Source organism: Vagococcus fluvialis (assembly GCF_048815235.1).
GTDB lineage: Bacteria > Bacillota > Bacilli > Lactobacillales > Vagococcaceae > Vagococcus.
In genome coordinates this window covers 173,015-230,685 of sequence record NZ_JBMEAO010000001.1, presented here as the reverse complement: position 1 = coordinate 230,685, position 57,671 = coordinate 173,015, and the positions used below count along the sequence as shown (strand labels likewise).

Here is a 57,671-nt window from a genome sequence, read left to right as displayed (position 1 = left end):
GGTGGAAAAGGAGCAAAAGAATTTTTTGAAATCATCATCTCTATGACAAACGTTGCGGTGAGTATTCCTTACATGTTTATCGTTATTGCTTTTTATGGGTTTAAAAAGAATGAGAGCATTCATAAACCTTTTGTCATCTATAAATCAAAAACTAATTATAAATGGATTGTTGTCATGGTAACATTTGTTATTGGATTTGCCAATGTCTTTACAATTGTAGAACCAGCACTACATGGTAGATATATGGAAACTTTCTTCTCTATATTAGGTCCTATTTTCTTTGGTGGGGTAGCATTGATTTTATATCGAAGATATGAAAAAAGAATTGAAAAAAACATTAAAAAAAGAGTCTCATGAGTTAAATTACTCATGAGACTCTTTTAGATTATTTTGAAACTGTTTTATAAAAATCGTGTAGATAATTTAAACTAGTCATTTGTTGATTACATTTAGTACTGTCTTTACAAATATAGTTTCCTTTTTTTGTATAAGTTCCGTCACCAGAGCTTTTGGTTGTTGACATGAACATCGCTACGTTATCTATATTATGACAAATAGCACAAACGTTTTTAATGACAGTAGGAGACATAACACCATAAAAACCAACTAATTTATTATTACTATAAAAGTTGATGTATTTACGTTGAGTGCCAATATCATCCCAAGCTAAATAATTCGTTTCTTTTAAATCGTAGTGACTTAAGTCTGGGAATTTTAATTTTTTGACTTTTTTAAAAGACTTCTCAATTTGTTTATCAGAAGTTTCTTTATAAGGAACAACAAATTCCTTTAAAGTATCAAAAATTTTGGTTGCCTTAGCATTAGTTAGAGTGATATCTAAGTACGCTATTCTAATTTGTTCATGAAGCTCATCTCCAAGAATTGGTTTGATAGATAAAGTGGTTAATTCTTGCGACGTCATAATCGTTTGTTTATCATTCACTGTTTTATAAATATCGATTAAATTAGTTATTTGTTTTTTTACATAATTATATTCATATGGTTGTATCATTTCATTTTCCTTCTTTCTATAATTGGTGATACTTTGAAGAAAAACAAAAGGTTTTGATAATCAAAGTATCATTTAATAAATGAACCCTTGACTATAGATTAAAGATGATGTTCTCATCTCAATCACCTCCTAAAGAATAGGTTTATTTTATTACCTTTTTTTATACTTGTAAAGTTTTTACTATCAAAATCCTTGAAAATCATCTATAATAATGATTCACAAAAAAGGGGGATAAGAGATGTTATATTATGTAAGAAAAGCCACAACTAAGGATTTAAATGATATCTTAGAAGTCATTCAAAATGGAAGAGAGACTTTAAATAAGGCTGGTATACCCCAATGGCAGAATAATGAAGGTCCAAATGAAATAAGTCTTGGTAAAGACTTATCTTTAGAGGAAGGCTACGTACTAATAGAAGAAAGTCGTATTATTGGGTACGGAACGATCACAAAAGAAGAGCAAGTAGGTTATGATGATATCACTGAAGGTGAATGGTTACCATCTGAAAAATATGCCTCTCTTCATCGTGTAGCGATTCACTCAGATGTAAAAGAAAAAGGAAAAGGCCAGTTTTTCTTGAGTCATTTAATTTCAGGTTCAATTGCACTAGGTTATAAAGACATCAGAATAGATACTCATCCATCTAATCTGAGAATGCAGAAAGTTATTGAAAAAGCAGGTTTCTCTTATCAAGGAACTATTGTTTTACCTGTAACAGATGGTAAAAGAAAAGCTTATCAAATAATTATTGATTAATAGAATAAAAGAGTGAATTGAGATGAAGGAACTCCTCATCTCAATTCACTCTTTTTGTTTTAGTTAATATTTAATCACAAACCCAAGTACCGTTTTCATCTAAACTACATGAACTACCGTCTTCTATTAAAGTAAGAGGTTCGTGGACTTCTACGGCAATTTTTTCGATGGTTTCTTCAATGACTTCCATTGGTTGAGCACCATTAATCCCATATTTTTCGTTTATTACTAGGAAGGGAGCTCCTTGGATACCATATCTAATACCTAGTCGTAAATCTTCATTGACTGCTTCTAATGCATCTTCAGATTGGAAAACAGGTTCAAACTTATCCCAATCAATTCCCGCGGCAACAACAGCTTCTTTTATCACATCGATAGATTCAATATCTTGATTTTTTACAAAAAGACTTTCTTGTAAGTTATCAAATACTTGCCAATAAGCTTCTTCGCCACCTATTAATTTAGCAGCTTTAGCTGCAAGTAATCCATTTTTAGATGTTGGAAATGGAAAATCAGCTTCTTTCATTCCTACAATATTAAAGCGATGTAAATCATCATTTTGATTGGCGTGCTCCCAATGACCTAAAATCTCATTTTTAGCATTGTCACGATTACCAAACATTCTATTAAAATCTTCTGGCTCCCATGCAAGAGCAAAAGAGCGATGAATAATCTCAACATTAGGGTATCTTTCTTGAATTTTTCTCATGCGATATGACATAGGGAAACAAAAACTACATATCACATCATGAAAGAATTCTATTTTCATATAAATAACCACCTATCTTTTTCTTGATATCATCATATCTTCATTAAATGTAATTGACAAAAAATATGCTCAAATGCTTATTTTTTGTAAGTTTTATTTTCTGAACAATATTTCACAAATAGGGAAATGTACAAAATAGCTAAAATGACAGCAAAAAAATGATTAGTTAATGAAAGTACATATAAAATCAATAGACTCACCTTTTTCCTTTTGTTCAAAGTGCACATTATTTTTTATTCAATTGTAAAAATGACACGATGAAATCGTTTTACAGTTTGTGTAATATTGGTGGTGTCAGCAGCTGATAAAACGTTAAGGAGAGTACTATGGAAGTAGATCAGATAAATTTTCCATTGTTAGAAGAGGGGATTTCATTTACAAAAGAAGAATTAGTAGCCATTAAAAAGAGGGGCTACAACGAAGATTTATTACCAAAAACAAATGAAAACAGAAGAATGAGCGCTAAAAACTATTTTACCTTGTGGATGGGGTCAGTTCATAATGTTCCTAATTATGCAGCAGTCGGGGGATTTTTATTTTTAGGATTATCTCCTATCAATATCATGTACTCTCTCATAATAAGTAGTATATGCGTTGCTATTTTAATGGTTTTAAATGGAGAATTTGGTTCAAAGTATGGCATTGGTTTTTCAATGCAACTAAGATCTGTTTACGGAAACATAGGGGCTAAACTACCTGGTTTTCTAAGAGGTGGGGTTGCAGCGATTGCCTGGTTCGGACTTCAAAATTACACAGCCTCATTAGCGCTTTTAATACTTATTGGAAAGATTTGGCCAAGTTTTCTTGAAATCGGCGGCAATTTTAACTTTTTTGGTATTAACTTACCGGGATTAATAACATTCACCATTTTTTGGCTAATCAATGTATTGATTGGCATTGGTGGCGGAGATACATTAAATAAATTTACAGCTATTTTGAACCCATTAATCTATGTTGTATTTATTGGCATGACTGTGTGGGCAGTAAATGTTGGAGGAGGTCTGAACCAAATCTTAACCTTTACACCAGCCGTTAAACCAGTAACTAGTCATTCATCCTTATTTATTTATTTAATGATTATTAATTCTGTGTTGGCAGTCTGGGCTGGACCAATTGCTAGTGTATCTGATTTTACTCAAAATGCTAAATCAACCAGAGCTCAACGAATAGGTCAAACTGCTAGTCTAGTGGTTGGTTATACGATTTTTGCTTTTTCAAGTATTTGTATTTTGATAGGTGGTTCGCTTTATTACGGCGTAGAAGAATGGAACGTCTTAAATATTGTAGAGAAGTGGGATAGCTTACCAGCTATGTTGTTAGCTATCATCGTTTTATTAATGACAACCATCTCAACTAACGCAACAGGTAATATTGTTCCAGCAGCTTATCAATTATCTGCTCTTTTCCCTAAAAGAGTTAATTATAAAAAAGGTGTACTTATAGCTGCAGTAGTTAGTTTTATTATCATGCCTTGGAAATTGATGGAGAACTCAGAAAGTATTTTCTTCTTTCTTAATATGATAGGTGCTGTACTAGGTCCTATTATCGGAGTTATGTTAGCTCAATTTTTTGTTATTCAAAAAAAACAAATCGTCATCGATGATTTGTTTATGGATACAGAACAAAAAAATAAACATAATCCGTATCAAGGAATAAACATGGCAGCATACATTGCAACAATTGTTTCACTTATCATTTCAATGTTAGGTCAATTTATTCCTAAATTAAGTATGATATCGAATGTTTCTTTTCTAACTGGAACAGGATTTGCTTTCTTTATCTATTTGGGATTAAAAAAATGGAAACAATTCAAATAAAAGGAGACTAAAACTGTGTTAGATTTAATTATAAAAAATGGCTTAGTCATACTAGAGAACGAAACAGTTCAAACAGAAGTTGGGATTAAAGACGGTAAGATTGTACAAATTGGTCACCAATTAGGCGAATCAACTGAAACAATAGATGCAACAGGTTTGATTGTTAGCCCTGGGATGGTTGATGCTCATGTTCATATTTCAGATCCTGGTGGTGGTTTTAGAGATTTTTGGGAAGGTTATGAAACTGGAACGAATGCGTGTGCTAAAGGTGGCGTGACAAGCTTCATGGAAATGCCACTTAACCAAGTTCCTGCAACAGTTAATAAAGAATCTCTTGAGATAAAGTTTGCTGCAGGAGAAGGTAAATTAATGTCAGACATTGGCTCTTTTGGTGGATTAGTTCCTTATAATCTTGATGGTGGTATTCAAGAATTGGACACTGGCGGTGTTAAGGCGTATAAAGCCTTTTTATCAACTTGTGGTGACCGAACCATTGATGGTGACTTTATGAATGTTGATGACTATTCATTATATGAAGGAATGAAACAAATCGCGAAAACTGGAAAAGTTTTAGCCATTCATGCTGAGAATGCAGCTATCACAGATAGATTGGGAGAAATTGCCTATCAAAAGGGTGAGACTTCATTGAAAGCTTATGTTGAAACTAGACCTGTATTTACTGAAGCAGAACCAATTCGCCGAGTTATTTTATTTGCGAAAGAAACAGGTTGTAGAATTCATATTTGTCATGTGTCTTGTCCAGAAGGTGTTGAAGAAGTGACAAAAGCTCGCTTAGAAGGAGTTGATGTGACTTGTGAGACGTGTACTCATTATCTCTACTTTGATACATCAGAGCTTGATGACATAGGTCCTGTTGTGAAGTGTTCACCACCAATAAGAGATAAAAAAGCTCAAGAAGGTTTGTGGGAAAAAGTGAAGACTGGAGAAATTTCCTTTGTTACTTCAGACCATTCACCCTGTACACCTGACTTAAAAAATAAGGAAAATGCATTTGAAGCTTGGGGAGGTATCTCTGGGGTTCAAAATAATGTGGATGTATTGTTTGATGAAGGTGTCCAAAAACGTGGTTTATCGTTAAATCAGTTTGGGAAAATAATTGCAACCAATCCGGCTGAACGTTTTAATTTAGATCAAAAGGGAAGTATTACAATTGGAAAAGATGCAGACTTTGTTTTAATCTCTCCAAATGATGACTATACGTTACAAGCTGAAGATTTAGAGTATAAAAATAAAATCAGTCCTTACATCGGTAGAACAATAGGTGCTCAAGTTGTTCAAACGATTTTGCGAGGACAAACGATTTATTCCAAAGAAACAGGTGTTTCAAAAGAAAAAATAGGTAGGTTTATTAAATAAAATTCCTAAAGGGAAGTATTATTTTATAAAATAGAAATGATAACAGTTAAAAACTGTAAAAGAGGAGACTGAAAAATGGATAACTTTAATGAGTTAGTAGACGAGCATGTTAAGTGGATATCAGGAATTGGAGCAGATCCTACTGGGGGCACAACTCGTTTATTATACGATGAACATTGGAGAACAGCTCAAAAAGGGTTAAAAGATAAATTTGAAGCAATAGATTTAGTAACGAACTTTGATGAAGTTGGAAATTTATATGGAAAACTAGAGGGAACTAAATACCCTAATGAAACAATCTTAACAGGTTCTCATGTTGATACTGTTGTAAATGGTGGGAAATTAGATGGCCAGTTCGGTATTGTTGCTTCTTACCTAGCAGTTAAATATTTAAAAGAAACTTACGGAGCACCTCTTAGAAATTTAGAAGTTGTGTCAATGGCAGAAGAAGAAGGAAGTCGTTTCCCTTATGCTTTTTGGGGTAGTAAAAATATCTGGGGATTAGCAGATAAAAATGACGTCATTGAAGCAAAGGACGCAAATGGTGTTAAATTTGTTGATGCTATGAAAGAATCAGGATTTGATTTCAAAAAAGAAGCTACTTCTATTAGAGAAGATATTAAAGCCTTTGTTGAAATTCACATCGAACAGGGTAGTGTTTTAGAAAAAACTGGTAAACAAGTTGGTGTTGTGAATAGTATTGTTGGTCAAAAACGCTACACAATTGTTTTAAAAGGTGAATCAAATCATGCTGGAACAACACCAATGGGCTTTAGAAAAGATACTGTTTATGCAATGAGTAAAATGATTAGTACAGCAACTGATAAAGCATATACGAAAGGTGATCCTTTAGTATTAACGTTTGGTCATATTGATGTTCAACCAAATACAGTTAACGTTGTTCCAGGCCAAGTAACATTCAGTATGGATTGTCGTCACACAGATAAGGCAGTTCTACAAGAGTTTACAGCAGAAATTGAACAATTATTTGCTGTAATTGCTAAAGAACATGGTGTGTCAATCGAAATTGATAACTGGATGGATGAGTTACCAGTACCAATGTCAGAAGAAATTGTTAATACATTAGAAGAAGCCTGTAAAGAAGCAGATCTTAACTATACAGTGATGCATAGTGGAGCAGGACATGATTCTCAAATTTTTGCTGTACATGTACCAACAGCAATGATATTCGTTCCAAGTATTGGTGGTATTAGTCATAACCCAGCAGAAGATACTAAGTTAGAAGACTTAGTTGAGGGTCTTAAAGCGTTAATCGCTTCATTATACAAACTAGCTTACGAAGAGAAATAAGGAGAGTACACAATGAAAGAGATGAAGGTAGAACAGAAAGCTACAGGTATGGAGTATTGGAAAAAAGTTATTATTATGCTCTGTTTAGGTTGGGTAACTATTTGGATTTATAGATCAGCATTAACACCTATTTTCCCAGAGATACAAGAAACAATTGGTAGCTATACGAACACACAAATGGGATTAATTTCTAGTTGTTATTTCTTTGGTTATACAGGAATGCAAATTCCAGCTGGTATTTTAGTAGATAAACTAGGTAAAAAGAAAGTCTTAATTCCTGGTTTCATCTTATTTGGAATTGCTGCAGCTATGATTTCAATGGCACAAAGTATTAGTATGATTTACATTGCAAGTGTGTTAGCGGGTATTGGTTGTGGTTCTTACTACGGATCAGCCTACTCACTATCTTCAGGAAGTATTCCAGAAGAAAAACGTGGATTGTCTACAGCTATTATTAATAGTGGTTCTGCTGTTGGTATGGGACTTGGTTTGATTGGTTCAAGTTTAATCGTTAAACAAATCGGTATGCCTTGGCAAACAATGATGTATATCTGTATTGTAGCAATCATTGCTATGTTAATTATTTTTATGGTGGTTATTAAACCAGAAGAAGAAACTTCAGCAACTGAAGTAGTAGAAACAAAAGAAAAATCAGTTCCTCAAGAAAAAGCCAAATTGGATGTTAAAAAATTATTTAGCTTAAGAATGATTACTGCTTACTTATTATATTTTGGTACTTGTTATGGTTATTACATGGTTGTAACGTGGTTACCTTCATTCTTACAAGAAGAAAGAGGATTTGAAGGGTTAGCAATAGGATTTTCTTCAGCACTAGTAGCTTTCTCAGCTATTCCTGGCGCTTTATTCTTTAGTCGATTATCAGATAAATACCGTAATAAAAAAATCACTTTTATTTTTGGTTTAGAGATTGCAGCTGCTTTGATGTTGTTACTAACAGTGTTAGCACCAAGCTCAGGTATTTTATTAGTGGCCTTAATTCTTTATGGGTTATTAGGAAAATTAGCAGTTGAGCCAATCATTATTTCTTATATTGCTGATTCAGCTTCTAAAGATAATTACGGAACAACGTTTGGTGTATTTAACTTCTTTGGTATGAGTTCATCAGTTATTGCACCAGCATTAACAGGTTTTATCTCTGATAATACAGGATCAAAAATTATGGGATTCTATATTTCAGCAATTGTATTAGTCATTACGACAATTTCATTTGTTGTAGTAAATAGAAGTAAAAAAGCAGCATAGGAAAATATTTAGGAGGATTTAACAATGGGATATCGTACAAATGAATTAGGTTATCCAAATGACCTATTAGCATCAAGATCAATCGTAGAAAGAGGTAATTTTGCTTTGATTCCACCTCAAGGTCTGGTGAAAAATGCGATACCAAATTTTGACAACTGTGAAATGACAATTTTAGCAACGCCAAAATTAGGTGCCGCTTTTGTTGATTACTTATGTCGTGTTTTACCAAATGGTGGAAACAAAAAAGGATTTGGCGGAAATGGAATTGAAACATTTATCTATTGTTTAGAAGGTGAGTTAACAGTCACAATCGGTAGTGAAACCCATGAATTGACATCAGGTGGATATGCGTACTGTCCACCAACTGAAAGCTTAAAATTTGAAAATAACTCAACTGAAAATACAGAAACTTTCCTTTATAAAAAACGTTACCAAGAAGTTGAAGGATATGCTCCTTATCCAGTTGTAGGCAATTCAAATGAAATCCCTTATCAAGATTATGAAGGAATGACAGATGTTGGGTTAAAAGATTTATTACCAACTGATTTAAACTTTGATATGAATTTCCATATCTTAAGCTTTGAAACAGGTGCATCTCACGGTTATATTGAAACTCATTACCAAGAGCATGGTGCGTTAATGTTGAATGGTGAAGGTATGTATAATCTTGATAATAACTGGATGCCTGTTAAAAAAGGAGACTATATATTTATGGGTGCATATAACTTACAAGCTGGCTATTCAGTTGGAAGAAAAGGCGCGCTTACTTACCTTTATTCTAAAGATTGTAACAGAGATGTTGAACTATAAAAGATTAGAGGGAACTTAAAATGACTGAAGAATTAGTGTATTTACCAAAAGAGGAGTTAAAAGAATTAATGCAAACTAAGCTTGAAAAAGCTGGTTTGCAGGTAACTCATGCAAAAGAAGTGGCGAATCATTTAACTTATGCAGACTTAAGAGGAGTACATTCTCACGGTGCAGTTCGTGTGGAATACTATTCTGAGCGTATTGCTAAGGGTGGAACAACGATAAACCCTGATTTTAAATTTGAAAAAACTGGATCAAGTACAGGTGTTTTTCATGCTGACAATGCGATTGGGCATGTAGCAGCTAAAGAGGCACTTAATTACGGAATGGAAATGGCGAAAGAAACAGGCGTTGGGATTGTTGGTGTTTCTAAAATGGGACATAGCGGTATGCTTTCTTATTACGTTGATATTGCGGCTCAAAATGATTTAGTGGCATTAGCAGTGTGTCAATCAGACCCAATGGCAGTTCCATTTGGTGGAACTGAACCATTTTTTGGCACTAATCCAATTGCTTTTAGTGCACCAACCAATGATGAACGTCCGATTATTTTTGATATGGCTACAACGGTTCAAGCGTGGGGAAAAATTTTAGATGCTCGTAGTAAAAATCTGCCTATTCCAAATACATGGGCAGTAGATAGAAATGGTGAAGCAACAACAGATGCCAATCAAGTGAATGGCCTGCTACCAATTTCAGGACCAAAAGGATACGGATTAATGATGATGGTAGATGTTTTATCAGGCTCTTTACTAGGCTTACCATTTGGGAAACATGTGAGTTCGATGTATTCTGATTTATCAACTGGTCGTAACTTAGGTCAATTGTTTATCTTAATCAACCCAAGTTACTTCACAGATTTAGGAACGTTTAAAGACAACTTATCATTAATGATTAAAGAATTACATGAGAACAAACCTGCGACTGGTTTTGAACAAGTTTATTACCCAGGTGAGTTATCAGAAATTAAACAAGCAGAAAACGAAACAAATGGCATACCTGTTGCACAAAGTATTTATGACTATTTATTAAGTGATGACGTTCATTATAATAGGTACGATCATTCAGATGCCTTTGCTGAAAAATAATCATTTAGTTATGTTGAGCTTTTATTAATAATAATCTTAAACCGATTTGCAACTGAAGAACTTCCTCAGGATTATTTAGATCAATGTCGGCTAATTGAATCATTTTTTCAATGCGATAATGAACAGTTTTTTTATGGATAAAAAGGGTATCCGCCACTTTTTTATAACTTTGATTAAAATCAAAAAATAATTTTAAAGTCTCAAGCCAAAGAGGATAATTTTCTACAATGATTTTTAAGGAAGTCGGTATGTAATCATTGTAGGAAGCATCTTCAACAAGATGAGAGAATATGCGGTATAGTCCAAGGTCTTCAAAAGTTAAGGCAAAATGAGTCCCAATAAATAGTTCAGCTTGTTGAATAATTTGCAGAGCTTTTTTAGCCTCATGATGTAGTTCCTCTAAGGTTGATTCTTCGCTAATACCAACCTGAAATAACACATTATTGTCATGAAGCTGTTGATGTATGGATTCTAAAGACTGAATTAATTTAGGTAGTTTAGTAGTTGAGACTTCTTTTTGGCTAATTAAAAACAGAACGCGATTATTTCTAACACGGTAAATAACTGAAGGATAAAGTTTTTTGATTTGTCCCATAATTTGCTTACCAACAAAAACTTCATTTTTTGGAGTTAAAGATTGAGTGTTAGCCGTATCTGTATCAAAGCGCCAAACAACTACTCGATACCTAAGTCTATTATCTATTTTTAGAAAATCAGTTAACTCTCGAAGTTCATCAGTAGAATTAAATTTTCCATAAATCAAATCATCGAAGACATCATTAATTAAGTTCATCTTAGCTTGTTTAATGCTATTTTCCTTCAATATTTCAAGTTTAATAATTAAAGTTGAATTTTCGATAACCATCAAATCCATTTCATCGACTGGTTTATCCAGCTCATGAATAATGAGGAAACACTTTTTGTGAGAATCTGTTTCGATTGGAATAACTAATTGAGTGGTAGAAAATGAAAAGTTACTCAAAGGATAAAAAACCAATTGCCGATTGTATTCAAAGTTAAAGTCAGACTTATTATTTTCAAGTAATTTGATGACATCAAAATCTCGATAGCTTTCATTAGTTATGAGATGCTCCTCACCAACAATTAAACTGATTGGCTTTTTAACAAGTTGATGGAGTTTTGAAATGGAGTTACTTAAACCAGCTTGTTCTGGGTTTAAAGCTAAGGTCATCATCTCTAAATGAACATTTCGGTAATGATCTAGTAAGGCAACTTTTTGGTTAAATAAATGTTGCATGACGTTAATCATAACGGATTCATAGGAAACTGAATCAGGAATTTGAATGATAGGAAAACCCATTAAATTAGCGCCTTCTAAGATCCCTTTAGGAATGTGATCAATGAAACGATTGATTTTAATGATTAATCCACTAACTTTTATTTCATGAAGTTCTTTAATAAAATTGATTTGTTCTGTTTCACTAAAGTTTTGAATGGTGTACAAACTACTTAACAAAAGTTGTCCTTTCTTAGCCCAATGTTTGACGTCGGGTGCTTCAAGAACCATGACATTGGAAATTTCAATCTGACTATTGATGTCTCCAGTAATGAGTTTAGCTTCACTTAAAGAAGGCAATGTTAAAAGATTTTTTAGTGATATGGACATGTGAACTCCTTTTACGATGTATTTTTCTTTGTACAATCATAATACTAATTCGTGAAAAAGTCTAAATATAAATTTTATCCCCTGGAGATAAGAAAACGCTTTTAAATTTATCTCTTTAGCGCGATGCTATTTTTCGTAAGTGGTATTAATATAAGGGTGTTCTTATATTATTATTTTTGAAAAGGGGAAAAAACGATGAACAGTAAAGTTAGAAAATTATTACTATTTCTATCTGGGTTAGGTTTATTTTTATTATCAGCACAACAAGTATTTGCAGCAGGAATTGAGGTTGAAAAAACACCGACAGGATTTTTTGCAATCTTAACATTAATTCCGTTAATTGTTGTATTAGTTTTATTATTCTTAAAGGTTGATATGGTTATTGCCGGTCTTGCCGGTGGTGTATTAGCTATGATAATTGGTGGAATTGGATTAGCAGATGCCAATGCACAACTTTTAGAGACAATTCCAAGTATGTTAACAATCACAGTACCAATTATTAATTCAGCGATTGCCATGGCAGTGTTTAAATCAGGTGGTTATACAGCTGCATTAACACTAGCTAAAAGAGGAACAAAAGGCAAAGTTGAATATGTAGCAGCCTTTATTGTTATTTTACTTGCAGCAGCAACGTATATGTCTGGAATTGGTGGCGGAAGTGCCATGGTTATTGCACCTCTTGCTTTTGCAGCAGTTGGGGCAGTGCCAGAATTAATCGCAGCTATGTCGATTGCAGCAGCTGTGTCATTTACAACATCACCAGCGTCACTTGAATCAAGTATTGTTTCAAAATTAGGTGGAGTGTCTGTAGCTGATTATGTATCAACTATGCGCCCGTTTTGGTTAGTATTCCTTGGGTTAGCTATTCTATTGGCTTTCTTTGGAACTAAGAGAAGAAACTTAGGTTTTAAAGAAGATGCTAATAACGAATTTGATACTTATAGCAATTCAAAATTATTTAAAATGACTTTACCAGCTATCTTCTTATTATTCGCCGTTATTTTTGGCCCATTAGTTAATGATTTAGTAGGTTATGCGATTTTTACACCATTATTCTATATGGTTGTAACGATTGCCTTAATTTTCTTATGTACGCCATTTGGTATGAACCAATCAGTAGAAGCAATGATTGATGGTTCAACATACATCTTAACAAGATTATTCCAAGTAGGAATTTTCCTAGCATTCATTAATGTGATTGCTGCAACAGGAACATTCTCAGTTATTGCAAGTTTAGCCAATGCAGCACCAACAGCTATTGTTGTCCCAGTTGCCGTGTTAACAGGTATACTAATTGGTATTCCAGCAGGTGCTTATGTAGGATCTGTTTTAACCTTAGTATTACCAGTAGCCGTTTCACTTGGCTTTAGCCCAGTTGCTTTGGGATTTGTAACGATTGGAGTAGGTTTAGGAAGTCAAATGAGTTTTGTAAATATTACGATGCAAGCTTTATCATCAGGTTTCCAAACACCTATTTTAGATGTTGTTAAAGGAAACATGAAGTGGGTAAGTATTGCATCAGGAATTTTACTAATTATTTCATTAATTTTTGGATAAAAAATAGTATCGACTATATAGGAGGAATTTGAAATGAGTATTCTATTAAAAAACGTGAGATTAGCTAATGAAGAAGAGTTAAAAGATGTTGCTATTAATGAAGGAACAATTGTTGAGATTTCAAACACTGTAGAAGGTACTTTTGACAAAGTGATTGAAGGAAATGGGAATGTTTTAATTCCAGGACTTGTAGAAAGTCACATTCATTTAGATAAAGCATTAATTGCTTCAAGAAAACCAAACCAATCAGGCACGTTACAAGAAGCTATTAAAGTAACGGCTGAGTTAAAACCAACATTTACAGAAGAAGATATTTATACACGTGCTAAAACTACTTTAGATATGATTATTCCTAGAGGAGTTACAGCTATCAGAACGCATGCAGAGTTTGATCCAGCTCAAGGATTTACTGGATTTAACACTATTATGAAATTAAAAGAAGAATACAAAGATTTAGTAGATATTCAAGTGGTTGCTTTCCCGCAAGAAGGTATTTTTAAAGCACCTGGAACGGAAGCAATGATGTATGAAGCAATGGATATGGGAGCAGATGTTGTTGGAGGTATTCCTTATAACGATGCACCAGCTAATGATCACATTGATTTAATATTTGAAATTGCTAAAAAATATAATAAAGATATCGATTTACATCAAGATTTTGCTGATGAAGCGACTAATATGTCGATTGAATATTTATGTCAAAAAACGATTGCAGAAGGCTATCAAGGCCGTGTATCAGTAGGCCATTTAACAGCTTTACATGCTTTAACACCAGAAGAACTTGCGCCAATTATCAAATTAATGGCAGAAGCTCAAATTAGTGTGATGGCTTTACCTGCAACTGATTTACATTTAGGAGCAAGAAATGATACACATAATGTTCGTCGTGCAGTAACACCGATTCGTAAATTACGCGATGGCGGGGTTAATGTGTGTATTGCAACTAATAACATAAGAAATGCCTTCACACCATATGGTAACGGAGATATTATGCAAACAGCTATGTTAGCAATTCCAGTTGCTCATCTAGGTGGGGCAGATGATTTACCAACTGTATTACCAATGATTACTGAAAATCCAGCTAAAGCACTTAAATTAGAAGGTTACGGTATTGCAGTAGGGAATAAAGCTGATGTTGTTTTATTAGATACAAAAGATATCTTAAACAGTATTATCGATATTCCTGAACGATTAACTGTTATCAAAAACGGTAAAGTAACCGTGGAAAACAGTAAAACAACACGTATTTATAGATAAGGGGAGAGTTTTATGCTTCAAACAATAATAATGAAAAACAGTTATCAAGACTCTGTTGTTTTGATGCTTTTAACAAGTAAATTAAATCAGTTACCAGAAGTTGAAAGAGTATCTATTATGATGGGAACACCATCGAATATTGATATCTTTAAAGCAAGTGGTTTTGATACACCAGAACTCTCTGAAGCAACAAGTAATGACATGGTTGTGATGCTTGAAGTATCATCTGAGGATGACAAAGATAAAGTGTTAAAAATGATTGATGAAGAATTAAGCAGCACCAACGATGGTGGAGGAGCTGTAGAAGAGAAAATCAATTCATGGGAAAAAGCTATGAAAAAAGCCCCAGATGCTAACGTTGCATTAATCTCTATTCCAGGAGAGTATGCAGCTCTTGAAATTGAAAAAGCGATTGATAATGGTTTACATGCTTTTGTTTTTAGCGATAATGTACCTATTGATGAAGAAGCTCGTTTAAAACAAAAAGCACATGATAAAGGTTTATTAGTAATGGGACCAGACTGTGGAACAGGTGTTATTCATGGATTACCATTAGCTTTCACAAATAATAACCGAAAAGGTCGTATTGGTGTCATTGGCGCTTCTGGAACAGGGATCCAAGAAGTAACAACATTAATTCACCGTTATGGTCAAGGTGTAACGAACGCTATTGGAACAGGTGGACGTGATTTATCTACAGATGTTGGAGCTGTGTCAATGATTGATAGTATTGTAGCATTAAATAATGATGCTGATACAGATGTGATTATTGTTATCTCTAAACCACCTGCAAAAGAAATAGAAGCACGTGTTTTAAATGTCCTTCGAAAAATTGAAAAACCAGTTGTAACGTTGTTCTTAGGTTCTAAACCAACACAACATGAAGAAGGATTATATCATGCTTACACATTAGAAGAAGCAGCACAACTTGGAACTAAATTAATGAATAAAGAAGAAGTTGTTTATTCACCAGCGCCAGCTAAAAAAGTTGCTCCAAGTAATACTAAAGGAATTAAGGGATATTACTCAGGTGGAACACTTGCTTATGAAGCAGCTTTCTTATTAAGTGATGCTTTAGGATTATCAAAAGAAAACACTCCAGAAGGTTATACATTAAAATCTGAAAGTCATGAAGTAATTGATTTAGGAGATGATATGTATACAAAAGGAAAACCTCATCCAATGATTGATCCAGAAATTCGTATTGATAAAATTAAATCTGTTGTGAATCAACCAGAAACGGCTGTTGTGGTGTTCGATGTAGTTCTTGGATACGGTGCTCATGAGGACATGGCGAGTGCTTTAAAACCTGCTATTGTTGAAGCAAAAGAAAAGACAGATGTCACTTTTGTAGCAGTAGTTGTGGGAACTGATGAAGACCGTCAAAATATGGCCGAGCAAATCGCTATTTTAGAAGAAATTGGTGTCATTGTTTGCGAAAATAACGTACAAGCTTTACAAACAGCTTTAGCAGTTGTAGGTAGTGAATTAACTTTTGCACCTAAAGAAGTAGTTGCTAAGGAAGTAAGTACTTTAGAGGTGTTACCAGAAGTATCATCAAGCTTAGCTGAATTAATCGCTGAAACACCAAGAATTATCAACATTGGTTTACAAAGCTTTACAGATTCAATCATTGACAACAAAGGTGAGGTAGTTCATTTTGAATGGCGTCCATCTGCTGGAGGAAATGTAGAATTACAAAAAGTATTATACTTCTTAAACCAATACGAGTTTGACGCTAAATAGGGGGAAATAAAAAATGAGTTTTAAAACAATTGAAGATGCTAACCAAGCAGTCATCGATAAAGTAATCCAATCAGCACCATTTTTATTAGATGTTGTGCCAGCTAAATCTGTGATTCCAGATTTAAATAAAAAAATGTTACTACATGCTGGACCTCCTATTAAATGGGAAGATATGACAGATCCTATGCAAGGTTCTTGTGTTGGAGCCGTTCTTTTTGAAGAGTGGGCAGACAATGAAGAGGATGCTAGAAAGATGTTACAAAATGGTGAGGTTGAATTTTCACCATGTCATCACCATAATGCCGTAGGACCAATGGGTGGAATTACATCAGCTAACATGCCAGTTTTTGTAGTTGAAAATAAAACTGAAGGTAATACAGCCTATTGTACAATGAATGAAGGAATCGGAGCTGTTCTACGTTTTGGTGCTTACTCTGAGGAAGTTGTTAATCGCTTGCGTTGGATGAGAGATACATTGGGTCCAGTTTTAAGCAAAGCATTACAACAAATGGAAGATGGTTTAAACGTCAATGTTTTAGTGGCTAAAGCAATTGCTATGGGAGATGAATTCCATCAACGTAATATTGCAGCTTCTCTTGCTTTTTATAAAGAAGTGGGACCAATTATTACAACTTTAGATATTTCTGAAAAAGAAAAACAAGAAGTTTCGACTTTCTTAGCTGATACAGATCAATTTTTCTTAAACATTATGATGGCAAGTACAAAAGCTGTTATGGACGGAGCTAGAACAATTGAAGAAGGTACTATTGTAACAGCTATGTGTCGTAACGGAAAAGATTTTGGTATCCGTATTAGTGGTATGGGAGATGAATGGTTTACAGGTCCTGTAAACACACCTCAAGGATTATACTTTGCTGGTTATAGTGGAGAAGATGCTAATACAGATATTGGGGATTCAGCTATTACTGAAACATTTGGTGTTGGTGGAATGGCAATGATCGCTGCTCCTGCTGTAACACGTTTTGTTGGTTCAGGTGGCTTTTATGATGCCTTAAACACATCAAATGACATGTCAGAAATCTGTATGAGTCAAAATCCTAACTTCCCAGTACCAACTTGGGATTTCAGAGGAATCTGTTTAGGAATTGATGCTAGACTTGTAGTTGAAAAAGGAATTACACCAGTTATCAACACAGGAATCGCACATAAAAAAGCTGGAATTGGACAAATTGGTGCAGGAACAGTAAATCCACCAATTTCATGTTTTGAAAAAGCAATCGCAGCATATGCAAAAAAATTAGGAATGTAAAAAATCAGAGGTTGTGACAGAAGCTACTTCTGTTACACCGTTTAATTTTGAAAATGGGGACTGTAACATATCGTATGTTACAGCCCCTTATATTTTAAAAGAAAAATAAAAGCATGTTATGTTTAATTAAGGGAGAATAAAACAATGAAACAACGCGTCGTTTTAGCTTTAGGTGGGAACGCTATTCTACAACCAGGACAGGTAGGAACTTTTGAAAATCAGAAAGCAAACATTGAAACAAGTGCCGATAGCATTTCCAAAATTATTAAAGCAGGGCATGAACTAGTTATTGTTCATGGAAATGGCCCTCAAGTTGGTCAAATTTTACGCCAAAATGAGTTAGCTAAAGAAGAAGTACCTGTACAACCACTACCTATTTGTAGTGCAGAATCACAAGGTTTCATTGGATATATGCTTCAAGAATCACTTAAAAATAGATTGCCAGAAAAACAAGTTGCTACCATTTTAACGATGACAGAAGTTGATATAAAAGATGCGGCTTTTGAAAATCCAACAAAGCCAATTGGTTCTTTTTATACAGAAGAAGAAAGTCAAACATTAGCTGAAGAAAAAGGTTGGACAATGGGCGAAGATGCAGGCCGTGGTTACCGCCGATTAGTTGCTTCACCTACACCAAAAGCAATTGTTGAAGTTGATGTGATAAAAACAATGCTTGAAAATGATATTGTTGTTGTTTCAACTGGTGGTGGTGGTATTCCAGTTGTTAAAACAGAAACAGGTCAACTTGAGGGTGTATCAGCTGTTATTGATAAAGATTCTTCAGCTTTAAGATTATCTAAAGATGTGGAATCAGATGTTTTAATGATTTTGACGGATGTTCCAAATGTTTATATTAATTATGGAAAAGAGAATCAAGAAAAATTAGAAACTATTAGTATCGAAAAAGCTGAAGAGTATTATGCAGCAGGTCATTTTTCAGATGGTAGTATGGGGCCGAAGATGGCAGCTTGTATTGAGTTTGCTAAATTAGGAAAAACAGCTATTATCTGCGCACTATCAGATGCAGTAGAAGCTCTAGATGGCAAAGCTGGAACAAGAGTTGTCGGTTAATTTTAAATAGAGAATTTGAGTCATGATAGTTTATTCATGATTCAGATTCTTTTTTATTGTTATTAAATGCATATGATTTTTAGACAAAAAGATATGTTTAATGACTTAATATCAAAAATAACAACGATTATAATGAGAATGGACAAATAGGAGAGGGAGGTAAATTTTTTTAATTGTTATTGGTAGCGATTACAAAAGGAGGGTAAATATGAAACAAAGTAAAAAGATTGATGTAGTGACAAAAATTGGTGTTACCTTGGTATGTGCAACGGTGTTACTTGGAGGTGGAACAAGCGTTTTAGCAGGGGATACATGGCCTGCAAGAGATGAAGCGGCAATAGGAAAAGCGCAACCTCACTTTAGTGGTTATCGTGTTAGAGATATTGAGAAATGGGAGTCAGAAACTGATCCCTATTCACATATGATGAAAGCACAGGTCCCACTTCAGAAACGAAATACGCCATTTAGAGAAACACAGGCAAACCCTGAGTTAACAAGTCCAGTTGAAACCATGCTAATGCAAGGGGATTATGGTAATTCGTTTATGGAAAGTACTATTTATAATAACGATTATGGTAATTTAGCATTTAATTTTTGGCAGTACACAGATTTATTTAGTCCTTGGCATGGTGCCGCTACAATTGGTACACCGTCGTCTTTATATGATCCTGCTACAAGTGATTGGAGAAAGCGTGGATTTGAATTTGGTATTGTAAATATTCCAAATCAGGCGTATATAAATGCTGCTCATAAAAATGGAGTTAAGGCAATTGCTTGTGTTTATTTTGATCCTTATTTTAGACCTGGTCAAACTAAAAAAGAAATGTTTGAAAAAGATGCTAACGGTGAATACATTATCGCTCAAAAATTAGTTGAGTTGGCAGATCATTATGGAATTGACGGTTATTTCTTGAACGATGAAGAAAGTGGCGCAGACGAATTTAAAGAATTAATGACCTATTTAACAGGTAAAGGTTTGTACACACAATTTTATAATACAAATAGCTTTTTTGATCAATCAAAACGCTCTTATCTAAGGGATAGTCAAGGAAATCAAATTCACAATTCTGTTTTTGTTAACTACGGTTGGCCAAGTGCTCCAGATAGATTATTAAGCCAAATCGAAGAAGGTAAAAAAGAAGGATTTGATCCTTACAAAGAAGCGTTTATCGGCGTGGAGGCTTTGCAAGCCGGATTTAAAGGTGGCCATCCAACTTCTGCAGTAGAGAAATTGTACTTAAAAGATAGTAAAAATCCGATGGCTAGTATTGCGTTATTTACACCAAGTGATTACTACCAAAGAGAATTAGACACAGATTTAAAAAAAGAAGGTGATGAGGGACAATTTCCGCTTCATCAACAAGAAGAATATCAATGGATGATTGCTAATCGAGAAAGAATGTATTTTTCAGGTGTCCATGATGATCCTAGAAATACTGGTCGCAAACCAGGAGCTAGCAGAGCAGAAGTTGGGGTTAAAGATGCTTCTAAATGGGCTGGCGTAGCAGACTTTAAAGCTGAAAACTCAGTTATTAGAGGAAGTAAGTTTTATTCAACGTTTAATATCGGTAAAGGAATGGCTTATTACAACAAAGGAAAACTCACAAATGAGAGTCAATGGTCTAATTTAAATGATCAAGATATTTTACCAACATGGCAGTGGTGGGTTGAAGCGGAGGAAAATAGATTAAAAGTTGATTTTGACTTTGGAGAAAAGGAACAAAGAAAAAATACTGATCGTGTGACTCAAGAAACATTATACAGTCAAGTAGGGGCTTATCATGGTGGCAGTTCCCTAGTGACTTATGGAGACATTTCTTCAGAAAATACGATTCGACTATTTAAAACGGCACTCGATATTGAAAAAGCAACAACAATGAGCTTTACAGCTAAAACACCAAAAGTTTCAGAGGTTTCTGTTTCAGTAGGATTAATTTTTGAAGATCAACCAGAAAAGATTGAGAAAATAGCTATTCCAACGAATGAGTCAACAAATTGGGAAACGAAAACTATTTCACTTGAAAAATATGCTGGAAAGAAATTAGCAACAATTGCAATGGTATTTGATGGGAATGAAAAAAATTATCAATATAATCTAGGTGAAATTAGTTATAGTAATGAAGAAACAGTACCGGAAGCACCAAAAGATGTGACAATTAATCAAATTTATGAAACAAATGAAGCTAACATTAGTTGGCAACTAGACTCTTATGAGGCAGTTGATAAGTACCGTATTTATTCCATTGATAAAGAAGGGAATAGACATAGTTTAGGAAGTATATTTGGAAGCGATTACTATATTAAAGACACTTTAAGTTTAGGTAATGATGCAAGTATTGAAGTTTCAGCGATTGGTAAAGATGGTAAGGAAAGTAAAGCGACAACAGTTCAGCTAGCTCATAGCCAGATGGTTTCGAATCTTACTGTAGCAGAAGAGATGACAACAACAAATCTATACTCTCAGGCAAAAGAAGCAGGAAAAGTACATGTTTCGTGGGAATCGCCAAAAGCTTTTACTCCTGATGCCTTTGAAGTAACTGTTCAACCATTAAATACAACTGGTGATCAAGGAAATCCATTCCATTTAACTGTTGAAGGTAATCAGAATGAAGCTGTTATTGAAACAGGATTAACAGAAGGCCTAGAGTATGATTTAACAGTTCAAAGTGTTAAAGATGGAAATGTCTTACCAGGAATAAGTTACCGAGGCAAATTACACGACTCTATTGCAGAAAATATTTCTTTAGCAGATATTAAACTCTCTAAAGATGGAAATGGCATTGTCTTACGTTCACCTTTAACTCAAGATTGGCGTCATGTACGGGTGAAATCTAGTGATAAGGTAGTAAGAGCATTAGAACGTGGTGTGACACAAAATTATGATAATGTTATCAAGTTTGGAACAGCTAATGATAAATTAATCCCTCTTCGAATTGAACTAGAAGATTATGCTGGCAATGTTTCAAAAGAGTTAGTTATTGGAAAAAATAATGAGAATCAATTAGTTGAGTTAGTTAGTTTACAAGGCTCAAAATTAGAAGAGTTAATAAATCAATCAAAAGAACTTCTTTCTGAAGACAAATTTACTAAAGAGAGCGCAGAGAAATTACAATCTGTTTTCGATGCTGTTAACAGCAAGGTGGAAACTGGCTACTTAATTGAATCTGAAATGAATGTATTAGAGCAAGAAATAATGAAAGCTATAGAAGAATTAGTAGAAAAAATTTATCCAGAAAGCATTAAAACTGGATTAAATAGTTTAACGGTTCTTAAAGTAGGGGATGAAATACCGATTGATATTAGCTTTTCACCAGAGGAAACAAATGTTAGAGATGTCAATTACACCATTCAAAAAGAAAGTATTGTGAGCATTGAAGAGAATCGATTGATAGCTTTAGAAGTTGGTATGACCAGAGTTACAGTTGAAACAAGTAATGGCAAAAAAGAAAATATAACGATTCGAGTTACACCTTAATAAGGGAGGAAGCTAAAATGACTATCAAGAATGTAATTTACTGTATTTTAGCTTCCTTTTTGTTTATTTTTTCGTGTGGGGCAGTTAGTTATGGGATATCTTCTTACTTTGTTAAAGAAATCCAAGTCGAGTTTGAATTGAATTTGATTGAAGTCTATATAGATGAAAGTGAAGAAGAGTTAATAGAAACAACGATAATGTCTACTGACACAATGGATGACGAAATAGAGAAAACTGATGATGGGGTTGAGCTGAATGAAGAAGAAAGAAATGACCTATAGAGAAAAAATAATGAGAAGTCTTTCAATGATATTTTTTGTTTTCTTAGTTGTCATTATTAGTATCTCTATAAGCATACGATTAAATTTAGTGAATTCATTTTTTGGATATCAACCTTGGTTAGTAAAAACTCAGAGTATGAAACCCGCTCTACAACCTGGTGATTTGATTATTTCTTCAGTAGTCAAAAAAGACAATATTCAGTTAGATGATATTGTTGTTTTTAAAACAGAAGATGACACAATCTTGACTCATCGAATTATTTCAAAAAAGGGAAATGAATATATTACTAAAGGAGATGCTAATAATATAAATGACAGAGGAATTCTTACAGAGGACAGAATCATCGGAAAACAAATGGTAAGGATTCCATTTATTGGTAAGCTAATCGTGTTTACGCAATCAATCGCAGGTGTAGTATTTCTTATTATTGGTTGGTTATTTATATTCTTCTCTAAAAAATTAATAACTTTACTAAAAAATCAGGAGGAATAATAATATGGAAAAGAAAAATTTTTTTAATCGAAAAAATAAAATTATTTTATCACTCATCGCATTGGTAACATTAGCGATTGGAGGAACGTTTGCTTGGTGGATTGCTAATAAAAAAGTTGAGCAAACCGTTCAAATGGGAGAGCTTGATTTTACAGCAGATTTTCCAGAATTATCCTTAAATGGATTATATGAACCAGGACTTCAGCCGATTAAGTTCAATGGTGTTATTAAAAATACAGGAAATCTTTCAATCGCTATTAAAATAGAAAATGATTCTCAATTGAAGTTTATTTATCAAAGTGATGACAAAGTTTCAATTCCTGAAAATGAACAAAAGTTCGAAGATGATAGTGAAAATTTAGTTGCTTTAAGCTTTGAACCTAAAGATGGAGATTATTATAGTAACGCTGATGCTTACTGGTTCACTGACATAACTAATCCTGATACTAGAATTCTTTTATTAGAGCCTAAAGGAACTATTGAGGTAACGAATCAAGCTGTTTTATCCAATCAAATGAGTAATCGTTATCAAGGAGCAACAATCAAGATTGGTGCTAATCTTAAAGGGACGCAAGTATTAAATGGCGCATTGTCAGAAGTATTCAATGTGAAGGAAGAAAATATGGTACCACTGGAAAATACTTCAAATATGAAAATTCAAGCCCGCTCTTTTAGTGCAGTAAAATCACAAGATAGTGAGAGAGCTACAAAGAGACTACAAGAGTTATTACAAAGAGGAAGTAACTAATTATGCTCTTACCTATAATCTGTTGACAAAAAGCAATGATTTTTGAGTTATCTCAACCTTCCTTTATTCATATAATAAGAGTATAGAAATGAAAGAGATTTCTTAGGAGGAGGGGAATAAATGACTCGCTTAAAACGCTTGCAACAGAATAAGACACTACTATTAATGTCTATTCCTGGAATGATTTGGTTAATAGTCTTTTTCTATATTCCAGTACTAGGTAATGTGGTGGCATTTAAAAATTTCAAAATATCTGAGGGCGGATTTATCAAAAGTTTAATGGACAGCCCGTGGGTGGGGTTAAAAAACTTTGAATTTTTATTTAGTTCATCTAATGCTTACATTATAACGAGAAACACTGTTTTGTATAATGTTGCTTTTATTATTTTGAACTTATTAATGGCTGTTTGTTTTGCTGTAATATTAAGTCAATTACGATCAAGACGAACGATTAAAGTCATTCAAACGTCAATGTTATTACCTTATTTTTTATCTTGGGTAATTATTAGTTATTTTGTTTATTCTTTTTTAAGTCCTGAAAAAGGATTGTTTAATGCAATGATATTGTCAAATGGTGGGGAACCAATTAGTTGGTATAATGAGCCTAAATACTGGCCATTCATCCTTATCTTTATGGGAGTCTGGAAAGGGATTGGATACAACAGTATTATCTACTTTGCTTCTATTATGGGGATTGATACAACTTACTATGAGGCAGCTGAAGTTGATGGTGCGAGTAAATGGCAACAAATTATTCATGTAACTATTCCGCAATTAATTCCATTAATGACTATTTTAACGATACTTGCTGTAGGTAATATCTTTAGAGCTGACTTTGGTTTATTCTATCAATTACCAAAAGATTCAGGAACTCTATATGATGTAACGAACGTTTTAGATACTTATGTGTATCGTGGTTTAACAAGCAGTGGTGATATCGGTATGGCAGCAGCAGCTGGGCTTTATCAGTCTGTTGTCGGATGTATTTGTTTAATTGGAACCAACTTGCTTGTACGTAAATATGATGAAAACTCAGCATTATTCTAAGAAAGGGGAAAACCATGAGAAAAAAATCTAAAATCGATTCAGTAAACGTTAAAGGTTTTAATAAAAAATCGAATATTTTCTTTACACTTTTAATGATTATTGTAGCAATAGCATGTGTCTTCCCATTTGTTTTTGTGATCATTATTTCATTTACAAGCGAGCAATCAATTAGTTTGAATGGTTATCGTTTAATTCCATCTGAATGGAGTTTAGAAGGATATAAGTATCTTTACGAAATGAAAGAGCAAATTCTACAGGCTTTATTTATTACGGTATTTGTAACAGTTGTGGGAACTGTTGTGAATGTGACATTTACGTCAACGTATGCTTACGCTATTTCAAGAAATAATTTTGCTTATAAAAAATTCTTTACAATGTTTGCTCTTGCTTCTATGTTATTTAGTGCAGGGATGGTTCCTAGTTATATTGTTATGAATAATATGCTAGGTTTAAAAGACACGATATGGGCATTGATATTACCTTTAGCTTTATCACCGTTTAATATTATAGTGATGAGAACTTTTTATCGAAGATCCGTTCCAGATGCCATAATTGAGGCAGCTAAAATAGATGGAGCGAGTGATTTGAGGACCTTTATTCAGATTGTTTTACCATTATCGATTCCTGGTATTGCAACCATTAGTTTGTTTGCAGCTTTAGCTTACTGGAATGATTGGTTTAATGCGTTACTTTATATTCAAAGTGATAATTTAGTTCCGTTACAATACTTATTAATGAAAATTCAAGCAAATATTGATTTTATGATGCAAAATACTTCGTTAGGTGCTCAAGTTACAGGAAACATGGTGATTCCTAAAGAAGCAACTCGAATGGCAATGGTTGTTATTGCCACAGTACCAATTGCTGCCTCTTATCCGTTCTTCCAAAAATATTTTGTTGGCGGATTAACCATTGGTGGCGTTAAAGAATAGTTATTAAGCCAAGGTACTAATATATTTTTAGTACCTTGGAATAAATAAAAACATATTGGAGGGAATAGACGTGAAAAAAACGTTTAAAAAAGTTTTGTTAGCAAGTACAGTTTTAGCTGTAACAGCAGGTTTAGCAGCTTGTGGTAACTTAACAGGTGACCAACAAAAAGCTAAAAGTAAGGACAAAAGTGGTGATGATACAACAACACTTTTAATGTACCGAGTTGGAGAAAAACCAACAAATTATGATGAGTTGATGACTGAAGTCAACAAAACAATGAAAGAAAAAATTGGGGCAGAGTTAAATATCCAATATATTGGTTGGGGAGATTACGGAAAAAAAATGTCAGTAATCACATCATCTGGTGAAGATTATGATATTGCTTTTGCTGATAGTTATGTTAATACAGCTCAAAAAGGAGCTTACAAAGATTTAACTGAATTAGCACCAAAATATGCTAAAGAAACATATGAAAACTTAGATCCAACTTACATTGAAGGTAATAAAGTGGATGGAAAACTTTATGCTATACCTGTAAATGCAAACGTTTTCGCTCAACAAGTAATGACATTTGATAAAGAATTGTTAGACAAATATGATTTAGACATTTCAGGAATTAAAACAATTGCAGATGCTGCTCCATTAATGGAAGTTATCAAAGAAAAAGAACCAAATGTGGTACCATTCCCAGCGTTTAAAGATATTCGCTTAGGTGATTTTGACTACGTATATGATGTAAACGTTCCTTTGGGAATCGACATTTCTGGAGACCAAAAGAAAATCGTTAATCCTTATGCAGACTCAAAACGCTTAATTCAAGACTTAAAAGATATGCACTTACTTTACTCTAAAAAATATGTTCATCAAGATGCAGCAACAAGTGATGAAATTTACCGTTTAGATGACAGAACATGGTTTGCTAGAACAGAAACACAAGGACCATTTGACTACGGTGATACTATTTTAACAAGAGCAGCAGGTCGTGAATTAGTTTCAGTCCCATTAACAACACCATTAAAAAACAATGCTCAAATGTTTGTAGCTAACTGGGTTGTTTCTAATACAAGTAAAAATGCTGAAAAAGCTTTAGAAGCAATCAACTTAATTAATACAGACAAAGATATTATGACAACAATGGTATTTGGATTAGAAGGCGAAGGATGGGAAAAAGTTGGTGAAGATCGCATGAAGACTTTACCAGGATATGATGCTAGTACAAAAGTTATTGGTGGAGCTTGGATGACAGGTGACAACAACAACTTATACTTAGACGAAAAAATTACTGATGAGATGGTTAAAGAACGTGAAGACAAAATTGCTGCTGCAGAAAGTTCTCCTTTATTAGGATTTAACTTTAACGCAGAAAACGTTAAAACTGAAATTTCAAATATTAGTAACGTAACAGCTCAATACAAAGCAGGTTTAAGTACTGGAACATTAGATCCAGAAGAAAAATTACCTGAGTTTAACAAAAAATTAGAAGATGCAGGTCTTAAAAAAGTTCAAGAAGAAATGCAAAAACAATTTGACGAATTTTTAAAGAATAAATAATTAATGTAAAAGGTAAAGGTCGCTTTTGACTTTACCTTTTACTTGTTTTTTTTAAGTATGTTAATATGAGAGTAGGAGGGGAATGGAATGGTTGAAAAGGGAGTAACTGAAGGAATGAATCGTTTTTATTTCCTCTTAAAAGCTAGTATGCTTTTTTGGGGACTTAGTTTAATGGGAGGCTTAATTTTTGGTATTGCTCCTGCGCTTTTAGCGTTGATGGATGTCATTGGAGAGGTTGATTGGGATTATAAGGAATTATCTTTTGCTAAAATGAAACCGTTATTTCGTGAAAATTTTAAAAGAGGCAATCAATTAATGTATTCATCACTTAGCATACTTATTTTTCTGTTTTTAAGTTTATACACTGCTAGCCAGATGACTGGTATGCTATTTTTAATGATTGACTTTTTATTAGTAGTTTTACTTATTATGGTAAGTGTTGCCAGTTTAATGGGATTTGTTGTGTCATCAAGGTACGAGATTTCTTTAAACAATTTAATTAAGTTGTCCTTAATTTTATTATTTAAGGAAATTAAAGCAAGTTTAGCAATCGTTGTTTTATTAGTGGTTTTAATTGTTATGACAATCAAGTTGCCAGCAATCACTTTCTTTGTTGGAAGTGGCATAATGGCTTATTTTTTAAATAACCTAGGAGAAAAAATTGAAAAAAGTTTAGTTTTAGAATAAAAGGGGAATGTAGCGTGAATATAAAAGGGAATTTGATGTATCGCTTATTAAAAATATATTCAATCGCTTTAATACTAATCATTACCTTGTTTGCTGTCGGGGTTAGCTTAGTTGTTGGTATTGAAAAAAAGAATCGTGCTGAAAGATTAAGTCATAATGCGTTAACCAGGATGACTTATTTTGTTGAAGAAAAACAAAGAAAAGTAAATGAATTAGCTAATAGTATTGCTGAGAGTGAACAATATTATCAAGGATTAACTAGTTATTTTTCAATGAATGATGCAGAGTACTTAGCTTACACATTAAAAAATAATTATGTCAGTAGTAATTTTACTAATATTATTGAGCAGGTGTCATTAGTTGATAAAGATATTGATTTTATTGCTGTTGATACTCAATTTTCTAAAGAGCGTTATCTATCTGATTCCAAAAGTTTATATGGGCGAAAAGTAGATAAATTTCCTAAAGGAGATAAGTTACTTCTTGATGCATCCATTAAACCTGCTGGCTGGAATTTTATAGGTAATGTTTATATTGGGATTAACAGAGAACCAATCGATGAGATGCTTCAGCAATTGTCTAGTGAATTTACAAGTGATATATTTTTAATTTCAGACAGGCATCAACTTGTTTATAGTAATTCAGAAGATATAGAGCTACAAGAACAGATTAACAGCCTTTTAAAAAAAGGGGAAGATGTATCGATGCAGCCCTTTACGAAGCAGTATTTCGTAACAGAAGCAGTCATTACGAACGAACATTATCATTTGATGTCATTTGTGAGTAAAGAAAAAGTGTCTGAGAATTCAAGGGCGTTTTTCACTATAATGGCATTAACAAGTCTAATAATAGATGCTATCCTTTTACTCTTACTTTATCGTTTGTTTAACGGTTACGTGTTTCAAGTTAACGATATTTTAGAAAGCATTAAAAAGGTTTCAGAAGGAGATCGAAGGATAAAAATCACTGAAGAGAATAAAAAGTCGGAATTAAAAGATATTTCAGTGGGTATTAATGAGATGATGGATAATCTGAATCAATTTATTAGAGATAATTATGAATTAGAGATTAAGCAAAAAGAAGCAGATTTTAGAGCTTTACAAGCACAAATAAACCCTCACTTTATGTATAACACACTTGAATATATCCGTATGTCAGCATTAAGTGAAGGCATGGAAGAGTTATCAGAAGTGGTTTTTGCCTTTGGCTCAATATTGAGAAATAATATCTCGAAAAGCAAGCTAATCACATTAGAAGATGAATTAAAATTTTTAGAACAATACGTTTATCTATATCAAATGAGATATCCAAAAAACATTGGGTATTCATTTCAAATTGAAGAACCACTTAGACAAATTGAGATTCCAAAATTCAGTTTGCAGCCTTTAATTGAAAACTATTTTGCTCATGGTATTGATTTTAGGCGAATTAATAACGCAATATCTGTATCAGTTTACAAAGAAAATAAAGAGTTAAAGATAGTGATAGCTGATAACGGAAAAGGCATGGATCAAGATCTTATGTTGAAAATTAACAATATTTGATTAATGACAAAGAATTTGAAACTGACTCCATTGGAATAAAAAACGTTAACGAACGCTTGAAAATTATTTTTGGTACTAATTATCAAATGACTTTCAAGGAAACTATTTATGGTGGCGTGACCGTTATTATTTCAATTGTACTGGACGAGGAGTGAAAAAGATGTGTAATGTTTTATTAGTTGACGATGAGTATATGATTATTAGTGGTATCACTTATCTAATACCTTGGGAAGAGTTAGGGTTAACGTTAATTGGAACGGCTTCAAATGGAGAAGAAGCATTAGAAATTATTATGAAGGAACAAGTAGATATTGTCATTTCTGATATTACGATGCCCATCATGACAGGATTAGAGTTTTTACGAGAGGCTAGAAAACGAGAAAAGGATTTTCAAATTATTTATTTGTCTGGTTATCAAGAATTTGAATATGCTAAAGAAGGTATGGCTTTAGGTGCGCTGAATTATTTGTTGAAGCCTGTCGATAAAAAGGAACTAATAAAGTCTTTAGAAACGGCAATTGAGAAAGTAAATGAGAGCCAAGACAAAGAACGGCTGCTTTACTTAACAAGACTAAAAACCTTAAAGCAGTTGCTTGTTGATGGAGAAAATGAAAAAGCAAAAACATTATTTCCGTTATCAACGAGTCAAACATTCAATGCTTTTGTGGGTTCGTATACAGATTCGAGTTTTTTTGAAGAGTTAGATAAACAAAAAGATATTTTTTATTTTACTGAAAATAAAGAACGTGTTTTTGGTATTATATTAAATAAAACGAAAGAAGAGTTAAAAAACTTTTATGTTACATTAGCCAAAAAATATCCTAAAGATGTTTTTTTATTTGCAGGCCCCTTGGTTAATGAGATCGCAGATTTAAAAAAGAGTTATGAGGTAGCTATTAGTTTGGAGGACAGTTATTATTTTTATAATCTGATTCAAGAAGGGTGTATCTGGTTAGAGTTAAATAATAATTTAGAAAAAATATATTATGATACAAATGATGAATTACCTTTACTATCTAAAATGGGAAAAGACAATCGTTTAGAAGATAATATTAATACGATTTTAGATTTTTTTAATGCTACACCAATCCCATCAAATCATATTCGTTACTTTACGTTGTTACTTTTATCGGATGCTAGAAGTTACTATGACATTAAACAGCCTGAAAGTTATCAACAGGAAGTTGATAAAATAAGAAAGATTTCAAATATTGATGAGATAAAAGTATTATTTAAAAATTTAGAAAAAGAAATTAGTCAATTACTTGATGAACGTATGTATAATGAATTAACTCACCGAGTCATTGATATTATTCGTGAAAAATACAGTAGTGACATTCGTTTAAAACAAGTGGCAGATGATTTGTTTGTTAATGCCATGTATTTAGGGCAAACTTTTAAGCGAGATACTAATCAAACTTTTTCACAATATTTAAATGAATATCGAATGAAAAAAGCCGAAGAGTTGCTACTAAAAAGCAATCGAAATGTAAATGAAATAGCTAATGAAGTAGGGTATTCAAGTTCAGGTTATTTTTACAAAAATTTTAAGGACACTTATGGAATCACACCAAAAGACTTTAGAGAAAAGTATTTAACTATATAAAGAAGATGCTGACCATTTTGATCAGCATCTTTTTGTCTAATTATATAAATGAATCTAACCAATTGGTTAATTCAGCATATGCTTTTTTACCTTGGTCTGATTGAAGGTTTGCATCAAAATCATGTGGCATGCCTTCAATGAAAAATGTTTTGTTATTAGGAATTAACTGACTCATCTCTTGATTGATACTAAAAGGAACATCTTGATCAGATGAGCTTGCTGCAAGAAAAGTAGGTGGTAAGTTTTTAAGGTCATCAGAAGTTAAACTAAAGTCTTGTGCCTTATTTTTTCGTCCAAGTAATTCTTTTATCCAGTTACCAGATTGACGGTAAGAAAGATAGATTGGAAATCGTTCCTCAATGGATGAATTTACAATAGGTTCTTTTTTTAACAAATTATAGACGGTCATAAAAGGAACTACTTGATATTGTTTATAGTAATCACTTGGTTGAGTTAATAAACTATCTGATAAAGAATAATAGCCGTAGAAACTAATAATCTGATGTGGTGATTCTATTTTATTTGATTGACTTAACAATAGAGCTAAAAAAGCTCCCGCTGAGCGACCGAAATATATGAGACGGTCTAAGTTTTCATGTTGTAGTTCAGGCAATTCTTTTAAATGTGCAATGCCTTCTTCTAAACAATGAACAAGTGTATCAATTTTAATTTCAGGGATAAGTGGATAATCCAGTGTTAAGAGTGAGTAACCAGAAGCGACTATGTGATCAATATAGTCTTGAGGTAAATCATCTCGATGTCCATAAATTAATCCACCACCGTGAAAATATAAAATTAAGCCTTTTGAATTAGAGGCAGAATGTAATGTAGCGTTTAATGGTAACTGATTGAGTTGATTGAATGTAAAAGTGACTGTCATATGGAACCTTCTTTATTTTTATTGTTCTGATAATTCAAGAGCAAGTCTTAAATTTAAACTGTTTTCAGGTGAAGAAATAGTGAGTCCTAATATTTCTTCACAGTTGTCGATACGATATTTAACCGTATTACGATGAATGAATAAATCATTAGCTGTTTTAGTGATTTCACACTGATTACTTAAAAATGTTTTTAGGGTTTTACGTAGTTCGATATACATGCTTTCTTTTGGAAATGCTAATTCTTTTAGTAACTTTTGACAAAAGTATTTAATTTCTTCTGGCTGCATACTGTCAAATAGATTTAGAATTCCTTTTGGCTTGTAGAAAGAGACTGAATTGATATCTTTTTTATAACGTCCTTCTTCCCAAACGATTTTTGCTTCTACAAGAGACGTGGCGATTGAATCGATTGATTCGCATAGTTGACCGCAAGAAAAAAGTAAATCAATTGGTAAAGCAGCTTTTAATTCTCCAGCTAACTGAATAAGAGTATCTGTTACTTGTCTTTGAGAAACTTTTTTTTGCATGAGTAAAATCAAATGTTCGCTATTTTTTTCGGGAAATACTAGGGCATCTTCAAAATAAAGATTTATTTTTTTTTCTAACCATTGATAGGCAAGTTTATTTTTTTCTTCATTTAGTTTCATTTCTTTTTGAAAAGGTTTTGGCATATCAATAGTGACATAAATAACTTGATAATATTGAGACAGCACAATACCAAAACTTGTATCGTAAGAAAAAAGATTTTTTTTCTCTATTAATTGATGGTTTTGTTGTTCGATTAAATTATCGAAGTAGTCCCCTTTAATTTGTTTTTTAGATTCAAGAATTTTATCATTTTTAAGCAACACAAAACTGATTACTAGTAATGCTTGATCAATAGCAAATTCTGAAACAGGATAGGGAATGTTATCAGGAGAGACAATTACTAAATAATACGGAAAATAGCTATTATTTTTAATTGAGTGGACAGCTATTTCTACTTGAGTTTTTCTACCCAAATCAACAAATTTACTGCTATTTTTACTATCATGTTGAAACGCTTTTTGTTTGTTAAGTTGTGTAATGATTTGATTAGGGACTATTTTTAATTGAGAAACGTCAGTCGAATAAGAAATAATCTCTTTAAAAGGATCAAGTAAAATAACAGGACAATTAATACTATGACTAAACTCTGAAATAATTTTGTTTAGACTAGCATCATTTAGTATAAGATTAGAAAATTGTTTTTGAATATCTAAAGCATAGCTGATTTGCTCTGTTTTAGACTGATTAATAAAACTATTGAATTTTTGTAAAACACCACCTAAAGGATGCGTACTAGGAATTTGAATAAGAGCAAAATTTTTACTATTAGCATAATCAATAATAGACTGGTCAATTGAATCAATGAAGCGACCGATTTTAATACCTAGTCCTGCGGCATTGATAGCAATCAGAGAATCAATTAATTCTAATAAACCTGATTGGTCCTCTTTATATAGCATGGCTGTGGTTAAAACTAATGTATGACTTGATGTAAAGTTCGCAATATCTGGCGTTTCACTTATATCAACATTTTTTATTAAAACATTGGTCGTTTTCGGCTCAGTTAAAAGTTTGAAATCTGAAAAACGTGGCACTGGTAAAATATCATTTAAAAGTGTCATAAAATCCCCTCTATCAACTATTTTAGTTAGGTTAATTATATTATAAATGCTTTTCATTGGCGAACCTTTAGTCAAAATGTCCAAAAAAATAAAAAAATTGTTTAAAAAGACCAATGAACTGGTTGGATAAATAAAGGAAAATAGTCTTAAAGGAGATGATAGCATGATTCAACCATTTCTAAATCCGAGTCGGACCATTATGACACCAGGGCCCGTAGAAGCACATCCATCCGTATTAAGAGCGATGAGTAGTCCGATTTTAGGACAATTTGATCCAGCTTTTTTAAAGATAATGGATGAAGTAAAAGAATTGATAAAAGTCCCATTTCAAACTAAAAATGAAGTAGCTTTTGCTATTGATGGCACAAGTCGTTCAGGTCTTGAAGCGGCTCTAATTGCTTTAATTGAACCAGGCGATAAAGTTTTAGTGCCAGCTTATGGTAGGTTTGCTTATCTATTAGGGGAAATAGCAGAGCGAGCGAAAGCTGAAGTTATTTATTTGGAAAAAGAATGGGATAGTCCATTTGAAGCAGATGAGATAAAAAAAGCTATTGATGATTATTCACCTAAAATTGTCGCAATGGTCCACGGGGAAACAGCAAATGCCCAAATGCAAGACTTATCTGAGATTGGACCTTATTGTCGATTGAATGGTATTTATTTTGTGGTGGATACAGTTGCGACTTATGGTGGAGTTGAAATCAAAGTAGATGACTGGCAAATAGATATTGCTATTGCAGGTACTCAAAAATGTGTTAGTGTGCCATCAGGTCTTTCTTTAATAACTTATAACGATAGAGTAAAAAAAGTGTTAGATTCTCGTTATCAGAAAGAATTAGGACTAAGTAAAGATTTTAGGAATGAACGACACATTAATAATAACTATTTAGATTTGAGTCAGTTAGAACGCTACTGGAGTGATGAGAGAATCAATCATCATACAGAGTCAACGAGTATGATTTATGCCCTTCATGAAGGGTTACGCTTGTTAGCTAATGAAGGAATTAAGAATTCTTTTGCTAGGCACGAATTGAACAATCAGGCGATAGTTTCAGGGATAGAGGCGATGGGTCTATCTATTTATGGGGAAATAGAGACAAAAATGCCAACGGTTATCCCTGTTATGATACCAAAAGGGATTGATGGGGAAGAAGTAAGAGAGATGCTACTTAATGAATTTGGCGTAGAAATAGCTTCTTCATTTGGCCCTTTAAGTGGAAAAGTCTGGCGAATTGGTAATATGGGGTATAGTAGCCGTAAAGAAAATGTGTTACAAGTACTGGGAGCTCTAGAGGCGGCTTTAATTTATCAAGAAGCTGGTATTCAAGTTGGTAAAGGTGTACAATCAGCTTTACAAATTTATTTAGGTTAAATAAAAGGGTTAGCAACTATTTGAGATTAGAATAGGCGTTAACTCTTTTTTTTGTAGCTTTATTTTTATTTTTTGATACAATAAAATTGGTGCTGTTTTTATAAAAAATAGGGAAGTGGTATATGTCGAAATGGATTATATTCAACATAATGTAAGCGTTTTAAGTTGTAAGGAGGAGAAAGCTTGAAAAAAACAACATGGTTTAAGAAATTTAATGTTTTTATGTTATTACTTTTAACTTTTGGGACTATTAGTCCAAGTTTATCCGTATTAGCAGAAACAGAAGGTGTGACAACTGAAGCAGTTGCTTCACCAGAACAACCCGTAGAAGAGCCAAAAGAGGTAACGACAGAGGGAAGTTCAACACCTGAAAAAACACAAGAATCAGTAGAAGCTATTTCTAATGGAGAAAAAGAAATTGTAACTCCTACTGAGGAAGAATTAACAAAAGAAACATTACCTCAAGAAACAGAAAAAGCTGTAAAACAAAAAACAGAAACATCTAAAGAGACAAAAGAAGAGAAAAAAGTAGAAAAGAAAAAATTAACTATTTTAGGAACTTCTGATGTTCATGGCAATGTTTGGGATTGGTCTTATGAAGATAGTAAACCTGCCGATTTAGGATTTGCTAAAATTGGAACAATCGTAAAAAATGAACGTGCTAATAATCCTAATACATTACTTGTAGATGCAGGAGATAATTTACAAGGAACATTGTTAACAGATGATTTATACAGCTCAAAACCTGAGCTACAAAGTGAAATTCATCCAGTTATTGCTGCAATGAATGTTATTGGTTATGACGCGATGGCATTAGGAAACCATGAATTTAACTTTGGAACTGATTTAATTAAGAAAGTTGAAAGAGAAGCAGAATTTCCATTACTTTCAGCTAATACTTATTTAAAAGGAACTGATACTAACTTTGTTAAAGCCACAGAAACTAAAACGATTGATGGCGTAAAAGTATCAGTGATTGGTTTAACTATTCCTCATGTACCACAATGGGATGGTGAAAAAGTATCTGGTTTAGATTTTAAACCACTAAACGAAGAAGCTAGAAAACAAGTTGATATTTTAAAAGCAACTGAAAAACCAGATGTTATTGTCGCTTCTATTCATGCAGGTCTAGATAACGCTGACCCAGCAGCTGCAGCGAGAAATGTTATTACAGAAGTACCAGAAATTGATGCTTTTGTATTAGGACATGACCACCGTGAGTTTGCTGAAATGATTCCAGATAAAGATGGCAACCTTAAACCAGTAGCAGCAGTTAAAGATACTGGCTCTGGTGTTGTTAAAATTGACTTAGATTTAGAAAAAGAAGTAACAGAAGACTCTAAAGAAGAAGCAAAAATTACTTCAGAAGAGGCAACTGAAGAAGACACAACTTCAACAGTATCAGAAGAAAAAGAATCAGAGTGGAAAGTTGCCAAAGCTTCACCTAGTACTATTTCAACTAAAGGTGTAGCAGGAGACGAAGCAGTTAAAGCAGCTACTGCAGCAGCACATGAAAAAACAGAAGCCTATGTAAAAGGTGTCATTGGGGAGGCAACGGCTGACTTCTTACCAGAAGAGAGAGTTCCTGGTATTCCAGAAGCACAATTACAACCTACTGCAATGATTTCATTGATTAACAATGTTCAAATGAAAGTAGCAGAGGCTGATTTAGGTTCAGCTGCACTATTTAAAGCAGACAGTCGTTTAAATAAGGGTCCGATTAAGTATTCTGATATTTTTAGCATCTACAAATATCCAAATACATTAGTTGGAACAACAATGACAGGTGCTCAACTTAAAACCTATTTAGAAAAACAAGGTGACTATTACCAAGCTTATGAAGATGGTGATGTGACAATTGGTTTCAACGACAAAATTCGAGTGTATAACTATGACATGGTTTCAGGTGTTAAATACAAAATCGATATTTCTGAACCAGTTGGCTCAAGAATTAAAGATTTAACCTTTAAAGGTAAAGCTGTAAGTGATACTCAAGTATTTAGAATTGCAATGAACAACTACCGATTTGAAGGAATGGCAAAAGAAGGGCTAGTTAATCCAGAACCTTATTTTGAATCAGATCCGGCAACTTTACGTGGTGAAATTGTTAAATACATTGAAGATAAAAAAATTATTTCTCCAGAAGAGGAATTAGAAAACAACTTTGAAATTATTGGTGTGGATCTTAATCACCCAGCTCGTGATTATGTGATTGAGCAAGTGAAAAAAGGAACACCAGGTTTTGAAATTGTTTCATCAGCAGATGGTAGAACACCAAATGTAAAAAAATTAAATGTTTATGAATTAGCAGAAAAAGGCTTAATTCCAGACGAATATTTAGACGAAAAAGGCACTGTTAAAATCATGCACACAAATGATATGCATGGTCGTATGGAATATATTGAAGATAAATACAGTCCTTCTATTGGTTTAGGACGTGTTAAAACATTTAAAGATAACAAAAAACCAACAGTCCTAGTTGATGCAGGGGACGCTATGCAAGGTTTACCAATTTCTAACTATTCTAAAGGAATGGACATGGTTAAGGCGATGAACTTAGTCGGCTACGATGCAATGACTTTAGGAAATCATGAATTTGATTTTGGTTTAGACCAAGCGTTAATGTATCAAAAAGAACTTAACTTCCCAATTGTGTCAGCGAATGTTTTCTATAAAGACGGTAAAGAAAGACCATTTAAACCTTATACAATTGTTGAAAAAGAAGTGGATGGTAAAAAACAAAAATTCGCATTAATTGGTTTAACAACTCCAGAAACAACTGTTAAAACACATCCAAATAATGTTGAAAAAGTAATGTTTAAAAAACCAGCACCTGTAGCGATTGAAACAATTAAAGAAATCAAAGAAGGTAAAGGAGCAGACTACTTTATCTTTATGACTCATTTAGGTATTGATGAAACAACTGTTGAAGATGAAACGAGTAAGCATTTAGCTACTGAATTAGCTAAAGCTTATCCGAAAGAAAAAATCTTTATTGCAGATGGTCATTCTCATACGCCACTACCTGAGGGCATTAAAGCAGATAATGTTTTAATTGGTCAAACAGGAAATCATTTGAACAATGTGGGTATGATGACAGCAAACTATTCTGAAGAAACACCTAAATTATCAGCGAAATTACATCCATTTGCTGAATTAAAAGATTTAGTGCCAGACCCTAAAGTAGAAGCTGTAGTTAAAGAAGCAAAAGCTAATTTTGATGCAGCTATGTCAGAAGTTGTTTTAGAAAATAACACAATCACTTTTAACGGTGAACGTGAAAATGCTAGAACAAGAGAAACAAACTTAGGGAATGTTATTGGAGATGCGTTACTTTCTTATGGTCAAACAGGCTTTAATGAGCCTTCTGACTTTGCCATTATGAATGGTGGTGGTATCAGACAAACCATTAAACAAGGTAAAGTGACTAAAGGTGATATCGTTGGTGTTATGCCATTTGGTAATACAGTCTCACAAATTAAAGTAACTGGTAATGAAATTTACTCTATGTTTGAACATTCATTACGCTCAATTCCAGTTCTTGGAGAAGATGGACAACCAATATTAGATGAAAATGGCGTTCCTAAACTAGGAGCTAATGGTGGATTCTTACAAGTTTCTAATTCCATTAAAGTGACTTATGATTCTAATTTACAAGGAGCAGATCCTGAAAAAGGAACTCCAGGTAAACGAATTGCAAGTATTCAAATTAAAGACAAATCAGGTAAGTTTAAAGAAGTTCCAAGAAAAGATGATGTTACATATAATATGGTAACAAATGATTTTCTTGCAGCAGGTGGCGATGGCTATACAATGCTAATCGGTAAACCAGTTGTTGAAGGACCATCTATGGATGAAGTCTTCATGGATTACTTAACAGGTTTATCAGCTGAAGAACTAGCAACTTACACAGAAGAATTACCATATACAAGAATTATTTCTAAATTAGCAGGTACTGAAGAAGAAGAATTTACGTTCAGTATTATGCATACAAACGATATGCATGGTCGTATGCAATATGAAGAAAATAAATCAATTGGTATGGCAAAATTAAAAACATTTAAAGATGAAAAACAACCAACATTAATGTTAGACGGTGGAGACTCAGTTCAAGGGTTAGCTATTTCTAACTTTAGTGAAGGAATGGATATGGCAAAAGCGATGAGTTTACTTCCTTATGACGGGGTTGCTGCAGGAAACCATGAGTTTGATTTTGGTTATGACCGAGCAATGAGTTATAAAGAATTATTACCAATGGTTTCTGCCAATGTGATTAAAGATGGTCAACATTCATTTAATCCATATGAAATTATTGAAAAAGATGGCAAGAAATTTGCGATTATTGGTCTTTCAACACCAGAGACAGCCTTTAAAACACATCCCAAAAATGTGGAGGGTGTGACATTTGAAGAACCAATTCCAGTTGCTAAAAAGACGATCAAAGAACTTGAAGGTCAAGCAGATGCCTTTATCTTCGTGACTCACTTAGGAATTGATAAAACAACTCCTAAAGAATGGCGTGGAGATACATTAGCAGAAAGCTTATCAGTTGAGTTTCCAACAGAAAAAATTATTGTGATTGATGGACATTCTCACAGTGCTTTAAATGAAGGGAAACAATTTGGTAATGTCTTATTAGCTCAAACTGGTAACTACTTAAATAACATTGGAATGATTGATGTAACTTATAAAGGTGACACACCAACATTCAATGCGCGATTAGTACCAGCTTCTGAGTTTAAAGAAGTAACTGAAAATCCAGCCGTTAAGGAAATTGTTGATGAAACAGCTGCTCGTTTTGAAGAAGAAATGAGTCAAATTGTTTTAGAAAACAATCCTGTTGAATTAGAAGGTGATGGAGCTTATGGTAGAACTCGTGAAACTAACTTAGGTAACTTAATTGCTGATTCACTGTATGACTATGGTCAAACAGGCTTTAAAGATGGCCAAACAGACCTTGCAGTTATCAATGGTGGTGGTATTCGTACAAGTATTGAAAAAGGAAAAGTGACAAAAGGAGATGTGCTAGCTGTTTTACCATTTGGTAACACAATTGCACAAATCGATGTAACAGGTGCTCAAATCAAAGACATGTTTGAGTATTCACTTCGTTCAGAAGTCCAAAAAGATGAATCTGGAAAACCAATCATTGATGAAACAACTAAGATGCCAGTATTAGGACGTAATGGTGGTTTCCTACAAGTTTCTGAATCGGTTAAAGTTAGCTTTGATCCTAGAGAACAAGGTGCAGGGAACAAACCAGAAGACAATCAAAAAGGTAAACGTATTTGGTCAATCAAGATTAAAAATCGTCAAACAGGCAAGTTTGAAGAAATTAAAGATGACCAAGTTTATAAATTAGCAACTAATGACTTCTTAGCAGCAGGTGGAGATGGCTACACGATGCTTGGTGGAAAACGTGAAGAAGGCCCTTCAATGGACGTTATTTTCACACAATTCTTACAAGACATTGCTGGGGACAATAAAGGTGACGTTATTTCGATTAAATCTAAGAAATATGACTTAATGGATTACAACGAGAAATTCCCTTACCAACGTCTGGTTCCATCTGAGAAAACAGGTGAAGTGATTGAAACACCTGAATTAGACAATCTAAATAAAACAATCAAAGAGGCAGACAAACGCAAAGAAGCAGATTATACAGCGGAAACGTGGAAGCCATTTGCGGAAAGATTGAATGAAGCGAAAGAAGTTTCTAAGGCAGAAGATGAATCAAAAGCTAAAGCAGCTAATGATAAATTAACAAACGCGATGAATGGTTTAGAGAAATTAACACCAGAATTAGATGCTTTAAATAAAACTATAAAAGAAGCAGATAAGAAAAAAGAAGCAGATTACACAGCTGAAACGTGGAAGCTATTTGCGGAAAGCTTAAAAGAAGCTAAAGCAGTTTCTAAAGCAGAAGATGAATCAAAAGCACATGCAGCTAATGTTAAATTAACTCAAACAATGAACGGTTTAAAACCTAATAAAGTGACTGGTGAATCAGATTTAGAAGTCTTAGACAAAACAATTGCTATCGCTAAAAAACTAAATCAAAAAGATTATACAGCTACAAGTTGGAAAGAATTTGAAAAAGCGTTAACAGAAGCTGAAGCAGTATCTAAATCTAAGGATGAAGACAAGGCCGAAGCAGCTACAAACAAGTTATTAGCTGCAATGAACAAACTAGTATCAGTTAATAATGGTAACGGTGGTTCAGGAAGCAACAACAATAATAACTCTAATGGTAGTGGTACAAGTGGTAAAAAATATTACCCAGATTTACCAAAAACAGGTGAAACTTCTAATAGTTTTGGTATCTTTGGTGTTATTTTACTAAGTATTTCAGGTGCTTATATTTTTAGAAAAAGAAAAAATAATAACGCAGCTTAGATAGAGTTTAGTATATGAAAAGACTTGGAATGAGTTATATTCCAAGTCTTTTGCTTTTCTAATGAGTTACAGTTAATTAAAGTGATGATTGAGAATCTTTCTTTTTAAAATAACGTTAAGACATACTATTATCAGAAGTTTTGTGAATTTAATGTAAAAAATAAGATAAAAGGATGACGAACTACATGTTTTAAGGTAAAATTAAGATGAATAGTTAAAGATTTAGAAAGTTACTTGAAAGACTTTTCTAAACGCGAGAAAGAGTAAGATGAAAATCTTATTCTTTTTTTATTGATAACTTTTATCAGTAAAGAAATATGGTATACTATGTGAGTCGTTTAACATTGACAACGTAATAATATTTAAAGGAGATTGGTTCAATGAAAGGACTAAAAGTTCAAGAATTAATATCATCAGGGGTTTACGCCACTGTTTATTTTTTTGTTGTTTTTATCGCAACATTTATTTTAAGGTTTACAGTACCTGTTTTTAATTCACTGTTAATACCGGCATTTTCAGCAATTTTATCAGGTGTGGTTTATTTAATGGTAGTCAATCGAATTCCTAAATTTGGTGCTATTACAATAGTAGGATCTGTAATGGGAATTTTCTTTTTAATTTTCGGCTATTTTCCATTAGCGTTTTTACCAGGCTTTGTTTTTCCATTATTAGCTGATTTTGTTCAAAATAAAACAAAAATTGAAGAAAAAGTAAAACTATTTTTAAGTTATACTATTTTCAGTTTTGGCTTAACAGGTCCTATATTACCTTTATGGTTTATGAAAGAAGCCTATGTGGACTCTTTATTACAAAGAGGTAAGGACCAAACTTATGTAGATAGCGTTTTTGCGCCAGTAACAACAGCGACATTTTTTATTTCAATGGGCTTAATTGTTGTTTGCAGTATTATAGGATTAGTAATTGGGAAAAGAATTTACCAAAAGCATTTTTCTAAAGATAAAAGAAATGGTTCAAGTATATGAGTTTAAAAGCCATATACTTTGATCCAAGAAGTAAACTAGCGACGATTTTGTTTGCTAGTTTTCTTTTAATGTTACGAGTGGATCCTAAAATAGAATTATTTTTTGTATTATTAATGTGTACTTTATTAATTATTAATGGTGGTTATAAAAAAGGTTTAGGGTTAACAGCTCTTTATATGGGGATTTATTCAATTGAGCGTTTGTTTTTTCAAGAGATAACGGGTTCTATTTCGGCCTTTTTATCTTTCTTTTTCGTGGCCAATCGTTTACTTATCCCCCCGATAATGGCAGCTGCTTTTGCCATAACGAATACGAAAATGAGTGAGTGGATTGCTGCGATGAAAAAAATGAAGGTGCCACATTTTATTGTAGTTCCTTTTTCAGTTGTTTGCCGCTTTTTTCCAGTGTTAATTCAAGATTTCAAAGAAATAAGACGTGCGATGAAGTTTAGAGGGATTGGAATAAATTCTTGGGATTTAGTTAAACATCCTATTTTGACTTTAGAATATATCATTGTTCCTATATTAGTATCTGTAGACAATACTTCCCAAGAACTTTCAGCCGCAGCCTTAGTAAGAGGTCTTGGAAACGAAGGCACACATACTAGTTTGTATGAAGTAAGATTTAAACTTCAAGATTATCTCTTAGTAATGACATTATTTATTTTATTTGTTCTGGAGGTTGTTGTCTTATGATAAAAATAGAACAAGGTGCCCTAAAGTATGGTGATTATGAAGTTTTATCAGAATTGAACGTTTCAATAAAACCCGGAGAATTTGTTGTAGTGTGTGGAGCCAGTGGTTGTGGTAAATCTTCCTTGATTAGAATTTTAAATGGTTTGATTCCAGAGTTATACGAAGCAGAGTTGTCTGGTGACTTTGAAGTATTAAACGAAAAATTACCAACCAATCAGTTTAATAACTTCGTTGAAAAAATTGGAGTAGTATTTCAAAATCCAAAAACACAATTCTTTATGAATGATGTTTATTCCGAATTAGGCTTTGAAATGGAAAATTACGGTGTTCCTCACCAAGAAATGACAAAACAAGTACAAAAAATATCTGAATTATTCAATTTAGAGAGTTATTGGTCAAAAAATATGCATGAACTTTCAGGTGGCGAGAAACAACGAATTGCTTTTGCTTCATCTTGTATGACAGAACATGACTTATTTCTATTAGATGAACCCTCTAGTAATCTGGATGAAAAGCATATTGATTTAATCAGCGAACAGTTAGCTTGGTTAAAAAAAGAAGGTAAAACAGTCATTGTTGCAGAACACCGACTGTATTATTTAATGCCTTTTGCTGATAGATTTTTATTTATGAATGATGGGCGAATTGTTCATGATTTCTCAAAAGAGACTATCAAGAGTTTATCTTCAGAAGACGTCACTTGTCGTGGCTTACGTTCGTTGGAAAAGCCTCAATTAGACATCTTGCCGTCAGAAGAATCAGTGCCATCTAAAAATAATCTTAGTTGTAAGGATATCTCTTATCATTACAAAACAGGTGAAGGTGTTTCAATTAATGAACTCACCTTTACATCAAATAATATCACTGGAATTATAGGTCATAATGGAGCAGGGAAAACAACTTTTTCTCAGTTAGTTACAGGACTACTAAAAAAACAATCTGGTCTTATTATGTATAACGGAAAGAGTCAAACAGCTAAACAGCTAATTAAAAAAAGTTTTATGGTAATGCAAGATGTGAATTTACAACTCTTTTTTGAAACAGTTGAAAAAGAACTAACTGCCAAAGCTAAAGGGTTGGATTTATTTGATGAAGTTGTTGAAATTCTTCAATTACGTGATTTACTTCATCGACATCCACAAACCCTTTCTGGTGGTCAAAAACAACGAGTAGCAATTGCTACAGCTGTTTTATCTGGTAAAGAAATCATTGTATTAGATGAGCCAACTAGTGGGCTTGATTTAAAACATATGAAAGAAGTTGCTTCGGTTATTAAGGTTCTAAAAAAATATCATGTAATTGTTTTAATTATTTCTCATGATAAGGAATTTTTGAATTTATGTTGTGATGATGTTATTGAATTAGAATCCGGAAAGATACGTTTTTAGACTAAAGTCTGTTATTATTTCTTACTTAATTGTGATAAAATAATGTATAGATGAATATAAAGGAGGGCGAGTTATGGGATTGACATGGTTTATTATCATGATTTTGATTCCGCTAATCTGCTTTTCCTATTGGATCTTTTTTAGACCAACAAGCCTTTGGACAGGATTTTTCTTTACTGTTTTAGGAGGCGGCTTGTATTTAACTTTGATTTTTCAAATTGAAAAAATAAACCAGCAAGCAGCTATTTGGCTTGCTATGCCAGCAATTATATTAATGATGTTAGTTGGTGTTATGGGGTTATTTACTGGTGTGATTGCCCTGTTTATTAATCAAAGAATCATGTTGAAACGAGAAGGATTTTCATTAGGAAATCTATTGCCACTAATAGTAGCGATAGGATTAGCTTTATTTCAAGTCATGTTAATAGTATTTGCTATCTATATTAATAATCCATGGCTAAACTTATTATCATTTTTAGTGATGATGATGTTTGGTTACACAATATCCTTATTTTTCTTTTATTTAATAACTACGATTCTTTATAATCATTTTCCATTGTTAGGGAAAGTTGATTACATTGTAGTGCTTGGAGCAGGATTGATAGATGGAGAACGTGTAACACCTCTATTAGCTAGTCGAATTGATGCAGGTGTCAAACTATTTAACAAACAGAAAAGTAAAAAAGGACATGAACCAACATTGATATTATCAGGTGGCCAAGGTCCAGATGAAAAAATATCGGAAGCTCAAGCTATGATGAATTACATAGAAGAGCAAGGTTATGAGTTAGGTAATGTTTACTTAGAAGAAAAATCAACTAATACACAAGAGAATCTTCAATTTACAGAGAAATTAATCTATCAAAAAGATAATATTAAAAACCTGACTAAAAAGAATATTGTCATTGCTTCAAATAATTATCATGTTTTGCGAGCAGGTAAGTTAGCTGCAAGATCGGGCATATTCACTCGTGCTGTGGGTTCAAAAACCAAAGCTTATTATTTACCAGCTGCTTTTATTAGAGAGTACATTGGTTATTTAGCTCTTACTAAAAAGCGACATATCTGGTTTTTTAGCGTTGTCATAGTAGGGGTTGGCTTGTTAGCTTTGTTACAGTATATTATTTTAAATATGGCGATGTAATAGTTCTGACTAAAATCAGAACTATTTTTTTATTGAATAACACACTGAAATAATAGAAATTTTATTAGTGTGTATTAATATGTAAGAGTGTGTTAATGACTAAAAAACAAGAATACTATTATTAAGCGCTTTATCTACAGAAAACTTGGCACGGATATTGCTTATATAAAAGTGTAGTCAAAAAAGTATTTGGAGGGATTTTTTATGAACGGTTTTGTGGAATTCATGGAAGCTAAGTTTATTCCAGTAGCTTCTAAAATTGGTGCACAACGTCATTTAGTAGCCATTCGTGATGCCTTTATGGTCACTATGCCACTTATGATATTAGGTGCTCTAGCTGTTATGATTAACAACTTACCAATTCCATTTTTCCAAAATTTCATGAACAGTATTTTTCAAGGGGATTCATGGAAAGGGTTTGGCGGAAGCATTTGGAATGGAACGTTTGCCATTATTTCAGTAGCTATTGCTTTCTTGGTTGCTTATAACTTAGCCAATGGTTATAAAAAAGATGGCGTATCAGCAGGTATTATTTCAATAGCTTCATTCTTTGCGTTAGGTGGAGCAACTGGTATGGCATCGAATGGTTTATTCGTTGCATTGATTGTAGCCATTATTTCAACAGAATTATTTGTACGTTTAATTAGTAGTGACAAATTAGTTATCAAAATGCCTGATGGTGTACCACCAGCAGTAGGTAAAGCATTTGCTTCATTATTACCAGCGATGATTATTATCAGTTTATTTGGTTTAGTAGCAGCTGTTTTTGCTGGATTTGGTGTACCAGATATCATTACATCTTTCTATACAGCAGTTCAACAACCATTTATGGGATTAGCTAATACTTATCCAGCAGCCTTATTAATTGCCTTCATCACACCATTCTTATGGTTCTTTGGTTTACATGGGGCTAATATGATTGACCCATTCATGCAAACAATCAACGTGGATGCAATTGCAGCTAACTCAGCAGCAGTTACAGCAGGGGAAGCAGCACCATACATCGTTAACAAACCATTTATTGATGTATTTGTTAACTTAGGTGGTACAGGAGCAACTCTAGGATTAATTATTGCTATTTTCTTAGTTGGACGTAAACATGAGTCATTTAATGTCGTTAATAAATTGAGTGCAGGACCTGGTTTATTCAATATTAATGAGCCGATGTTATTTGGTTTACCAATTGTATTAAATCCAATTATGTTTATTCCGTTTATTTTAACACCGATGATTTTAGTAACAACTGCTTACTTTGCAACTAAATCTGGTCTAGTGCCTGTAGCTACGAGTATTCCACCTTGGGTAACACCACCAATTATTGGGGGACTTTTAGCAACAAGTAGTTTTAAAGGAGCGCTTTTAGCAGCTGTTAACTTATTAATTTCTGTGGTTATGTATGTGCCATTTGTAAAAATCAGTGTTATTCAGGAATTAAAGAAAGAACAAGGCGAATAGTTTAGCGTCTTTTAAATAAGAAAAGCTCAAATTTTCATTATCGAAAATTTGAGCTTTTTTATATTAGAATGTCACTAGTTGACGTTGTTGATTTTTAAATATCGCAAGTTCTTTGACATTATTTTCTTTTAATAAGTCTCCCATTTCTTTAAAACCAAGCTCATAATCCTCAGCTACATGAGCATCAGAACCTAAAGTGAAAAGGGTCCCTCCAAGAGAGATATAAAGAGGAATCGCGTATTCATATAAATGACGATTGCCATACTTAACAAAGCTTTTGGCATTTAATTCAACAGCTAATTCTGCTTCAATCACTTTTTTAAATAAGTCTTTTAATAGAGGTTCAGCTAAGTTTTGAAATTCTTCTGCTGTAATAGTCAGCTGACGCATACCGTAATCGAAATGAGTCAAAATATTAGTGTGTGGCATAGCTTCTACTGAGCGAATCATTTGTTCGTAATATTCATGAATTAAACGTTTAGGTTCTAACTGACGAACTGCTGGGTCCATGAAGTCAATTTTTCCATTTTGATGAGTACTTAGAAGTAAAACATCGTATGGTTTATCAGCCAAAAATTCTTTAATTTGACCATCTTGATGAGGGACGTAACCCACTTCAATTCCTCGAAGAATATGGCGACCATAGATTTCTTCTATCTGTTTTAGTTCATTGTTATAAGAAGAAAACTCTGGAATATTATCATTAAAATGATCATAGGGATTAAAAAAATCTAAGTGTTCAGTTGTTACTAATTGTTTGTCTGTTTGTTTTAAATAATTTTCAATTGTTTCAGTAGAGTCAAAGGAATGATGGGTATGTAAGTGTTGATCGTAATAAGTCATAAAAAAGCCTCCTAAGTAGTTTCTTATCTCTTGTTTATCATAGCCTTTTCTCTTGGGAGTAACAAGTAGAAACGTTTCGATAACTTAAAGTTCTTAAAATTTTCTGATTATTTCTAGAAAGCTCACAAAAACACTAACTTTTTTGATATAGTTAGAGTAATAAAATTATGTGTGTTTTGGAAAGGATTTTGAATGAAAAAGTTTAGTTTATTTTTATCGGTATTAACAATGTTAGTGGTAGGTTTATTTATTATGCCTCATACTTTAGTATCTGCGGCAGAACAGCCTAGTATGATGGACTTAATTAGAGAGTCTAATTATCAAGTAGAAGAAACAGATAAACCAAAATCTGCAGTCTTAATTGATGCAAATACAGGGAAATTGTTGTGGGGAGAAAATCCAGATGCTTCACATAATCCTGCTAGTATTATGAAATTAATGGTTATTTATTTAACTTATGAGGCAATGGAAAAGGGCCAATTTGATATGGAAACTAAAGTGACAGCAACACCACGTCACGAACAAATAGCTAATATATATGAAATTAGTAATAATAAAATTGTAGCTGGGGTCGAATATCCGATTAAAGAGCTTATCCCTATGGCCTTAGTACCATCATCAAATGTGGCAACAATGATGTTAGCTGAATTAGTGGAACCAGATGCAGTAGTATTTTTACAAAAAATGAATCAAAAAGCTCAAGAATTAGGAATGACAAATACAAAGATAGTCAATGCGACAGGAGCTGAGATTTCTTCTTTTAGAGGCTTATATGGCATTGAGGGTGTGGATGCCGCGCAATTAGATCAAACAGGATCTAATGTTACTACAGCTCGTGATTTTGCAATATTTACGTATCATTTATTAAATAATTATCCTCAAATTTTAGATTATACGTCTACTCCAACAGTTTCAACAATGGTCGGAACCCCTTACGAGGAGACGTTTAAAACATATAATTATTCTGTACCAGGCGCTGATCCAGATGAGCGAAATACAAGTATTAATTATCACTTAGAAGGTGTGGATGGATTAAAAACGGGTTCAAGTCCTTCAGGAGCTTTTAATATTGATATGACCGCTAAAAGAGGCGATTTAAGATTGATTGCTATTGTTTTTGGTGTTGGACATTGGGAAGACCAAACGGGAGAATTTAGAAGACATCCATTTGCAAATGCGATGCTAAATTATGGCTTTAATCATTTTGAAGTGAAAGAAATATTACCAGCTGGTGAGCAAGTAATAGGTGAAGAAAAAATTACGTTAAAACAACCATTAATTGATGTTGTTAACAAAGAGGACAATCCAAAACCAATCATTAATGATAAGGATGAGTTAGTTCTTGAGAATCCTTTACCTCAAGTGTCAGATACTATTCAACCAATTAAAGGTGATTTTGAAACAGCAGAACAAGCAAAAAAATCAGCAGCTAAGAAAGATGGGGAAACGAACTTATTAGATGATGTTAAAGATGTGATGGACATGTCTCATCCAATTGCTAAATGGATTTTTATTTTGGCTGGCGTTATTCTGCTATTTATTCTAATTTTAATTATTTTCTTAGCTAGAGATCATAAAAAACGAAAAAGAGCTAGACAAATGCGTGGAGAAAGATTCAAATAACTGGTAAAATTGATTATCAACAAAATTTGAAGGGAGTTATTTGAGATATGTATGAGTTAAACAATGGGATAAAAATTCCAAAAGTAGGTTTTGGAACATGGCAAACACCAGATGGTGATGTAGCTGAAGAATCAGTAGTAGCAGCATTAGAAGCAGGTTACCGTCACATTGACACAGCAGCGATTTATGGCAATGAAGAAAGTGTTGGTCGTGGTATTAAACGAAGTGGCTTAAATCGTGATGAATTATTCATTACAACTAAGTTATGGAATGACAAACATTCATATGAAGGTGCTAAACAAGGGATTGACGAATCACTAAAAAAATTAGACTTAGATTATGTTGATTTATATTTAATTCATTGGCCAAATCCAGCTGGTATTCGTGGTGAATTTGAAACAGCTAATTCGGAAGCATGGCGAGCAATGGAAGAAGCCGTTAATGAAGGAAAAATTAAAGCAATCGGTGTATCAAATTTCCATCCACACCATATTGACGCATTATTAAAAACAGCTAAAATAAAACCAGCTGTTAACCAAATCTTTTTAAACCCAAGTGATGCTCAACCTGAAATTGTTTCATATTGCCAAGAAAAAAATATTTTACTTGAAGCTTATAGTCCTCTAGGTACGGGCAAAATATTTGAAGTGGCAGAATTACAAACAATAGCCGCGTCTTACAATAAAACAGTGGCACAAGTTGTGTTACGTTGGTCACTACAACATGGATTTTTACCATTACCTAAGTCTGTAACACCATCAAGAATTAAAGAGAACTTTGAGATTTTTGACTTTGTATTAACAGATGAAGACATGGAAAAAATTAATTCATTAAGAGGAACAGCAGGTCTTGCATTGAATCCTGATGAGACAACATTTTAATATTTGAGAAACCATACAAAAAAGTATGGTTTTTTTTAGTTCTTAGTTGAAACTTATGGCTAATTACTATAATATTTAGTAATGGAAGAGGGTGGCAAGATGCAAAAAGTGATGAAATTAATCTCTAATCGAGCGATAATTATAGGATTATTGATATTATTTCAATTAGGATTGTTATTTGCAATTATATTTAGATTCCAAGAGTATTTTGTTTATTTCTACGGAACGTATATTGTTGTTTCAGCAGGGGTGATTATTAAAATAGTTAATAATCGAAGCAATCCTGCTTATAAAATTGCGTGGTTAATACCAATCATGCTAATTCCCATTTTTGGGACGATTATTTATCTTGTCTTTGGTCGAGTACGATTTAAAAAAGAAGACAAACGAAAAATGTCGCGTATTCAAGAAAAAGAACGAGTGGCTAATTTAGAAACTGTTCAGGATATTAAAATTGATGATGGCAATATGGATGCTATTATTCAATCTAATTATCTAACGAAGTATGGTGAAGGAGCCTTATTTAAAAATACAACCAGTGAGTACTTTCCGCTAGGTGAACAAGCTTTTGAAGCAATGTTAAGAGAGTTAGAGAAAGCTGAAAAGTATATCTTTATGGAATACTTCATTGTTGAAGAAGGTAAAATGTGGGACGCTTTGCTTGAAGTGATGGCTAGAAAAGCTAAAGAGGGCTTAGATGTTCGATTTATCTACGATGATTTTGGTTGTCTAACAACTTTACCTCATCACTATTACCGAAAAATGGAAAATATGGGTATTAAATGTTGTGTGTTTAATCCATTTATTCCAGTATTATCACCTATTTTCAACAATCGAAACCACAGAAAAATAACGGTCATAGATGGAAAAGTAGCCTTTACAGGTGGTATCAATTTAGCTGATGAATACATCAATGAAGTCGAGAGATTTGGTCATTGGAAAGATAATTCAATCATGGTTAAAGGTGATGCAGCCTGGGGATTCACTTTGTTATTCTTATCATTATGGGAATTTGTTTATAACGATGATGATAATTTTGAAGACTTTTATCCTGACTTTAAAGAAGAAGAACTACCTCAAAGTCATGGTTATTATCAACCTTATGTTGATTCACCATTTGATAATGAAACAGTAGGGATGAACGTTTACTTAAACTTAATTAATAAAGCAAAAGATTCAGTTTTAATCACAACGCCTTATCTAATTATTGATAATCTTTTAATGGAAGCTTTATGTACAGCAGCAAAAGGTGGGGTTGATGTTAGAATTATTGTGCCTCATAAACCAGATAAATGGTACGTTCATGCGGTAACAAAATCTAATTATGCTCAACTAATTGAAGCTGGAGTTAAAATATATGAATATACACCAGGCTTTATTCATTCAAAAACGTTTGTAGTGGATGGATTATACGCTACTGTAGGAACTGTTAACTTAGATTATCGTAGTCTATTTTTACATTTTGAATGTGGTGTTTGGATGTATAAAACAGCAGCAGTCGGTGCCGTTTTAAAAGATCATTTAGAAACTGAGGCAGTGAGCCAATTAATAACCTTAGAGGAAGCTGAAAATATTAAGTTACCAACTAGGTTAGGTAGAGCTGTATTAAGCGTATTTTCACCATTATTATAAAATTTAAAGAGGTTCTCATGAGAGAAACCTCTTTTTTCTTTGGAAATTGAGATAGGACAAATGAATTTAACTCAAAAATAACTATTTGAAACAAATAATACTAAAAATAAAAAGAATGTATGTTATGATACTGTTTATAAATATGTAGAAAGAAGAGTGGTAATATGGTAGAAGTTTATTTAGATCATGCAGCAACAACCCCCATGCATCCAGAAGTCATTGAAGAAATGACCCGCATAATGACCAGTGTTTTTGGCAATCCATCAAGTATTCATGGGTTTGGCCGAAAGGCGTCATTTGAATTGGAGATGGCACGTGAGGAAATTGCCCAGTCTATTAATTGTCACTCAACAGAAATTATTTTTAATAGTGGTGGGACAGAAGGCGATAACACTGCTATTATTCAAACAGCTTTAGCACAACAAGATAAAGGGAAACACATTATCTCAACTAACGGTGAACATAGTGCAGTGACTCATTCTCTGGATTATTTAGAATCACTTGGTTTTGAAATCACTTTACTACCGATTAATAAAGCAGGTGGTATTACAACGGAACAAGTTGCAGAAGCTTTAAGAGATGATACGATTTTAGTGACAACGATGTATGGTAATAATGAAGTAGGAACGATAAATCCAATTTGTGAGATAGGTGAACTCTTAGAGAATCATCAAGCGTTATTCCATACAGATGCAGTGCAAGCTTTTGGGACTGAAAAAATTGATGTAAAAGAATTAAAAGTTGATTATTTAAGTGTCTCTGGTCATAAAATCAACGGACCAAAAGGTGTTGGCTTTTTATATATTAAAAAAGGGCGCGTGGTTCCAATCATGATTCATGGTGGCGACCAAGAAGAAAAAAAACGTGCTGGAACAGAAAATTTAGCAGGTATAGCTGGACTTAAAAAAGCTATTACCATATTAAGTGAAGAACAAAAAGAAGCAAATAAAGCAAAATATTTTGAGTTTAGAGAGCAAATACTGAATACTTTAACAGAAAATAATATTGATTTTGAAGTGAATGGATGCGATGAAAATCATTTATCTCATATTCTAAATATTTGGTTTAAAGGGGTGAAAAGCAACCTCTTACTATCAAGATTAGATTTATTTGGCTATGCTATTTCAACTGGCTCTGCTTGTAGTGCTGGGACAGTTGCCCCGTCTCCTGTTATTTTGGCTATGAAAAAAGAAACGCCAGAAGCTGCAACAGAATCTATTCGAATTAGTTTTGGTTACGGATTAACCAGTGAAGAAATCGAAGCATTTGCCGAAAAATTAGTTGAAACAATTCAAAGCTTAGTTTAAGAAATGAATGGCTTTTCATTTCGTTTTTGTTATAATTAAAGGTAAGAAAACTTAAGGAGGAGTCCTATGTCTTTTTTAGATAAAGCAACAGTTGAAGGATCAAAAACATATTATAAAGTGAGTGAAAAAGCACGTGCATATTCATTCAAAGATTACGGGTTTACAGAAACAAAATCAGGTAATTTCCAATTAGCAAGACCACTTGATACAAATCCGCAAAACAAACAAAGTCCAAAATTAAAAATTACGGTAGCAAAAGACTTAAAAACATTGAAAATGTCAATTACAACAGCTAATGGCTTAAAAGCATTAAATATTTTTAATGGTGACCAACATGCTGAAAAACGTGACCAATTCAAATACATCATGGCAGACATGATTCATTATGGTTGTTTTGAAGAAGTGAAATAACACTATCAGATAGTGAGTTTGGGGTAAAACTCAGATTTACTATCTTTTTTGTTTGTAATTTTTAAACAAACTAAAGAGTTAAAATGATATAATGAAAACGATGCTTTCATAAAAGGATGGTTATGATAATGAAAAAAAAATATAGTGCAGGTCTTGTTTCTCAAAGATTTTGGTTTCATGAAACAAAGCAATATATAGACTTATTAAACGAAGGAAAGGCTGAAAAAGAAATACAATATCTAAGTGAAGAATTAAATATTTTTGGAGCTGTTAGTCCTAGTCGAGCAAAAGAAATATTTAATGGAGTTAGACGTCGTGTCAATATATTAGATAGTGATTTACAGAAACTATTCCCTCAATTAAATATTGATAACCAAAAAATACTATCTCTAATTGCTGTATTATTAGTAAATGATTTGTTTTTAGAATTCATGCTTGAAGTCTTTCAAGCTCAAATTCAAAAAAATGAATTTGAATTGACCAATAAAGAATATAAACGTTTTTTTTCTGAAAAACAGAGAACAAATGATGTTGTAGCAAAATGGAAACCATATACTTATACTCGTTTGGGAAGTGCTTACAGAAATTATTTACTGGAATCAGGACTCTTAAGGGAAGTTTCAGAGAAAGATATTATTACACCTAAAGTTTTAGATCAACGTATAATCACATACTTATATTCTATAAATCGTCAAGATATTGTGAAATCTATAATAGGGGATATTTAGGTATGAATAAATCAATAAATGAAAAATTAAAAATTTTGGATCAAACAATTACATCGCCAGATTTTCTTTCCAATGTAGGATTAGGAAACGAAGTAGGGTATCATATTTTTGATTATAGTCCCAAAGATGAATTATTAGTTAGAGAACATATAAAAAATCTGAAAAATAAAAATATACCTGATATTGATGGTTATTCAATTCAAATTTTCGATTTATATAGGATAATGATGGACTATATACATGAAGAAGGACATAGTGAAGTCATTGCTAAATGGGAAGAAAAACACGATATCATGTTTGTAGCAACTAGAATAAACAGGTTATTAAAAATGGAAGAATTTGATGACAGTCAGATGTATTTTACAAATTATATCCAGAAACATGTTGTAGATAATGCAGTGGTAATCCTTACAGGAGTTGGTGAAATTTATCCTTTGGTGAGAGCACATTCTATTTTGAATAAAATGCATTTAGTATACACAGAAAGACCAGTTATTATGATGTACCCAGGTGAGTATAATCGTCTAAAATTGACAATCTTAGAAACTAACAGAGAAACTAATTATTATAGAGCGTTTAGAATTGGATAGGGGGATAACAAGTGAAAATTAATGACATATTTTTAAAAGACATTCATCGAAATATAGATGGAGTTATTACAGCAACAAAAACATCAGATGAGCAAATTTATCAGGAGCTAGATGAATATGTGGTTACAAAAGAACTTCAAAGCCATTTTCAAGTTTTTTTTGATGCTTATAAAAGAGGTGTTTTAAGTGATACTAGCAAAATGGGTGTTTGGATCCAAGGTTTTTTTGGATCAGGTAAATCTCATTTTCTTAAGATCCTGGCTTATATTTTAGAAAATAAAGAAATTAATGGAAAAACTGCACTAGATTTTTTTATAGAAGGAGATCAGTCTACTCGTAAAATCAATAATGATATTACAATAGCAGATATGAAATTAGCCACAGATGTACCTACAAATGTTATTCTTTTTAATGTAGAGTCAAAACATCAAACTGGTATAGAAGAGAGAAACAGTTTAGTTAATGTTTTTTTAAAAGTTTTTAATGATAGTTTAGGCTACTCTACTAATCCTAAAGTAGCTGATTTAGAAAGAAGTTTGTCTGCGGAAAATAAGTATGAATTATTTAAAATGACATTTGAAAATATTCACGGAAAAAAATGGCTCGAGGAACGTCATAAAGTTGATTTTTTACAAGATGCTGTTGTTGATACATTAGTAGAAATTAATTATATGTCAGAAAATGCGGCTAATAATTGGTTTTCAAAATTAGAGGCTGAATATATTATTAGCATAGAAGAATTTGCAATTCTTGTAGAAAATTATCTTAAGTCACAAGGAAACAATCAACATATTGTTTTTCTAGTTGATGAAATTGGTCAATATATTGGTGGTAACAGTGATTTAACATTACAATTACAAACAATCGTTGAGGAATTAGGTAATAAATCTAGAGGGAAAGCATGGGTTATTGTGACAAGTCAACAAGCGATTGATAAGATAACAGATATTGCAGGGACAACAGCAATGGATTTTTCAAAGATTAAAGGTCGTTTTGAAACAACGTTATCACTATCATCTGCAAATGCTGATGAGGTAATTCAGAAACGTATTTTAGCCAAGAATTCAAATGGACAAAATTTTTTGAGAGCAGATTATCCGAATCACGAAAGTAATTTGAAGCTAATGTTGGATTTTGAAGATAGTCCAGAATTAAAACTTTATAGTAGTGCTGAAAACTATGCGGATGTTTATCCGTTTATTCCATATCAGTTTAATTTATTAGCCAATGTATTAACTCAAATTTCTAAGCACTCTATTCAAGGAGCTAACTTATCCCGTGGTGAGCGTTCTTTGTTAGCTTTTTATAAAGAAACAGCAGAGAGGGTAGCAGATCAAGATTGTAAGCTTTTAGTTTCGTTTGATCAATTCTATCCATCACTCGAGAAGTGGCTTAATGAATCTGATAATGCGAAGGTTATTAAGCAAGCTGAAGAGAATACTCGAATTGTATCTGAAGAAAGCGACTTATTTAACATTGATGTTCTAAAAGTTCTTTTTATGATTAAATATGTTGATCAAAATATTAAGCCTACTCTAAATAATATTACAAACTTAATGATTCGTGATGTAAATGAAGATAAACTCATGTTAAGGAAAAAAGTAGAAAAATCTTTAAAAATTTTAATTCATGAAAATTTGATTCGACAAAATTTACAAAGTTTTATTTTTCAAACTGATGAGGAACAAGAAGTTAGCCGCCTAATAAATAATATTGAGTTAAATACAACTGATGTAGAGAATAAACTAGCTACTGATATTTTTGATGATAAAGTTGGTCGTAATAGTTTTGCTTACATTAATTCACATGCTAGAAGTCGCATTTTTGAGAATAGGTATACTCTCTTTTATAACTTATATATTGATAACTATGCTTTTCGTAAAAATAGTAATCCTCAACTTGAAGTTAAAGTTATAACACCTAATAATGACGAGATTTGGGGAGATGAAACACAATTAATTCTACAAAGCACTAAGAATCAAATGCTTATTAAATTACCAGCTGATACTGAATTTATGAACAATTTAATAACATTTATTAAGGTAGAAAAATATATTACAACTGTAAATGCTACAAGTGCAATTAAAAACTTTGCGGCTGTTAAAGCAGAGAAAACAAGTGAAAATCAAGAGTTAAATGAATCAATTAGCAATCAACTAGATGTTTTTTTAAAGCAAGCAACATTTTACTTTAATAATAATAAATTGGAAGTTGTAGGTAGTGATTTCAAAGCGCGTTTAAATGATGGATTACAACAAATGGCTAAACTGGTTTATCACAAGAATGATTTAGTTGATGCTCCAATGACCGAATCAGATATTAATAAGTATCTGTCTGGGAAAGAAATAGGTATAGTTAAAGCAACTGAAAATCAAAATGTGGTAGATGAAATAAGGCGAGTAATAGAGTTTCAATCAGTGAGAGGATTGTCAGTTTCATTAAAAATACTTCGTGATACTTTTGTGAATAAAGAACCATATGGCTTTGTCAATGAAGATCTAGAGTGGGCTGTTGCTCGTTTATTCAAAGAAGGAAGTATTACATTGTTTAAAAATGGCATTCCATTATCGACAAATGATGATATTAATGAGATTTC

Annotated in this window: 44 protein-coding genes (2 of these 44 running past the window's edge); 38 read left to right on the top strand and 6 right to left on the bottom strand. The window is 32.9% G+C overall.

Features of this window, described 5'->3' with window-relative positions; genetic code table 11:
• Window positions 1–357, top strand: partial view of a glutamate/gamma-aminobutyrate family transporter YjeM gene (yjeM, locus tag ACODH8_RS01015; protein WP_420517453.1) — the 3' end only. Its footprint begins 1,167 nt before the window's first position; 357 of the gene's 1,524 nt are visible here — the last part of the coding sequence; the start codon falls outside the window, past its left edge; its stop codon occupies window positions 355–357.
• Window positions 358–385: 28 nt separating this feature from the next.
• Here yjeM and ACODH8_RS01010 read toward each other — a convergent pair whose 3' ends face one another.
• The gene (locus ACODH8_RS01010) at window positions 386–1,012 is read right to left on the bottom strand and encodes a FusB/FusC family EF-G-binding protein (RefSeq protein WP_420517452.1); all 627 of its coding nucleotides are present in this window, start codon (window positions 1,010–1,012) and stop codon (window positions 386–388) included.
• A 238-nt stretch (window positions 1,013–1,250) separates the two neighbouring features.
• On the opposite strand from ACODH8_RS01010, the gene ACODH8_RS01005 reads away from it, so the two are divergent.
• A complete protein-coding gene (locus ACODH8_RS01005; RefSeq protein ID WP_420517451.1) occupies window positions 1,251–1,769 on the top strand; it encodes a GNAT family N-acetyltransferase in 519 nt (172 codons plus the stop codon).
• 70 nt (window positions 1,770–1,839) lie between these two features.
• On the opposite strand, the gene ACODH8_RS01000 is transcribed toward ACODH8_RS01005, so the two are convergent.
• The gene (locus ACODH8_RS01000; RefSeq protein ID WP_420517450.1) at window positions 1,840–2,538 is read right to left on the bottom strand and encodes a DsbA family oxidoreductase; all 699 of its coding nucleotides are present in this window, start codon (window positions 2,536–2,538) and stop codon (window positions 1,840–1,842) included.
• A 326-nt stretch (window positions 2,539–2,864) separates the two neighbouring features.
• On the opposite strand from ACODH8_RS01000, the gene allW reads away from it, so the two are divergent.
• From allW to allD, 6 genes are all read left to right on the top strand, one after another.
• Complete coding sequence (allW, locus tag ACODH8_RS00995) at window positions 2,865–4,355, top strand: allantoin permease (RefSeq protein ID WP_420517449.1); 1,491 nt, start codon at window positions 2,865–2,867, stop codon at window positions 4,353–4,355.
• A 15-nt stretch (window positions 4,356–4,370) separates the two neighbouring features.
• Window positions 4,371–5,732, top strand: a complete 1,362-nt coding sequence (gene allB / locus ACODH8_RS00990; protein ID WP_420517448.1) for an allantoinase AllB — start codon at window positions 4,371–4,373, stop codon at window positions 5,730–5,732.
• A 75-nt stretch (window positions 5,733–5,807) separates the two neighbouring features.
• Window positions 5,808–7,043: an allantoate deiminase gene (gene allC, locus ACODH8_RS00985; protein WP_420517447.1), complete on the top strand. Its 1,236-nt coding sequence runs from the start codon at window positions 5,808–5,810 to the stop codon at window positions 7,041–7,043.
• 21 nt (window positions 7,044–7,064) lie between these two features.
• A complete protein-coding gene (locus tag ACODH8_RS00980; RefSeq protein WP_420517458.1) occupies window positions 7,065–8,306 on the top strand; it encodes an MFS transporter in 1,242 nt (413 codons plus the stop codon).
• Window positions 8,307–8,330: 24 nt separating this feature from the next.
• Entirely contained in the window at window positions 8,331–9,116 is a 786-nt protein-coding gene (gene allE / locus ACODH8_RS00975) for a (S)-ureidoglycine aminohydrolase (protein WP_420517446.1), read from the top strand.
• A 20-nt stretch (window positions 9,117–9,136) separates the two neighbouring features.
• On the top strand, window positions 9,137–10,204 hold the full coding sequence (allD, locus tag ACODH8_RS00970; protein ID WP_420517445.1) for an ureidoglycolate dehydrogenase: 1,068 nt from the start codon (window positions 9,137–9,139) through the stop codon (window positions 10,202–10,204).
• A 4-nt stretch (window positions 10,205–10,208) separates the two neighbouring features.
• Here the strand turns inward: allD and ACODH8_RS00965 are convergent, their stop codons facing one another.
• Window positions 10,209–11,831 (bottom strand): PucR family transcriptional regulator, encoded by a 1,623-nt coding sequence (locus tag ACODH8_RS00965; protein ID WP_420517444.1) that lies wholly within the window; start codon window positions 11,829–11,831, stop codon window positions 10,209–10,211.
• 195 nt (window positions 11,832–12,026) lie between these two features.
• Here ACODH8_RS00965 and ACODH8_RS00960 point away from each other — a divergent pair, with 195 nt between their 5' ends.
• The 15 genes from ACODH8_RS00960 (at window position 12,027) to ACODH8_RS00890 (ending at window position 31,097) form a co-directional block, all read left to right on the top strand.
• A complete protein-coding gene (locus ACODH8_RS00960) occupies window positions 12,027–13,388 on the top strand; it encodes a citrate transporter (RefSeq protein ID WP_332464978.1) in 1,362 nt (453 codons plus the stop codon).
• 33 nt (window positions 13,389–13,421) lie between these two features.
• Window positions 13,422–14,645 (top strand): amidohydrolase family protein, encoded by a 1,224-nt coding sequence (locus ACODH8_RS00955; protein WP_332464977.1) that lies wholly within the window; start codon window positions 13,422–13,424, stop codon window positions 14,643–14,645.
• Between the two features lie 12 nt (window positions 14,646–14,657).
• On the top strand, window positions 14,658–16,391 hold the full coding sequence (fdrA, locus tag ACODH8_RS00950; RefSeq protein ID WP_332464976.1) for an acyl-CoA synthetase FdrA: 1,734 nt from the start codon (window positions 14,658–14,660) through the stop codon (window positions 16,389–16,391).
• 13 nt (window positions 16,392–16,404) lie between these two features.
• Window positions 16,405–17,661 (top strand): DUF1116 domain-containing protein, encoded by a 1,257-nt coding sequence (locus ACODH8_RS00945; protein WP_332464975.1) that lies wholly within the window; start codon window positions 16,405–16,407, stop codon window positions 17,659–17,661.
• Between the two features lie 144 nt (window positions 17,662–17,805).
• On the top strand, window positions 17,806–18,732 hold the full coding sequence (gene arcC, locus ACODH8_RS00940) for a carbamate kinase (protein WP_332464974.1): 927 nt from the start codon (window positions 17,806–17,808) through the stop codon (window positions 18,730–18,732).
• 208 nt (window positions 18,733–18,940) lie between these two features.
• Window positions 18,941–22,207 (top strand): endo-beta-N-acetylglucosaminidase, encoded by a 3,267-nt coding sequence (locus tag ACODH8_RS00935; RefSeq protein WP_332464973.1) that lies wholly within the window; start codon window positions 18,941–18,943, stop codon window positions 22,205–22,207.
• Between the two features lie 17 nt (window positions 22,208–22,224).
• On the top strand, window positions 22,225–22,488 hold the full coding sequence (locus ACODH8_RS00930) for a hypothetical protein (protein WP_332464972.1): 264 nt from the start codon (window positions 22,225–22,227) through the stop codon (window positions 22,486–22,488).
• Entirely contained in the window at window positions 22,463–22,981 is a 519-nt protein-coding gene (locus ACODH8_RS00925; RefSeq protein ID WP_332464971.1) for a signal peptidase I, read from the top strand. Before ACODH8_RS00930 ends, ACODH8_RS00925 begins: the two co-directional genes overlap by 26 nt.
• Before the next feature lie 4 nt (window positions 22,982–22,985).
• Window positions 22,986–23,729, top strand: a complete 744-nt coding sequence (locus ACODH8_RS00920) for a SipW-dependent-type signal peptide-containing protein (protein WP_332464970.1) — start codon at window positions 22,986–22,988, stop codon at window positions 23,727–23,729.
• 120 nt (window positions 23,730–23,849) lie between these two features.
• Window positions 23,850–24,776: a sugar ABC transporter permease gene (locus ACODH8_RS00915; RefSeq protein ID WP_332464969.1), complete on the top strand. Its 927-nt coding sequence runs from the start codon at window positions 23,850–23,852 to the stop codon at window positions 24,774–24,776.
• A gap of 14 nt (window positions 24,777–24,790) precedes the next feature.
• Window positions 24,791–25,708: a carbohydrate ABC transporter permease gene (locus ACODH8_RS00910; protein WP_332464968.1), complete on the top strand. Its 918-nt coding sequence runs from the start codon at window positions 24,791–24,793 to the stop codon at window positions 25,706–25,708.
• Window positions 25,709–25,778: 70 nt separating this feature from the next.
• Complete coding sequence (locus ACODH8_RS00905) at window positions 25,779–27,260, top strand: ABC transporter substrate-binding protein (RefSeq protein WP_332464967.1); 1,482 nt, start codon at window positions 25,779–25,781, stop codon at window positions 27,258–27,260.
• Window positions 27,261–27,347: 87 nt separating this feature from the next.
• Complete coding sequence (locus ACODH8_RS00900; protein WP_332464966.1) at window positions 27,348–27,947, top strand: YesL family protein; 600 nt, start codon at window positions 27,348–27,350, stop codon at window positions 27,945–27,947.
• 14 nt (window positions 27,948–27,961) lie between these two features.
• Window positions 27,962–29,491, top strand: coding sequence for a sensor histidine kinase (locus tag ACODH8_RS00895; protein WP_420517443.1), 1,530 nt, complete (start codon window positions 27,962–27,964; stop codon window positions 29,489–29,491).
• A 160-nt stretch (window positions 29,492–29,651) separates the two neighbouring features.
• Window positions 29,652–31,097, top strand: a complete 1,446-nt coding sequence (locus tag ACODH8_RS00890; protein WP_420517442.1) for a response regulator transcription factor — start codon at window positions 29,652–29,654, stop codon at window positions 31,095–31,097.
• Between the two features lie 40 nt (window positions 31,098–31,137).
• Here ACODH8_RS00890 and ACODH8_RS00885 read toward each other — a convergent pair whose 3' ends face one another.
• Together ACODH8_RS00885 and ACODH8_RS00880 are read right to left on the bottom strand one after the other, a co-directional pair.
• Window positions 31,138–31,977 (bottom strand): alpha/beta hydrolase, encoded by an 840-nt coding sequence (locus ACODH8_RS00885; protein WP_332464963.1) that lies wholly within the window; start codon window positions 31,975–31,977, stop codon window positions 31,138–31,140.
• A gap of 18 nt (window positions 31,978–31,995) precedes the next feature.
• On the bottom strand, window positions 31,996–33,627 hold the full coding sequence (locus ACODH8_RS00880) for a PucR family transcriptional regulator (protein ID WP_332464962.1): 1,632 nt from the start codon (window positions 33,625–33,627) through the stop codon (window positions 31,996–31,998).
• 163 nt (window positions 33,628–33,790) lie between these two features.
• Here ACODH8_RS00880 and ACODH8_RS00875 point away from each other — a divergent pair, with 163 nt between their 5' ends.
• From ACODH8_RS00875 to ACODH8_RS00845, 7 genes are all read left to right on the top strand, one after another.
• The gene (locus ACODH8_RS00875; RefSeq protein ID WP_332464961.1) at window positions 33,791–34,999 is read left to right on the top strand and encodes an alanine--glyoxylate aminotransferase family protein; all 1,209 of its coding nucleotides are present in this window, start codon (window positions 33,791–33,793) and stop codon (window positions 34,997–34,999) included.
• A gap of 183 nt (window positions 35,000–35,182) precedes the next feature.
• Window positions 35,183–41,395, top strand: coding sequence for a 5'-nucleotidase C-terminal domain-containing protein (locus ACODH8_RS00870; protein WP_420517441.1), 6,213 nt, complete (start codon window positions 35,183–35,185; stop codon window positions 41,393–41,395).
• Between the two features lie 380 nt (window positions 41,396–41,775).
• On the top strand, window positions 41,776–42,378 hold the full coding sequence (locus ACODH8_RS00865) for an MptD family putative ECF transporter S component (protein WP_332464959.1): 603 nt from the start codon (window positions 41,776–41,778) through the stop codon (window positions 42,376–42,378).
• The gene (locus tag ACODH8_RS00860; protein ID WP_332464958.1) at window positions 42,375–43,073 is read left to right on the top strand and encodes an energy-coupling factor transporter transmembrane component T; all 699 of its coding nucleotides are present in this window, start codon (window positions 42,375–42,377) and stop codon (window positions 43,071–43,073) included. The genes ACODH8_RS00865 and ACODH8_RS00860 overlap by 4 nt, the downstream gene beginning before the upstream one ends.
• Complete coding sequence (locus tag ACODH8_RS00855) at window positions 43,070–44,461, top strand: ABC transporter ATP-binding protein (protein WP_332464957.1); 1,392 nt, start codon at window positions 43,070–43,072, stop codon at window positions 44,459–44,461. Before ACODH8_RS00860 ends, ACODH8_RS00855 begins: the two co-directional genes overlap by 4 nt.
• A 73-nt stretch (window positions 44,462–44,534) precedes the next feature.
• Window positions 44,535–45,605 carry a YdcF family protein gene (locus ACODH8_RS00850; RefSeq protein WP_332464956.1) on the top strand — a complete coding sequence of 357 codons (1,071 nt, stop codon included), beginning with the start codon at window positions 44,535–44,537 and terminating at the stop codon, window positions 45,603–45,605.
• 204 nt (window positions 45,606–45,809) lie between these two features.
• Window positions 45,810–47,060, top strand: coding sequence for a PTS sugar transporter subunit IIC (locus ACODH8_RS00845; RefSeq protein WP_332464955.1), 1,251 nt, complete (start codon window positions 45,810–45,812; stop codon window positions 47,058–47,060).
• A 63-nt stretch (window positions 47,061–47,123) separates the two neighbouring features.
• Here ACODH8_RS00845 and ACODH8_RS00840 read toward each other — a convergent pair whose 3' ends face one another.
• Entirely contained in the window at window positions 47,124–47,903 is a 780-nt protein-coding gene (locus tag ACODH8_RS00840; RefSeq protein WP_332464954.1) for a PHP domain-containing protein, read from the bottom strand.
• A gap of 192 nt (window positions 47,904–48,095) precedes the next feature.
• Here ACODH8_RS00840 and ACODH8_RS00835 point away from each other — a divergent pair, with 192 nt between their 5' ends.
• From ACODH8_RS00835 to brxC, 8 genes are all read left to right on the top strand, one after another.
• The gene (locus ACODH8_RS00835; RefSeq protein ID WP_332464953.1) at window positions 48,096–49,526 is read left to right on the top strand and encodes a serine hydrolase; all 1,431 of its coding nucleotides are present in this window, start codon (window positions 48,096–48,098) and stop codon (window positions 49,524–49,526) included.
• 47 nt (window positions 49,527–49,573) lie between these two features.
• Entirely contained in the window at window positions 49,574–50,407 is an 834-nt protein-coding gene (locus tag ACODH8_RS00830; protein WP_332464952.1) for an aldo/keto reductase, read from the top strand.
• Window positions 50,408–50,506: 99 nt separating this feature from the next.
• Complete coding sequence (gene cls, locus ACODH8_RS00825; RefSeq protein WP_332464951.1) at window positions 50,507–52,039, top strand: cardiolipin synthase; 1,533 nt, start codon at window positions 50,507–50,509, stop codon at window positions 52,037–52,039.
• 164 nt (window positions 52,040–52,203) lie between these two features.
• Window positions 52,204–53,346 carry a cysteine desulfurase family protein gene (locus tag ACODH8_RS00820; protein ID WP_332464950.1) on the top strand — a complete coding sequence of 381 codons (1,143 nt, stop codon included), beginning with the start codon at window positions 52,204–52,206 and terminating at the stop codon, window positions 53,344–53,346.
• Window positions 53,347–53,412: 66 nt separating this feature from the next.
• Window positions 53,413–53,757 carry a cysteine desulfurase gene (locus ACODH8_RS00815; RefSeq protein ID WP_332464949.1) on the top strand — a complete coding sequence of 115 codons (345 nt, stop codon included), beginning with the start codon at window positions 53,413–53,415 and terminating at the stop codon, window positions 53,755–53,757.
• A 128-nt stretch (window positions 53,758–53,885) separates the two neighbouring features.
• Entirely contained in the window at window positions 53,886–54,485 is a 600-nt protein-coding gene (locus tag ACODH8_RS00810; protein ID WP_332464948.1) for a DUF1819 family protein, read from the top strand.
• Between the two features lie 2 nt (window positions 54,486–54,487).
• Entirely contained in the window at window positions 54,488–55,075 is a 588-nt protein-coding gene (locus tag ACODH8_RS00805; RefSeq protein WP_332464947.1) for a BREX protein BrxB domain-containing protein, read from the top strand.
• Window positions 55,076–55,086: 11 nt separating this feature from the next.
• Window positions 55,087–57,671 carry the 5' portion of a BREX system P-loop protein BrxC gene (gene brxC, locus ACODH8_RS00800; protein WP_332464946.1) on the top strand. The gene runs 1,072 nt beyond the window's last position, so only the first 2,585 of its 3,657 coding nucleotides appear in the window; the start codon lies at window positions 55,087–55,089; its stop codon lies off the right edge, out of view.

What these genes read in the sequence shown, in the direction of transcription:
- ACODH8_RS01010 (WP_420517452.1), bottom strand. Translation starts at nt 1,012, where the DNA reads ATGATACAACCATATGAATATAATTATGTAAAAAAACAAATAACTAAT.
- ACODH8_RS01005 (WP_420517451.1), top strand. Translation starts at nt 1,251, where the DNA reads ATGTTATATTATGTAAGAAAAGCCACAACTAAGGATTTAAATGATATC.
- ACODH8_RS01000 (WP_420517450.1), bottom strand. Translation starts at nt 2,538, where the DNA reads ATGAAAATAGAATTCTTTCATGATGTGATATGTAGTTTTTGTTTCCCT.
- allW (WP_420517449.1), top strand. Translation starts at nt 2,865, where the DNA reads ATGGAAGTAGATCAGATAAATTTTCCATTGTTAGAAGAGGGGATTTCA.
- allC (WP_420517447.1), top strand. Translation starts at nt 5,808, where the DNA reads ATGGATAACTTTAATGAGTTAGTAGACGAGCATGTTAAGTGGATATCA.
- ACODH8_RS00980 (WP_420517458.1), top strand. Translation starts at nt 7,065, where the DNA reads ATGAAGGTAGAACAGAAAGCTACAGGTATGGAGTATTGGAAAAAAGTT.
- allE (WP_420517446.1), top strand. Translation starts at nt 8,331, where the DNA reads ATGGGATATCGTACAAATGAATTAGGTTATCCAAATGACCTATTAGCA.
- allD (WP_420517445.1), top strand. Translation starts at nt 9,137, where the DNA reads ATGACTGAAGAATTAGTGTATTTACCAAAAGAGGAGTTAAAAGAATTA.
- ACODH8_RS00965 (WP_420517444.1), bottom strand. Translation starts at nt 11,831, where the DNA reads ATGTCCATATCACTAAAAAATCTTTTAACATTGCCTTCTTTAAGTGAA.
- ACODH8_RS00960 (WP_332464978.1), top strand. Translation starts at nt 12,027, where the DNA reads ATGAACAGTAAAGTTAGAAAATTATTACTATTTCTATCTGGGTTAGGT.
- ACODH8_RS00955 (WP_332464977.1), top strand. Translation starts at nt 13,422, where the DNA reads ATGAGTATTCTATTAAAAAACGTGAGATTAGCTAATGAAGAAGAGTTA.
- fdrA (WP_332464976.1), top strand. Translation starts at nt 14,658, where the DNA reads ATGCTTCAAACAATAATAATGAAAAACAGTTATCAAGACTCTGTTGTT.
- ACODH8_RS00945 (WP_332464975.1), top strand. Translation starts at nt 16,405, where the DNA reads ATGAGTTTTAAAACAATTGAAGATGCTAACCAAGCAGTCATCGATAAA.
- arcC (WP_332464974.1), top strand. Translation starts at nt 17,806, where the DNA reads ATGAAACAACGCGTCGTTTTAGCTTTAGGTGGGAACGCTATTCTACAA.
- ACODH8_RS00935 (WP_332464973.1), top strand. Translation starts at nt 18,941, where the DNA reads ATGAAACAAAGTAAAAAGATTGATGTAGTGACAAAAATTGGTGTTACC.
- ACODH8_RS00930 (WP_332464972.1), top strand. Translation starts at nt 22,225, where the DNA reads ATGACTATCAAGAATGTAATTTACTGTATTTTAGCTTCCTTTTTGTTT.
- ACODH8_RS00925 (WP_332464971.1), top strand. Translation starts at nt 22,463, where the DNA reads ATGAAGAAGAAAGAAATGACCTATAGAGAAAAAATAATGAGAAGTCTT.
- ACODH8_RS00920 (WP_332464970.1), top strand. Translation starts at nt 22,986, where the DNA reads ATGGAAAAGAAAAATTTTTTTAATCGAAAAAATAAAATTATTTTATCA.
- ACODH8_RS00915 (WP_332464969.1), top strand. Translation starts at nt 23,850, where the DNA reads ATGACTCGCTTAAAACGCTTGCAACAGAATAAGACACTACTATTAATG.
- ACODH8_RS00910 (WP_332464968.1), top strand. Translation starts at nt 24,791, where the DNA reads ATGAGAAAAAAATCTAAAATCGATTCAGTAAACGTTAAAGGTTTTAAT.
- ACODH8_RS00900 (WP_332464966.1), top strand. Translation starts at nt 27,348, where the DNA reads ATGGTTGAAAAGGGAGTAACTGAAGGAATGAATCGTTTTTATTTCCTC.
- ACODH8_RS00890 (WP_420517442.1), top strand. Translation starts at nt 29,652, where the DNA reads ATGTGTAATGTTTTATTAGTTGACGATGAGTATATGATTATTAGTGGT.
- ACODH8_RS00885 (WP_332464963.1), bottom strand. Translation starts at nt 31,977, where the DNA reads ATGACAGTCACTTTTACATTCAATCAACTCAATCAGTTACCATTAAAC.
- ACODH8_RS00880 (WP_332464962.1), bottom strand. Translation starts at nt 33,627, where the DNA reads ATGACACTTTTAAATGATATTTTACCAGTGCCACGTTTTTCAGATTTC.
- ACODH8_RS00875 (WP_332464961.1), top strand. Translation starts at nt 33,791, where the DNA reads ATGATTCAACCATTTCTAAATCCGAGTCGGACCATTATGACACCAGGG.
- ACODH8_RS00865 (WP_332464959.1), top strand. Translation starts at nt 41,776, where the DNA reads ATGAAAGGACTAAAAGTTCAAGAATTAATATCATCAGGGGTTTACGCC.
- ACODH8_RS00860 (WP_332464958.1), top strand. Translation starts at nt 42,375, where the DNA reads ATGAGTTTAAAAGCCATATACTTTGATCCAAGAAGTAAACTAGCGACG.
- ACODH8_RS00855 (WP_332464957.1), top strand. Translation starts at nt 43,070, where the DNA reads ATGATAAAAATAGAACAAGGTGCCCTAAAGTATGGTGATTATGAAGTT.
- ACODH8_RS00850 (WP_332464956.1), top strand. Translation starts at nt 44,535, where the DNA reads ATGGGATTGACATGGTTTATTATCATGATTTTGATTCCGCTAATCTGC.
- ACODH8_RS00845 (WP_332464955.1), top strand. Translation starts at nt 45,810, where the DNA reads ATGAACGGTTTTGTGGAATTCATGGAAGCTAAGTTTATTCCAGTAGCT.
- ACODH8_RS00840 (WP_332464954.1), bottom strand. Translation starts at nt 47,903, where the DNA reads ATGACTTATTACGATCAACACTTACATACCCATCATTCCTTTGACTCT.
- ACODH8_RS00835 (WP_332464953.1), top strand. Translation starts at nt 48,096, where the DNA reads ATGAAAAAGTTTAGTTTATTTTTATCGGTATTAACAATGTTAGTGGTA.
- ACODH8_RS00830 (WP_332464952.1), top strand. Translation starts at nt 49,574, where the DNA reads ATGTATGAGTTAAACAATGGGATAAAAATTCCAAAAGTAGGTTTTGGA.
- cls (WP_332464951.1), top strand. Translation starts at nt 50,507, where the DNA reads ATGCAAAAAGTGATGAAATTAATCTCTAATCGAGCGATAATTATAGGA.
- ACODH8_RS00820 (WP_332464950.1), top strand. Translation starts at nt 52,204, where the DNA reads ATGGTAGAAGTTTATTTAGATCATGCAGCAACAACCCCCATGCATCCA.
- ACODH8_RS00815 (WP_332464949.1), top strand. Translation starts at nt 53,413, where the DNA reads ATGTCTTTTTTAGATAAAGCAACAGTTGAAGGATCAAAAACATATTAT.
- ACODH8_RS00810 (WP_332464948.1), top strand. Translation starts at nt 53,886, where the DNA reads ATGAAAAAAAAATATAGTGCAGGTCTTGTTTCTCAAAGATTTTGGTTT.
- ACODH8_RS00805 (WP_332464947.1), top strand. Translation starts at nt 54,488, where the DNA reads ATGAATAAATCAATAAATGAAAAATTAAAAATTTTGGATCAAACAATT.